The sequence below is a fragment of the Paracoccus halophilus genome (assembly GCF_000763905.1).
GTDB lineage: Bacteria > Pseudomonadota > Alphaproteobacteria > Rhodobacterales > Rhodobacteraceae > Paracoccus > Paracoccus halophilus.
Genome location: NZ_JRKN01000023.1, coordinates 1 through 52,113, shown reverse-complemented (window position 1 = coordinate 52,113; position 52,113 = coordinate 1). Strand labels below are relative to the sequence as shown.

General features: G+C 60.7%; 43 protein-coding genes and 2 pseudogenes. 26 read left to right on the top strand and 19 right to left on the bottom strand.

Annotated elements, in window-relative coordinates:
- The first annotated feature begins 287 nt into the window (after window positions 1-287).
- Both IT41_RS14330 and IT41_RS14325 read left to right on the top strand, forming a co-directional pair.
- The gene (locus IT41_RS14330) at window positions 288-929 is read left to right on the top strand and encodes a thermonuclease family protein (RefSeq protein WP_036742634.1); all 642 of its coding nucleotides are present in this window, start codon (window positions 288-290) and stop codon (window positions 927-929) included.
- Between the two features lie 52 nt (window positions 930-981).
- Complete coding sequence (locus tag IT41_RS14325) at window positions 982-1,173, top strand: hypothetical protein (RefSeq protein ID WP_036742633.1); 192 nt, start codon at window positions 982-984, stop codon at window positions 1,171-1,173.
- Between the two features lie 9 nt (window positions 1,174-1,182).
- On the opposite strand, the gene IT41_RS14320 is transcribed toward IT41_RS14325, so the two are convergent.
- Window positions 1,183-2,385 (bottom strand): DNA polymerase Y family protein, encoded by a 1,203-nt coding sequence (locus IT41_RS14320; protein WP_036742632.1) that lies wholly within the window; start codon window positions 2,383-2,385, stop codon window positions 1,183-1,185.
- Between the two features lie 52 nt (window positions 2,386-2,437).
- On the opposite strand from IT41_RS14320, the gene IT41_RS14315 reads away from it, so the two are divergent.
- Window positions 2,438-2,767 carry a hypothetical protein gene (locus tag IT41_RS14315; protein ID WP_036742631.1) on the top strand — a complete coding sequence of 110 codons (330 nt, stop codon included), beginning with the start codon at window positions 2,438-2,440 and terminating at the stop codon, window positions 2,765-2,767.
- Window positions 2,757-3,404 (top strand): SOS response-associated peptidase, encoded by a 648-nt coding sequence (locus IT41_RS14310; protein WP_036742629.1) that lies wholly within the window; start codon window positions 2,757-2,759, stop codon window positions 3,402-3,404. Before IT41_RS14315 ends, IT41_RS14310 begins: the two co-directional genes overlap by 11 nt.
- Before the next feature lie 248 nt (window positions 3,405-3,652).
- Here the strand turns inward: IT41_RS14310 and IT41_RS14305 are convergent, their stop codons facing one another.
- The 4 genes from IT41_RS14305 to IT41_RS19525 form a co-directional block, all read right to left on the bottom strand.
- Window positions 3,653-3,964 (bottom strand): hypothetical protein, encoded by a 312-nt coding sequence (locus tag IT41_RS14305; RefSeq protein ID WP_052081591.1) that lies wholly within the window; start codon window positions 3,962-3,964, stop codon window positions 3,653-3,655.
- Complete coding sequence (repC, locus tag IT41_RS14300) at window positions 3,961-5,217, bottom strand: replication initiation protein RepC (protein WP_331435334.1); 1,257 nt, start codon at window positions 5,215-5,217, stop codon at window positions 3,961-3,963. Before repC ends, IT41_RS14305 begins: the two co-directional genes overlap by 4 nt.
- Before the next feature lie 305 nt (window positions 5,218-5,522).
- Window positions 5,523-6,161 carry a hypothetical protein gene (locus tag IT41_RS20105; protein ID WP_231564754.1) on the bottom strand — a complete coding sequence of 213 codons (639 nt, stop codon included), beginning with the start codon at window positions 6,159-6,161 and terminating at the stop codon, window positions 5,523-5,525.
- A gap of 371 nt (window positions 6,162-6,532) precedes the next feature.
- Window positions 6,533-7,162 (bottom strand): acyl-homoserine-lactone synthase, encoded by a 630-nt coding sequence (locus IT41_RS19525; RefSeq protein ID WP_139221709.1) that lies wholly within the window; start codon window positions 7,160-7,162, stop codon window positions 6,533-6,535.
- Between the two features lie 339 nt (window positions 7,163-7,501).
- Here IT41_RS19525 and IT41_RS14280 point away from each other — a divergent pair, with 339 nt between their 5' ends.
- The 18 genes from IT41_RS14280 (at window position 7,502) to IT41_RS14205 (ending at window position 23,437) form a co-directional block, all read left to right on the top strand.
- Complete coding sequence (locus tag IT41_RS14280; RefSeq protein WP_036742621.1) at window positions 7,502-8,125, top strand: helix-turn-helix transcriptional regulator; 624 nt, start codon at window positions 7,502-7,504, stop codon at window positions 8,123-8,125.
- A gap of 243 nt (window positions 8,126-8,368) precedes the next feature.
- Window positions 8,369-8,740: a hypothetical protein gene (locus IT41_RS21650; RefSeq protein ID WP_231564753.1), complete on the top strand. Its 372-nt coding sequence runs from the start codon at window positions 8,369-8,371 to the stop codon at window positions 8,738-8,740.
- Window positions 8,741-8,870: 130 nt separating this feature from the next.
- Entirely contained in the window at window positions 8,871-9,497 is a 627-nt protein-coding gene (locus IT41_RS21645) for a lytic transglycosylase domain-containing protein (protein ID WP_331435333.1), read from the top strand.
- Window positions 9,498-9,508: 11 nt separating this feature from the next.
- Window positions 9,509-9,817 (top strand): TrbC/VirB2 family protein, encoded by a 309-nt coding sequence (locus IT41_RS14270; protein ID WP_175496428.1) that lies wholly within the window; start codon window positions 9,509-9,511, stop codon window positions 9,815-9,817.
- On the top strand, window positions 9,817-10,095 hold the full coding sequence (locus tag IT41_RS14265) for a VirB3 family type IV secretion system protein (RefSeq protein WP_074948140.1): 279 nt from the start codon (window positions 9,817-9,819) through the stop codon (window positions 10,093-10,095). The genes IT41_RS14270 and IT41_RS14265 overlap by 1 nt, the downstream gene beginning before the upstream one ends.
- On the top strand, window positions 10,088-12,451 hold the full coding sequence (locus tag IT41_RS14260; protein ID WP_081967570.1) for a VirB4 family type IV secretion/conjugal transfer ATPase: 2,364 nt from the start codon (window positions 10,088-10,090) through the stop codon (window positions 12,449-12,451). Before IT41_RS14265 ends, IT41_RS14260 begins: the two co-directional genes overlap by 8 nt.
- Window position 12,452: 1 nt before the next feature.
- Window positions 12,453-12,602, top strand: coding sequence for a hypothetical protein (locus IT41_RS20820; RefSeq protein ID WP_156116963.1), 150 nt, complete (start codon window positions 12,453-12,455; stop codon window positions 12,600-12,602).
- A 43-nt stretch (window positions 12,603-12,645) separates the two neighbouring features.
- Window positions 12,646-13,746 (top strand): lytic transglycosylase domain-containing protein, encoded by a 1,101-nt coding sequence (locus tag IT41_RS14255; RefSeq protein ID WP_175496427.1) that lies wholly within the window; start codon window positions 12,646-12,648, stop codon window positions 13,744-13,746.
- Window positions 13,743-14,534, top strand: a complete 792-nt coding sequence (locus tag IT41_RS14250; protein WP_036742614.1) for a type IV secretion system protein — start codon at window positions 13,743-13,745, stop codon at window positions 14,532-14,534. Before IT41_RS14255 ends, IT41_RS14250 begins: the two co-directional genes overlap by 4 nt.
- Before the next feature lies 1 nt (window position 14,535).
- On the top strand, window positions 14,536-15,111 hold the full coding sequence (locus IT41_RS14245) for a hypothetical protein (RefSeq protein WP_036742612.1): 576 nt from the start codon (window positions 14,536-14,538) through the stop codon (window positions 15,109-15,111).
- Window positions 15,111-16,142, top strand: a complete 1,032-nt coding sequence (locus IT41_RS14240; RefSeq protein WP_036742610.1) for a TrbL/VirB6 family protein — start codon at window positions 15,111-15,113, stop codon at window positions 16,140-16,142. Before IT41_RS14245 ends, IT41_RS14240 begins: the two co-directional genes overlap by 1 nt.
- 49 nt (window positions 16,143-16,191) lie before the next feature.
- The gene (locus IT41_RS14235) at window positions 16,192-16,863 is read left to right on the top strand and encodes a VirB8 family type IV secretion system protein (protein ID WP_036742642.1); all 672 of its coding nucleotides are present in this window, start codon (window positions 16,192-16,194) and stop codon (window positions 16,861-16,863) included.
- Window positions 16,863-17,594 (top strand): TrbG/VirB9 family P-type conjugative transfer protein, encoded by a 732-nt coding sequence (locus tag IT41_RS14230; protein ID WP_052081585.1) that lies wholly within the window; start codon window positions 16,863-16,865, stop codon window positions 17,592-17,594. The genes IT41_RS14235 and IT41_RS14230 overlap by 1 nt, the downstream gene beginning before the upstream one ends.
- A 10-nt stretch (window positions 17,595-17,604) precedes the next feature.
- Complete coding sequence (locus IT41_RS14225; protein ID WP_052081584.1) at window positions 17,605-18,927, top strand: TraB/TrbI/VirB10 family type IV secretion system protein; 1,323 nt, start codon at window positions 17,605-17,607, stop codon at window positions 18,925-18,927.
- A 161-nt stretch (window positions 18,928-19,088) separates the two neighbouring features.
- Window positions 19,089-19,931, top strand: a complete 843-nt coding sequence (locus IT41_RS14220; protein WP_462498365.1) for an ATPase, T2SS/T4P/T4SS family — start codon at window positions 19,089-19,091, stop codon at window positions 19,929-19,931.
- A gap of 67 nt (window positions 19,932-19,998) precedes the next feature.
- Entirely contained in the window at window positions 19,999-20,412 is a 414-nt protein-coding gene (locus tag IT41_RS14215) for a hypothetical protein (RefSeq protein ID WP_139221708.1), read from the top strand.
- Window positions 20,413-20,423: 11 nt separating this feature from the next.
- Window positions 20,424-22,349: a type IV secretory system conjugative DNA transfer family protein gene (locus IT41_RS14210; protein WP_052081580.1), complete on the top strand. Its 1,926-nt coding sequence runs from the start codon at window positions 20,424-20,426 to the stop codon at window positions 22,347-22,349.
- A gap of 467 nt (window positions 22,350-22,816) precedes the next feature.
- Window positions 22,817-23,437: a hypothetical protein gene (locus tag IT41_RS14205; RefSeq protein ID WP_197056003.1), complete on the top strand. Its 621-nt coding sequence runs from the start codon at window positions 22,817-22,819 to the stop codon at window positions 23,435-23,437.
- A gap of 15 nt (window positions 23,438-23,452) precedes the next feature.
- On the opposite strand, the gene IT41_RS14200 is transcribed toward IT41_RS14205, so the two are convergent.
- A complete protein-coding gene (locus IT41_RS14200; RefSeq protein ID WP_036742606.1) occupies window positions 23,453-24,898 on the bottom strand; it encodes a hypothetical protein in 1,446 nt (481 codons plus the stop codon).
- Window positions 24,899-24,915: 17 nt separating this feature from the next.
- A complete protein-coding gene (locus IT41_RS20815) occupies window positions 24,916-25,266 on the bottom strand; it encodes a hypothetical protein (RefSeq protein ID WP_139221707.1) in 351 nt (116 codons plus the stop codon).
- Window positions 25,267-25,902: 636 nt separating this feature from the next.
- Between IT41_RS20815 and IT41_RS14195 the strand changes: the two genes are divergently transcribed.
- Window positions 25,903-26,586 carry a UPF0149 family protein gene (locus tag IT41_RS14195; protein WP_036742604.1) on the top strand — a complete coding sequence of 228 codons (684 nt, stop codon included), beginning with the start codon at window positions 25,903-25,905 and terminating at the stop codon, window positions 26,584-26,586.
- A gap of 168 nt (window positions 26,587-26,754) precedes the next feature.
- Window positions 26,755-27,975, top strand: a complete 1,221-nt coding sequence (locus IT41_RS14190; RefSeq protein ID WP_036742602.1) for a phospholipase D family protein — start codon at window positions 26,755-26,757, stop codon at window positions 27,973-27,975.
- Between the two features lie 181 nt (window positions 27,976-28,156).
- Here IT41_RS14190 and IT41_RS20810 read toward each other — a convergent pair.
- The 3 genes and pseudogenes from IT41_RS20810 to IT41_RS14175 all read right to left on the bottom strand — a co-directional run.
- A pseudogene (locus IT41_RS20810) lies at window positions 28,157-28,324 on the bottom strand (IS110 family transposase); the annotation flags it as partial.
- 118 nt (window positions 28,325-28,442) lie between these two features.
- Entirely contained in the window at window positions 28,443-28,757 is a 315-nt protein-coding gene (locus tag IT41_RS14180; RefSeq protein WP_036742600.1) for a hypothetical protein, read from the bottom strand.
- An 89-nt stretch (window positions 28,758-28,846) separates the two neighbouring features.
- Window positions 28,847-31,750: a Tn3 family transposase gene (locus tag IT41_RS14175; RefSeq protein WP_027238574.1), complete on the bottom strand. Its 2,904-nt coding sequence runs from the start codon at window positions 31,748-31,750 to the stop codon at window positions 28,847-28,849.
- A gap of 94 nt (window positions 31,751-31,844) precedes the next feature.
- Between IT41_RS14175 and IT41_RS14170 the strand changes: the two genes are divergently transcribed.
- Window positions 31,845-32,453, top strand: coding sequence for a recombinase family protein (locus tag IT41_RS14170; protein ID WP_036742596.1), 609 nt, complete (start codon window positions 31,845-31,847; stop codon window positions 32,451-32,453).
- 14 nt (window positions 32,454-32,467) lie between these two features.
- Here IT41_RS14170 and IT41_RS14165 read toward each other — a convergent pair whose 3' ends face one another.
- From IT41_RS14165 to IT41_RS14125, 9 genes and pseudogenes are all read right to left on the bottom strand, one after another.
- Window positions 32,468-38,305 (bottom strand): hypothetical protein, encoded by a 5,838-nt coding sequence (locus IT41_RS14165; RefSeq protein ID WP_036742594.1) that lies wholly within the window; start codon window positions 38,303-38,305, stop codon window positions 32,468-32,470.
- Between the two features lie 20 nt (window positions 38,306-38,325).
- The gene (locus tag IT41_RS14160; RefSeq protein WP_036742592.1) at window positions 38,326-43,269 is read right to left on the bottom strand and encodes a DEAD/DEAH box helicase; all 4,944 of its coding nucleotides are present in this window, start codon (window positions 43,267-43,269) and stop codon (window positions 38,326-38,328) included.
- Window positions 43,266-46,355 carry a hypothetical protein gene (locus IT41_RS14155; RefSeq protein ID WP_139221706.1) on the bottom strand — a complete coding sequence of 1,030 codons (3,090 nt, stop codon included), beginning with the start codon at window positions 46,353-46,355 and terminating at the stop codon, window positions 43,266-43,268. Before IT41_RS14155 ends, IT41_RS14160 begins: the two co-directional genes overlap by 4 nt.
- A 42-nt stretch (window positions 46,356-46,397) precedes the next feature.
- A pseudogene (locus IT41_RS14150) lies at window positions 46,398-46,829 on the bottom strand (integrase core domain-containing protein); the annotation flags it as partial.
- Entirely contained in the window at window positions 46,793-47,254 is a 462-nt protein-coding gene (locus IT41_RS21640) for a DUF4365 domain-containing protein (protein WP_414811555.1), read from the bottom strand. The pseudogene IT41_RS14150 and the gene IT41_RS21640, both read right to left, overlap by 37 nt.
- Before the next feature lie 583 nt (window positions 47,255-47,837).
- Window positions 47,838-48,245 (bottom strand): PIN domain-containing protein, encoded by a 408-nt coding sequence (locus IT41_RS14140; RefSeq protein WP_036742585.1) that lies wholly within the window; start codon window positions 48,243-48,245, stop codon window positions 47,838-47,840.
- Window positions 48,235-48,465: an AbrB/MazE/SpoVT family DNA-binding domain-containing protein gene (locus IT41_RS14135; protein ID WP_036742583.1), complete on the bottom strand. Its 231-nt coding sequence runs from the start codon at window positions 48,463-48,465 to the stop codon at window positions 48,235-48,237. Before IT41_RS14135 ends, IT41_RS14140 begins: the two co-directional genes overlap by 11 nt.
- A 79-nt stretch (window positions 48,466-48,544) precedes the next feature.
- Window positions 48,545-50,419, bottom strand: coding sequence for a relaxase/mobilization nuclease domain-containing protein (locus IT41_RS14130; RefSeq protein WP_036742581.1), 1,875 nt, complete (start codon window positions 50,417-50,419; stop codon window positions 48,545-48,547).
- The gene (locus IT41_RS14125) at window positions 50,416-50,961 is read right to left on the bottom strand and encodes a ribbon-helix-helix protein, CopG family (protein ID WP_175496426.1); all 546 of its coding nucleotides are present in this window, start codon (window positions 50,959-50,961) and stop codon (window positions 50,416-50,418) included. The genes IT41_RS14130 and IT41_RS14125 overlap by 4 nt, the downstream gene beginning before the upstream one ends.
- Window positions 50,962-51,665: 704 nt before the next feature.
- On the opposite strand from IT41_RS14125, the gene IT41_RS19520 reads away from it, so the two are divergent.
- Complete coding sequence (locus IT41_RS19520) at window positions 51,666-51,995, top strand: hypothetical protein (protein ID WP_139221705.1); 330 nt, start codon at window positions 51,666-51,668, stop codon at window positions 51,993-51,995.
- Window positions 51,996-52,113: the final 118 nt, after the last annotated feature.

Sequence of the window (52,113 nt, the reverse complement as noted above, 5' to 3'; positions counted from 1 at the left end):
GGTCGGCGGTAGGGGCGAGGGGAGGGGGATCACCTGGCCTGCACGGAGCCGTCTGGCGAACGAAGGCCGGGGACACCCCTCGCCCCGTCAAGCCGACGCGCCCTTGAACCGGGGAACCGGCGGTTCCCGACACGGGCCGCGGCAACGCGGCCCCGGAAAAAAAGCCGGGGCGTTCGGCATCGCCCGAATCCCCCGGCTGGCGTGGCCCGTGGCAGACGGCCTCCGCTGATCTTTCTGGACGGACAGAAAAGCTTGTTCTGCGATCACAACTTGCCGATGATGGCCTCATGACACTGAGCCGCCATCTCGTCCTTGCCGTACTCTTCATTGCCACAGCTTCGACAGCCGCCCTCGCGCAGACGCGCGTGGTGGATGGCGATACCTTTGACCTCGAAGGGCTTCGCATCAGAATCAATGGGATCGATGCCCCAGAATTCGGGCAGCGCTGTGGCGATTGGGATTGTGGCCAAGCGGCACTGGAACAGCTCGACGCGCTGATTTCAGCAGGCACGGTCAGTTGCGAGGCGCTGGACCAGGACAAATATGGGCGCACGATTGCCCGCTGTGACGTCGACGGTCAGGATCTCGGTGACGCGATGATTGTGGCGGGCTTGGCGCGTGCCTTCACCCGCTATTCAGATGATTATGTCGGCGCGGAGGAAACTGCCAGAACGGCGGCAGTCGGGATCTGGCAGGGCGATTACGAGACACCCTGGGATTTCCGGGACCGGAAATGGGCCGAGGCCGCGCAGAACGCGCCAGAGGGATGCCCGATCAAGGGCAATATTTCGGACGGCGGCAAGATTTACCACGCGCCTTGGTCGCCGTGGTATGGAAAGACCCGGATCAGCGCGTCAAAGGGCGAACGCTGGTTCTGTTCCGAAGATGAAGCCATCGCGGCGGGCTGGCGGGCACCGCTCTGGCGCTGAGAATTATTCTCTGACATGGGTTTTCGAAACACAGCATTTGACGAGAGGTAAGATGACTGCACGGGCGATAGGGACGATTTGCGGCGCGGCGCTTGGTTTCCTGATTGGTGCCGGCACCGGCATTGTCGGTGGACCGTTCGGTGCGATGGCTGGGGTGCTGGTGTTCACCACGGGCGGAGCTATCTGGGGCTTCAGCGCCGGTCCCGACCTAGCCCGTCAAATCAATCGCTGGCGCTCCAAGTAAGGACCAGTCCTACCCACGCTCGAAAAACCCCGGATGCGGTGCATTGAGACCAAACCGGATGGCACCATCGCCGAACCGTGCATTGATTTGATCGAGCGCCTTTGAGACCTGTTCGCCCCGCGTCAGTTCGGTCGGGGCGAGGGGAAGAAGCAAATCCCCCTGCCGCGCGGTCAGAAGGTCAACATCGCCCAGATGGACCCCAAGACTGATGACGGCGCCAGGCCGGACGCTGCGCCAGAGGCGCACCCAAAGCGCACGATGCAACCGGAGAAAGATTGCCGTGTCCTGTGTTGGAAAGCAGCTGACATTCCGCGCCCAGGTGCCGCCGGAGAGAAAACTGACCTGCAAGCTGAAGCGCGCTGCTACGCGACCATCGCGGCGCAAGCGCGCACTGGCCTTTTCGACCAGCCAGCGACCGACATGATAGGCGCGCACGGGATCACGATATTCCGGAGCCAGCACCTTGCTGTTGCCAAACCCGCCGCGCTCGGTGGCGATCAGCGGGATCTCCATTCCTTGCAGCATCCGCACGAACCGCTCGCCCTCGACAGATCGCCAGATCAGCCTGGCGTGGCGCGGATCGAGCGCATGGAGGCTCGGAATGTCGAAGATGCGTGCGCGGTAAAGCCGGGCCTTCATCGCCTCTGAAATCCCCGGCAGATCGTCCAGCGACAGATGGGCGATGGCCTCTGGCATATTTTCCGGCCCTAGCCAGCGGCAGCCATCGGGTTTTTCCAGCTTGCCCGCGATCTTGGCCAGGAGATGATTTGGCCCGATCCCTGCGGAAAACCGCAGGCAGATGCCGACCTCGGCCGCGACTGCCGCTTTCAGCCCGGCGACGAGACCCGTCGCACCGGCAAGGCTGCGTGCCTCGCCGGACAGGGCCAACTGGAACTCATCGACGCTGCGGATATGGGTCAGTTCGGCATGGCGATCGAGCACATCGGCGACGGCCAGGTTGAAGCGGACATAGAGGCGATGGCGGGAGGGCAGGAAGGTGATGCCGGGGCAGAGCCGCCGGGCATCGCGCACGCTGGTGCCGGTTTTCACGCCGAAGGCCTTGGCCTCATAGGAGGCGGCGACGCAGGCGCCCGATTCCGAATCGACGGCGGTGATCGCCACCGGGCGGCCGCGGAGGCCTGGGTTGAGTTGCTGTTCGACGCTCGCGAAAAAGCTGTTCATGTCGAGATATAGAATGCGGAAGGGACCCATGCGCTAAACCTGCCGGATGGTGTTTTCGGCTTCATGTTCTATTTTTGTTCTCATGGATCGCAAGCAGCAATTGAGAAACGTCGCGTTCGGCGGCGCCTGGTCGGAACAGATCGCGGGCCGCGAGGCCATCGCGGCCGCGATCGAGACCTTGAAGCTGGCCGCCGCCGGCGCTGCGCGCCGCGACCCGCGGTCGCCAGAGACCAGCGCGGCACTTGATTTGCTTTGCAAAAATCACCCGAAAGGCGACATATTGCAGGACGCATGGAGGCGCGGCGCGACCTGGGAACCGGCGCCAAGGCGCATCCGCGAGTTGGCACGGATTGCCGGGCTTTTGGCGGCAGGGCAGGGAGACGGCGGGACGAGATCGGGCAATGTGCAATAAATACGCCAATTCGCTGAACCAAAACCTGATGCGGGAGTATTTCCGGGTGATGCGTGAGCATGATCGCTTGGGTAATGCCGAGCCTTTGCCCGCGATCTGGCCTAAATATGAGGCGCCGGTCGTGCGGCTGACCCCGGAAGGGGACCGCGAGCTGGTGCGGATGCATTGGGGCTTCCTGACACCGCAGGTCTCGAAAAAGACCGGCAAGCCGATCAAACCGGCGGCCTGGAACAATGCGCGCGATGACAAGCTGCGGTCGGCACCGCTCTGGAAGGACAGTTTTCGCCAACGCCGCTGCCTGATCCCTGCCAGTGCCTTTTGCGAAACGAAAGGCCGCAATCCGGCCGTGGATGTCTGGTTCGGCGTTGTTCAGGAACGCAATCCGTCGCCCTTTGCCTTTGCGGGCATCTGGCGCCAGGGCCAACCCGGCATCAACGGCGAAGACGGCGACTGGCTCACGCATACGATGGTGACGACCGTCGCGAACGATCTGGTGAAACCCGTCCATCCGCTGCGCATGCCCGTGATTCTCGACCCCGAGGACTACGAGACATGGCTCGCGGGCGGTGATGACGCAGCCTTCGCGCTTCTGAAACCCTATCCGCCCGACCGGATGTTCGTGCTCAAGGGCGACTGATCGACCGAGCCGGTTGTCCAGATCACAAGGCCTTGCCCAAAGGCAGGGCGCAGCGGTCCTTGCAGGCTGACAGCGAGACATCACGGATCGAGCGTCAGCCTGGGGTCAACCGGCAGTGCCCAAGAGGCGTGACCACGAGGATGCCCTGCGTGGATCGCGGATAGTCCCAATGCGAAAGCGGTTAGCGGATATCGTATAGTGGATAGTGGTTGTTGCATCGTGCATCGGTCAGTTGCCTCCACTCGCGATCATTCGGCATAGGGTGCGGCCTCTTCCGTCAGGCCCATGCGGTCGGCCCGGTCCCAGAAGGCCTGGTGCCGGGTGGAGATCTCTCGGGCGCGGGTGAAAGCCTCCAGGCGGGCGGCATCGAGACAGGCGATATAGGGCGAAAATTCCGAGAAATACCGCTCGAAATCCTCGGCGACGATATCGGCATATTCGCTGAAGGTGGCGTCGTCGTCTGGCATGAACGGCTCTTCGGGCGGAACACAGATTCTGTCCTGCCCGAGCGCGGGTCCGCTGAACGCCAGCAGCCCGATCAGCCAGATTCCGGGCCTCATGTCGGGTCCTCCGCTCGTTTCCGTTCGCTGAGGCCGATGAGGCTGCGGATCAGGTGCAGATCGCCCTCGTGATATTTCTTGATCATGCCGCGGAGATAGCCGCCGGGCTTGAAGATCGTGGTGCCAGGCTCGGCCTTTCGGGCATCGAGGATGAAGACCGAGAGCATGGCGCTGTCCTCGCCCATGACCTCTTTTGCGGCCGCCCAGGCATCCGGGCTGATGCCGAGTTCCGGCACGCGCCGTTCTGCTGCCCATACGAAATCATGGAACCGAAGTGAGCGAGGTTCAGCCCTGCCACTCAGGTAAAACTGCATTTCCGGCGATGCGAGCCTGAACAGCCGCTCCGGTCCAAGCTTGGCGATAAATTCGCTCTTGAACGCGCCGCTGGCCGCCCCATCATTTTTTTCACTGCAATTCGGGCCGCCGTCAGGCGGCGCGACAGAAGAATTGTCGTGCGCGGGCTTGCCCGCGCGCTGATGATTGACGTGGTCGTTACAGATACGAGAAGATTCTTGGGTTGTATTTTGTATATAGGGGCGCTCGTTTTCGAGCGGTCCACCGATTGATTCTTCTACTTTTTCGAGAAGATCGAGGGTGGTTCTGCACAGGTTATCCGCATCCTCGACATGGGCGGTGAGCGTCGCGAGATCCATGATGTGGAGCTGATCGGCCGAGGGCCATTCCTCCAGGCATGCCCGGATCTCGCTGATCAGGGGATGATCGGGGGCGATCTCGCAGAGATGATCAAGTGCCTGGACCAGGTGCCGGCGATGGGTGCTGCGTTGCCCGCGCAGATATTTCGCCTGCTGTCGCTCGACCGTCAGCCTCTCATCGATGGCCATCAGCTCGTCCGCTCGGGCGATGGCAGCACTGAGATAGAGCCCGGTCCCGGCGGCACGTGAGCGGCTGCCATTGGCGCCCGTGCGTCTCTCGATCAACCCTGCCACTTCCAGCTCGACGGTGATCGCGCGCAAGCGTGGCTGCGACAGGCCGAGCATTTTGGCGACCTCCCCAGCTTCTGCATAGATGACGGGGGACCGATCATCTGCGATCCAATCAAGAGGCCGTGTCAACGCGGCCAGGCGCACAAAGGCATGGGCTGCGGCACGGCCGACACCGAGTGACGGCGCCACACGTTCGACCAGCACGGCGAAACTGTCGCGCTGCATCCGCTCCGGAAGGACGGGGTGTAGATCTGATGGATCGCGGTAGGACCGCGTAGCGGCGGGATGAACCGCCCGTGGATAAGTCATTCTTCTGCTCCTCATTTCCGTTGAGGCGCAAGGAATCCGGACAAGATTTCTCTGTTCGCGCAGGCGCGTTTTTTGCTTGATCTGCTTTTCGGGAGGACGTACAAATGAGCCTGTGTTTAGGGCTATTCAGGTTTGGCGACCTGTTTGCACGATCCCCCCCGCCGGGTTCCCCGCGCGGGGGTTCGCTTTTTCTGGGTCTGGTTGATCCTCGCTCGATGATTCTTGATTAGTTCTTAACGCGACAGGCTACAGCTTCTGGTAGCGACCAGCAAATCTTGACTACGATGCACTAAGAGCAACCATATCTAGTAGCGAACCAGTTCGAACCCGTGTTCGCCGAAATAGTCGTTCCACTCGATGCCTACGCCGCGAAACCGCCCTTCTGCCTCGCAATCACCACGAGGCTGGACGCTGACCTCCATCCATGTCGGAGCGTCGTAGATATCGAGACTGTGCCAGTTGAAGGCGCCTTGTTGATCGTAGGTCCCGATATTTGCCCGCCGTCGTGCGCGCCAACAGATATCGTCGCCTTCCGAATTGCGGTGGTTCCACTGCCACCAATCGACGTCATAGACCTTGATCGATCTGATGAATTCGAAATCTGAAGCTGACAGATCGACCCTGCGGGGACGCACTGCCTGCGCTTCGATGAGCTGCGAGAAAGCGCTATCGGGCGACAGGCTTTGCTCGGGAAGCGCAGTTGTACTGATCGACCAGAGGCGTTCCATTGGACTCTGGCTGTTCAGGGAAGCACCCATCGGACAGCGCCAGATCTGCAGGGGCGGTTCGATCGGCCAAGGCGTGATCCTGCGAATGAACTCGGTCCTTGCGGCGGCACATTCAGTTGATGAAGGCCATCCGCCAGCAAGACATAGCAGGATGGCACAATCAATTTGGTAGGCTTGTGAGGGATTTGACGACAAGATTGGGGCGGCGATGAACAAGGCGCCCACGAGGCTCCTACAGCCTTTTATCTGGAATCGCATATCATTTCACCTATCTGCATTGCTGATAGTGAAATTGTTAGTCTTTCGAGTCGATGGTGGCAACCGATGATTGTGCGTAACTTGAGGGTCGAATAGCGTTCGAGGGGTCAAAGAAGAAGTTCGGGGGAACAGATATCTGGGATATCTCGCCCGTGTTCCAACGGTAGTGGCCTCGGACAGTGTCCCCATCTTGGGTAGTCTGGGTCAGAATCGCCTCACGTCTTGTCGTAAAATCGCTTGCATCCATCGATTCGCCCCAACCGTACATTGAAGTAGCCCTATAGGTTCAGCTAAGTATCTTGGCTCTCGCCCAACTTCTTCTATTCATTTCAGCGTGTAATATTACAAGTCGTGTGCCCAGGGATAACGGCACAGTCAAAGGCTACGAACCTGCCGTCGTCGTTGCCAACAACGTCTCCCAATGCCTTAGGGGACCAGCCGAGGCGGGATGCCATACGCAAGAAGGCGGGTGAGCCGAGGAATAGGCAACGCTCTGCACCGACCGTATAAAGATAGGTATTAGCCGCCTCAAGGATTCGCTCGACAACCCCAGACCCTGGCAGCGCCACTAGGCGGGTAAGTTCCCAGGTGGTTTCCTCCATTGGTGGCAAATCGTGACAGAGATTCATCGGCATACCTGGCAAAAGCCCAAGGTAGGCATCACGGATCATGTAAGAATAGCAGATCGAACCGGCGCCGGCGCGGCGATCAGTCCGCCGCAGTCGCGCGCCACCCAGTACTTTCCCGCTGTCGTGGGCGATAATATAGGTGGTGTCGAAGGTGTCGTATTGCTCGAACTCGATGCCGTCGGCGTGAAAAAGTGGCCATGCCTTCTGTTCGACGAAAACTTCCTTCCGCATCTTCAGAAAGCTTGCGACCAGATCATAGCGCCGAATGTCTCCGGGCATGGTCACCGCCTCAACCGCAACGGCAGGACTGCTCATCGGACCAATGATCACGATCAGTTCCTCATCCAGATTGGCAGACGTGCCAAACCAAGGAACTGACGTGACCTAACATGAGGATGTGGTAGCCAGAGCCCGCCTTCCGTGATCTCAATCCGCAGCACACCGTCTTTCGCGTAGAAGTCGAAATGCTCCAGCATGGTCTCCACCATATCCCGGCTGAACTCAGCTTCGCCCAACTTCTGATCTGGAAATACGCTAACCAACCCAAGAACTCCTCTGTCCCTGCGGTCAGTAAACCCGCGGTTGCATTGCTGTCGCGCGCAAAACGAGCAAAATAGGCTATACGGAGTATCCCTAGGGATATAAAATTAACATTATTCAGGTGCCGTCGTGTTCAAAGATCTTATCCCCAACTTCGATGAAGAGATGCAGCGCCTAGACAGCCTGGCGCCGACAGGCTGGATCATTGGGTTCAATCTTACCCTCTACAAGGGAGCAGAACACATACACACGACCTATCCTGACGCGTGGCGGGAAATCTATGAGGACAAAAACTACTTCTTCGGCGATCCAATCGCCCTCTGGTCGATGACACGAACCGGGTTTGTGCGATGGTCAGAGGTAGGTTTCCCTGATCTTCTCGGCGTCATGAAGCAGGCTCGCCAGTTCGGCCTTTATTACGGTATTGCTCTGGCACGTAAGGTGAACAAAAAGCGGTCTTTTTTGACCTTATCCAGAGCCGACCGAGAGTTTACCGACGAAGAGATTGCGGCTGTTGATGCCAAATTCAAGGTATGGAGCGATCTCGTTCTGGATCGCGCATCACTTACCAGCAAGGATATCGCCGTGTTGCGGTGCTTGAGAGACGGGCTTGAATACACAGAAATCGCAGCAAAGCTCGATATCTCTGAAGCGACAGTCAAACAACGTGTGGCGAAAGCCAGTCTCAAGCTTGGCGCAAAGAACAGGGTTCAGGCGGTCGCGATTGCCGTAACGAGGAAGTACCTCGACTGAGATATCTGCGAATTCTCCGTTGTTTCAGCTGTTTGCTGAAGACGCTTGAGCTCTTTGGTGTGTCACAATGCTCCGAAGAGACCACATGGCGTGCGCCTTGGGATGACTTGAAAAATCCCGGCATGACACCGTAAGAATGAGTCGACAGTGAGTGTGAAATATTCATTTCACCTACTTGCATTGTCGATACGTAATTTGATAGTCTGGCGCTGACGCGTCAGGCAACGTTGTGGAGCGCGTCGTATGACCAACCAAGTGCAGGTTAGCAACGAGGTGCTCACCCTTGACATGTGCAGAGAAAAACTGCGTGACGGTTGGGAACTTCACGTCGTCTGCGCGGAAGACCCTGTCCCCGCACAGAATACAGTACGAGGTTCCTGGTACTTGGTTGCATATGAGCCGGATTCTGGCCGGTGGGGTGTGGTCGTTACCCAGAGAGATCTGTACCGCGAACGACGCCGTGCCCAGGAATCTGGCGAAAAGCTGGACCCTTCAGATTACGCCTACCGGGAAATCAAAACGACAACCGGCTTATTCAACGCTCAGACCGAACTGGGTATTACAGCGACTGTCTCGCCCGGCGCTAAAGGTGTCGTCATGGTGGCCCGCCTCTAACGTATTAATTTTCAATAAGTTAACAGGCCCAGAGCAGCGAATATCTGCTCGCCGCCCGCAGCAAATTGCCAACCTCCTGCTTGCGGCCTTCTTCGCTTCGCAACCACTCCCGTCAGCAGTCCAAGCGGATGTGATCCGTTTCGGGGCATCGACCAATGCAACGCAGTCTGCAGCGGATGCGCGGCCCCGTGCCGTCTATCGATACGATCAGTCCGGAAAACTGATCGTGCCGTCAAAACCTGCGGAACTTGATGCAGACGCGCTTGCACCAGCCGGCACCTCGACTGCTGGGCAGATTAACCTCGTGCAGCCAGGTGGTGCGCTCGGCAGTTATTCAACACCGCTGGAAGGGGTGCGTGCGACCGCGGCGAGATATCAGAACCACCCGGCGATTTCCGCTGCCGGTCTGACCCGCGCGGAATGGATGGCGCTGTTTCAGGCGATGATCTGGCAGGAATCGCGATTCAACCCGAGGGCAGTCAGTCCGAAGGGCGCGCGTGGTCTGGCGCAGCTGATGCCGGGAACGGCAGCAACACTCGGCGTCGATCCGGGCGATCCGATGCAGAACCTGGACGGCGGCGCCCGTTATCTGCTGATGCAGCTTGGCACCTTCAAATCTCCGACGCTGGCGCTTGCCGCCTATAACGCCGGTCCCGGCGCCGTCCAGAAATACGGCGGCGTCCCACCTTATCGCGAAACAAGGAATTACGTGGTGACGATCCTGTCGCACCATGAACGACTGATGGCAGCACAATGAAAGGATTTGCCATGACGAAAGTGAATTACTCGCAAATGACGCTGTGCCTGCTGATGGTGGCGCTCCTCGGGCTGGCAGCGACGGATGCCATGGCCCAGCAGGTCCAGTTCAGCAAGATCGACACGCTCGGCAATAGCTTTGTAACCTGGCTGCGAGGAAACCCGATCACGATCTTCTTCACGGTGGCCCTGATTGTGACCGGGCTCCTGGCAGCCTTTAACCGCATCAGCTGGATGTGGGTGCTGATGATCTGCGTCGGCGCATTCTTTGCTTTCGGCGCGACCAATATCGTCACGCAGCTGAAGGCGGTATTCACCTGATGACCGAGAGAACCCCCGTCATTCTCGGGCTTTCGAGGCAGGCCAATCTTGCTGGTCTGCCCATGCCCTATACGCTGGCGGTCGGGGCGCTGATCATGTTGCCCTTCATCTGGTTCAAGTGGATGCCATGGCTGCTGACCGGCTTGTTCTGGTATCCGGCAGCCCGTGTCGCCGCGATCATCAACCCACACGGCCATCGTGTGCTGGCCGTCATTTTTCAGCGGACGCCGCCGAAATTGGCGGCAACCAGGGAAAAGAGGGTGCGTCGCTATGTTTAACGCCCGTGACATGAACGAATTGAGCGAACGTGCGCGGGCGGTCATGCCGGCCGACATGAAGCTCTACCGGCACATGCCCTATGTGCTGGAAGTCGATGACGAAACGATCCGCACCCGCGAGAACGGCCTGATGATGGCCATGGAAGTGACCGGCATCGACGGCACGACCAGTTCGGACGGTGATATCCGCGAATTGCGACGAGCGTTTGCACATGTCCTCGACGGGCTTGATGAACGCTTCACGATCTATATCCACCGGATGATGCGCCCTGCCGTGTTCGGATTGAAGCCGATCCGTGGTGACGGATTTGCGGCGGATGTGGATCGTACCTGGCAGGCGCATCTGGCCAGCAGGAACCTGCATGATTTCGTGCTGGTGCTGACGGTCGTTCGCAACCAGGTGCAGCCCTTGCGGGTGCCGCTCTTCGGGAAGGCGGCAAACCGCCTTCTCGACAACAATACGGCCAAGCGGCTGCACGAATTGCGTGAGGTTGTGTCGATCATCGAGACAAGCTTTGCGGTTCGCACGCGCCGGTTGAAGATCGGTGACGGAAGCCTTCTTGGCTTCCTGTCGGCCATCAACACGGCGGTTCTGCGCAAGGAATATCGTGGATCGCGGACCATGATCGCCGAGGATGTGTCGAATATCGCCTTGGCCTTCGATCCGAACAGGGGGTCGATGAAGGTCGAGGAAGGTTTCGACCGGCCGCGTTATGCGGCGACGCTGGCGATCTGGAAATACAGCGAGACGACCTGGCCGGGGATGCTCGATGCGCTCGACACCTCGATTGACACGGTGATCTGCCATTCGTTCACACCAGTCGCCAATCACAAGATTTCGGGGCGGGTGAAGCGCCGCGTCAACCAGATCCGTGCCGCTGGCGATCTGGTGCCGACGATCGAGGCGCAACTGCTCCAAGCTGCCGATGACGTGGAGACCGGAAAACTCGGGATCGGTGCGCATCAGCTGTCAATCACAATCTTCGCAGACAGTGAAGCGGAACTGGACGCTCGTGTTTCTCATATCCGCGGCATTGCCGAGCGGATGAAGGTGACGCTGACGCGCACGATGCGCGCCCAGGAGGCGACCTTCTTCGCGCAGCACCCCGGCAACCAGGATTATCAGTGCTTCGAGATGGCCGTCAGCACGGTCACATTCGCTGACATGGCCTCGCTGCACATGGAAGATGCCGGCACACCGGCGGAGGGTTTGCCCTGGCAGACGCCGATCACGGTGATGGAGACGGCGGGTGGCTGCGCGCATCGCTTCAGTTGGCACAAGCCCGGCAAGCCTGCGCCTGCCGACCCGACGCTCGGACACACGCTGGTTCTCGGCCCGTCCGATGCGGGCAAATCGACGACGATGGCGTTTCTGGCGACGCAGGCGATGCGGGCCGGTATCCGTCTCATCCTCTTCGACAAGGACAAGGCGTTGCGGCCGGTGGTGACGGCACTTGGGGGCCGCTATGCGGAGATCCTTGCCGGTCAGCCGACCGGGCTGAACCCGCTCCTGACGGAAAGCGGCCCACGCGGCGAGGCTTGGCAAATGGACTGGCTGTCAACGCTGGTTGAACGCGGCGGTCAGAAGCTGACGCCGCAGCAGTCCGAGGCGCTGAAATCGGCGATCCGGCAGAACGGGCAGGCCCCGGCCGAGCTTCGGGATTTCCGGCATTTTCAGGACCTGATCGGCGATGTGAACGATGGCCGCAACCTGGCCATGAGGATCGGCGAATGGGGACCCTCGGGCCGCTATGGCTGGGTGTTCGGCGAAGCGGAACGGCCGATTGTCGATTTCGAGGGCGCGGGCAACGTGCTCGGGATTGATCTGACGGAGATCCTAGACCTGCCGATCGAGCGCACGGCGGTGCTGAGCTATATTTTCCGGCGTCTTGAACTGATGTTCGAGGATCATATTCCGACTGCCCTGCTGATCGACGAGGCCAGCCGGGTGATGGATGACGATTATTTCTCGCTGCGGGTTCCGAAATGGCTGCCGACCGTGCGGAAACAGAACGTCCTGATGTTCCTGATGACGCAGTTCCCGAGCCAGATCCGGGACAGCAAGGCAAAGTCGATCCTCGAAGGTCTGCCGAACCGGATGCTGTTTCCGAACAGCCGCGCGACCGAACGGGACTATGACGGCTATGGCCTGACCGAGAACCAGATCGGCTTTCTGCTGAATGGATCGCGCGGACAGCGCGAAGTGCTGTTCAATGGTCATACCGGCTCGACAGTGCTGAATGCCGATCTGTCCGCATTGGGACCGCTTCTGGCCGCGCTTGGCAGCGACACCGCCGCGAAACAGGCTTTTGGCGACGATTATGCAACGCGACCGAATTTCTGGAGGACCGAATAAGATGACGAAGGCAATTATCCTGCTTCTGACCGCCCTGCCGCTGCTGGCGGCCTGTGGCGAGACGCCGATCAAGAAATCGAACTGCTGGTCCAGCATGGCCCTGCTTCCGTCCGACGATTGCGATTTCCGCTATGTTCCTGCGGCGAAGTGATCAGACCGGCAGGCGGGCAACCTGTCTGCTGATGGCGGCCAGCGTGGCTGCGGCACCGCTTGCGGTGCTGGCCCAGGGTGTGCCCGATATCGACGCCAAGGGCATTCTCGCCATCATCCTGCAACTCGACACCGGCCATGAGACCAGGACTGCGGAGATCGAGGAAACTGCGCGGCAGACGGAGCTTCTGGCGCGGGAAGAGGAACAGCTGGCGGCACTCGATGGCACGCTGGAACTGCTGACCGGCACCAGTGCCTTCATTCCGGGTCTGGAAGAGGGCGGCGGCGCTGGCGGCGCCTATGCGGCCTCGACGGTCTATGCGATCGACGACAATAACCCCTATGTTGATCGGATCATGGGCGATGCGCCCGTGACGATCGAGCAGATGATCGCGGAGACGGCCATCAAGTTCGGCGGCCATCCTGCCCTTGGCCGGGCAGGCATCAACGCGGTCGAGTTCCGTTGCTGGTTCCAGGCATTGGTGAAGCAGGAATCGAATTTCTCCATCGGCGCGAAAAGCCCGAAGGCAGCTTTCGGTCTCACGCAGATCATCCCCGGCACGGCGCAATATCTCGGCATCTATCCGGCCTATTACGACGATCCGCGCCTGCAACTGGACGGCGGGGCGCGATACCTGCTGGAACAGCTGGGCAAGTTCGGCTCGATGGAAGTGGCACTTGCCGCCTATAATGCCGGTCCCGGCGCGGTCCAAAAATACAATGGCATCCCGCCCTATAGGGAAACGCAGGACTATGTGCGCAAGATCAGCGGTTATTACAGCCGATATGCCGCGCGCATGGGCGGCGCGGCCGATGCGATCGGCACGCTCGACCCCAAGGATCTGGCGATTGCCGAAGCCTCGAACCTGTCGGATGCCGGGACGCATTACGCCGCATGGAGCATGGACACGATGACTGCTTCCGCCACGCGGCTGCGGTCGATCCTCAGCCAGATCGAGGGCACGGGGTCGGTCAAGGAAGCGATGGATCTGAACACCTATGCGCGGGGCGAGGTCGCGCGGATGGGCAATATCCTGATCCGGCTGATGGCGACGCGCCAGAAGATCGAGGCGGCGCGGAATGCGCTGCTGATCCAGGCCTATATCGAAGATGAAAAATATTTGCAGGTGAGGTTGGAACCATGATTTTTACGAAGATGAAACTCGGCCTGACCGTGCTGGTGATCATGGCCGCGCCGACTGCCTTCGGCCAGGGCGTGCCGACGATCGACGTGACCAGTATCGCCAAGCTTCAGGAAATGATCGCCGAACAGAAGCTTCAGCTGCGCGAGCAGATCGCGCAGAATGTGAAGCTGGACGAACAGACGCTGAAACTGGTCGAGCAGATCAGGACGCTGGAAGCGCAGCTCGACGCGCTGCGCAACGGATTGAGCCTGGCCGATCTCGGCCTCGATCCGGCCAGTTTCCTGCGCGATATCCTGCCCGATTTCTCGGACCTGTCGAAATCGCTCGACGCGGCCAAGGCGGGCAACTGGTCCGGCGTGCTGGCCAACGCCACCCAGATCGGGGGCACCAGCGTCAGCGGCTATGTGGACAAGACCTTCGAGCAATCCGGCATCGAGCGCAGCGATGTGGATGCGCTGGCGAGCAGCGACGATCCGTCGGCGGCGCGGATTGGCAATCAGGCCAATGTCGGCGCCTTCATGTCGGTCGCGGCGGAAAGCTCGTCGCAGGCGGCACGCGAAAGCCTGACCCGGATGGACGGCTTCATGCAGCAGATCGGCGACACGACCAACCTGAAAGAAGCCATCGATCTCAACACGCGCGTTACCGGTGAACTCGGGATCGCGCTGGCGAATATCTGGGCGATGGAGGCGGTGCAGACCGTGAGCCTGGGCGAAGCCGGGATCATGGATGCCGCGACCGCTGCCGATGAAGAGAAATACCTGACCATCAAGCTGCCGGAGGATTGAGATGAAGAAGCGCATGATCCTGGGCGGAACTGCCGTCCTTGCCGTTTTGGCCGCCGTGGCGGTGGCACAGATGCGTCCGGGCGAGGAACCCACGCCCGAGGGCCTGGTGACTGAGGCCGACGACAATCCCTTTGCCGGGCTGGACGAGATTTTCAACGAACCCGGCCCAGATCTCGGCATGACGGAAGAGGAAGTGCAGGCCGAGGACGATTACCTGCGCATGTCGCCGCCGGCGGGCGAGACCGGCGACGTGCCCGAGGCGCTGACCGAGAACGTGCTGTATGAGACCTGCGAGAAGGTGCCGGAGGTCAAATCGGCTGAGTATCAAGCGAAAAGTGAGGATGGTTACGCTTCGCGAATGATCTATAGCTATGTTCTGATGCGGCACGCCCTGGACAGCCGGGACTGTACCTGCGCGGGCAAGGTCGCGCCTTTCGCCGAGGTCCAGAAGATCAAGGATCAGATCGCCGCCGAGCATGGCGACGACTGGAACCGATATCAATTTGGAGATGATTACTTTGAACAGTCGCGCAAGCTGCGCGATCAGGTGGAAGCGATGTGTGGGGGCAAGTTCTGATGGGCATTGTCACCGATATTCTGACCACCATCGATACCAGCGTCATGACCGCCGGAGAACGCTTCTTCGAGGCCACGGCCTCGGGAATGCTGCCGGTGATGACCATCGTCTGCACGATCCTGCTGATCCTCGTCGGCATGAACATGGCCATCGGCTATTATCAGATGAATGCGCGGGATTCGATCCAGCTCGCGGTGCGGATCATCCTTGTCTATTTCTTCGCCTTCTCCTGGTCGAATTTCGGGCCGATCTATGACGCTTTCGCCACGGCCAGCGGCGATATGGCGATGCGCTTCTTCGACGTCGCCGCGACCACCGGCGACAGCAGCACATATGCGGCGATGGATAAGTTTGCCTCGCAAATGGCAGATACCGCCGATGGTGTAGCCAAGGCGCAGGGCTCGATTGTTCGCGGTGTGCTCGGCGCCTTCTTCTTCGCGCTGCTGGCGCTGCTGATGGGCATTTATGTCCTCATCGTCGGCTTTGCAAAGATCATGCTGGCCTTCCTGATCGGCATCGCGCCAATAGCCATGGTGGCGACGATCTTCGAGCGGACGAAGAACATGTTCGAGGCCTGGCTCAGCAGTTTCGTCGGCTATCTGATGTATCCGATTGCGGCATCATCCGTGATCGCCACCATCGTGGCGGTGGCTCGGCAACAATTTGAGCCGCAGGATAACGTGGACACGATCAGCCAGATCATCGGCTTCCTGGTCGTGGTTTTCGTCGGCATCTTCGCGTTGAAGGCGATTCCCTCGGCGGCGTCGAATATCACCGGCCATTTCCACCTGGCCAATATCACGCCGCAGGCGCTGCGCCTCGGACAGGGCGGGCTCGGCGTGGCGGCGCAGAACGTGCCCGGCACCTCGACGATGCGCGACGCGGCGACCATCGCCAGCGCCGCCCGCGCCGGCACATCGGACGATCCGCGAAAACGGGCGCAGGACCGGGACCGCGAATTGCGTGAACGTGGCGCAGCGATCGGTCAGAAATTCCGCGACATGCGGTTGCTGCGCGGCGGCAAGGACTGAGCAGACAAGGCCAAGAGCCAAATTCATGAGGTGAATTATGACAGACCGCGTGTCTGAACAGAGGACGATTCTCGAAAGCGAATTGATTTTCGGGGCAAGACGCAGCCTGCGGACGGCCTGGGGTGTGGCGATTTTCAGCAGCCTGATCGCGGTGGGCGAGCTGACCGCCCTGGTCATGCTGCTGCCGCTGAAGGAGACGCAGGCTTACCTGACCATCGTGGACCGCGACACCGGCATCGCCGAACGCGCGGTCGAGATCGAGAACGCGAGTATCGAACATGCGGATGCGGTCAAGCAGAGCCTCGTCTTCAATTACGTCATGGATCGCGAGACCTATGATGCGAATGACAACGAGCGCCGCATCCTGGCTGTCTATCGCAAGTCGGCCGGCATCGCGCAGCAAAGCGTGCGAGCGCTCTGGACCGAGGGCAATGCGGATTATCCGCCCGATCTCTATGGGGCGACGGGCAAGATCTCGATCGAGGTGTTGAGCGTCAACCCGATTGATGAGGACACGACGCAGGTGCGGTTCACCAAGACGCTGAGCCGTCCCGGCGAAGATGATCGGATCGGCAATTTCTATGCGACCGTCACCTGGCAGTTCGTGCCGACGCAGCAATCGGCGGTCGAGCTGGTCTGGGAAAACCCCTTCGGCTTCACGGTGACGGATTATCGCGTGACGGCCGAATCTCTCGAAGCCCAGCAGGAAGGAGGCAACTGATGCTGAAATCGACCTATGGCGCGGCCGCTCTGGCTGCATATCTCGCCCTGCCGGGCCTTGTTCATGCCGAGGCGCGGCCCCAATCGGGCTCGCGCGATCATCGCGTGACCTATGCGACCTATCAGGAGGGCCAAGTCTATACGGTGCAGACGCGGGTGCGGAACGTGACGCTGATCGAGCTTGGCAATGGCGAACGCATCCAGTCGATCGCCATCGGCGACAGCGAAAGCTTCCAGATCGACAAGTTGGAAGGCGCGAACGTCTTCACGGTGAAGCCGGTCATCCAGGGCGCTGCAACCAATATGACCGTCGAGACGAACCGGCGGTTCTATTTCATCAATCTCGTGGAAACCAGCCGCGGCACGCCCAGCTGGTCGGTGAAATTCACGGTGCCCGGCGAAGGCAGGTCGACCCGCTCGGCGGGCGCTGCCGCCGCAACGGCCGCCGCGACCCTGCCGCCGATGCGCTATGCGGTCTCACGCAAGGTCAATGGCGCGACCTTCGCGCCGACCGGCGTTTCCGACGATGGCAACCGGACCTATTTCCAGATCCCGCCTGGTGCGCCGATGCCAAGCGTTTTCCGGGCCGATGGCAAGGGGCTCGAATATGCGGTCAACAGCACCACGAAAGGCACCGTCATCACGGTTGCGGGCCGCTCGGAACGGTGGGTGCTGCGCTATGGCGATCAATATGTCTGCGTGACCGGCTCGGCCGCACAGGCCGGGCTGTAAGGAGGTATCGATGGCGAATGAGAACGAGCAGAGCGGCATCGAGGAACGGTTGCAGCGCCTTCAGCGCAAGCCCGGACGGATGAACCGCTGGAAGCCCTGGGCAATCGGTGCCGGAACCTTCACCGCCGGCGCAGCACTGGCCAGCTATGCTTTCCTGACTGCGACAGATGCGCCGCCGCAAGGCACATCGCTGAACCTGCCCACGTCGCAGGTAACGGATTTTCAGGACGGCAGCGGCCTCGATGGCTTTACCATCACCCGGCCGCGTCCGGAACCGCAGGTGCCGCAAGCCCCGGCCACACGCACGGAAACGGTGGAAGTGGTCGATCAGACGCGGATCGACGAGTTGGCGGCCGAGCTTGATGGATTGCAGCTGAAGCTGACGGAGGGCGATACGGCCCGCGACGCGCTTCTGGCGGAAATGGAGCAGATGAAGGGCGATGCGGCGCTGAAGGACGAGGCCCTTGCCGAGGCCGAGCGGGAAATGCTGCGGCTGCAATCGCAACTGGAAACCCAGGATCAGCTTTTTGGCGAACAGGATGCCGCCGCCGCACTTGAGGCGCAGCGCCGGGCCGAATACGAGGCTCGCCGGGCCGAAGAGGAAGCACGCCGGCAGGCGCAGATCGCCTCGCCCATGGTGGCCTTCCGGGCCAGCGGCGGTTCTAGGGCGGCGTCGGGCGAAGGCGGCGAGACACGAGATTATGCGGCCGGAGACGATTTCCTGCGGGCAGGGGCGAACAAGGCACGGGTGACGCAGAGCGAAGTCATCGGCAGCCCGTCAAACACCATTATCCAGGGCACGCTGATCGAAGCGACGCTGGAAACAGCAATCAGCAGCCAGTTGCCCGGCAATGTCGCGGCCAATGTCAGCTATGATGTCTGGTCGATGGACATGAGCCAGGTGCTGATTCCGCGCGGCTCCAAACTCTATGGCCGCTATAATTCGCAGATCGAGCGCGGACAGCGGCGGGTGATGATTGCCTGGGACCGGCTGGTCACGTCCGATGGGCAATCCGTGCAGCTCGAAGGCTATGGCACAGACCGCATCGGCCGGGCGGGTATGACCGGCAAGGTCAACAATCACACGCTGGCTCGCTTCGGATCGGCCGCGGCCGTGTCGATCATCGGTGCGCTGCCTGACATTGCCGTCGCCAGCATCGAGGAAAATGGCGGCAGCGAGACCACGCGCGATACGGTGGAGAGTATCGGCCAGGATGCGTCCGACGCCCTCGATAACGTCTTGGCTGAATATCTCGACATTCCGGCAACGATTTCGGTCGACCAGGGCGCGGTGGTCATGGTTCGGGTCAATACCGATCTTGAGATGTTCTGATGGCTGGCTATCTCGATCATTACCTGAAGCGCCTCGATATGATCCTGGGCGACCCTCTGACGATCGAACTGGCGATCAATGGCGATGCCGGTCTCTGGGTTGAAAAGGCCGGATCGGCTCATATGAGCCGCTTCGACGGGATCAGCCTGAACCCATCGGAAGTGACCGATCTGGCCGGGCAGATAGCACGATCTGCCGAGCAGCCGCTGACGGCTTTGTCGCCGATGATTTCCACCACGGTGCCCTATGGCGGTGCGACGCTGCGGGTGCAGGCGATCATTGCGCCGGCGGCATTCGGCGGAACGATCCTGTCGTTCAGGGTTTTCCGGCAACGGTTGGCATCGGAGGAACCGAAGAAATTCGGTTTCCTCAGGCAGCAGGGCATTTCGCTGGAAACCGACAGGCTGGCAAAGATCGAGAAGATTCACAGCCTCGCGGCCGATCTGGGCGTTGGGGGTGATGCCGATGCAGTTCTGAAGGCTTGCGTCGCTATGAAGCTGAACATGATCGTGTCCGGACCGACCTCGGCCGGCAAGACCGAATTGGCCCGCCGGTTGATGTGGATGATCTCTGATGAGGAACGGTTGGTGCTGATCGAGGATTCGGCTGAGGCGCTGCCACATCAGCCAAACCATGTCAGCCTGATCGCATCGCGTGACGACACCTCGCCGCGCTCGGCCGACAAGCTTCTTCAGGCCACGCTTCGTCTGCGACCTGACAGGATCATCCTGGGCGAAGTGCGCGGCGGGGAAGCCGCAACCTTCCTCGGCGCGATCAATACCGGCCATGAGGGCAGTTTCACGACGCTGCACGCGGCCAGCGGCCGCAAGGCCATGGACAAAATGGCGCTCTTGGTGATGAACACCGGCACCCAACTGAACTATGGCGAGATCCTGCGCTATCTGCGTGGATCGATCGATGCTGTCATCCAGACAGGCCGTGAGGGCGAGGCGCGCGGCATCATGGAAGTCTATTTCCCTGCACTGGATGACGACCTGCTCTGAGCTGTTCCCGTTCGGCCACGTGCAGATTTCGCCATGTGTGCCGCAACCAGATTTGAAGGAGTTAGAGATGGACAAGGATATTGAAGACTTGGCTGAGCGGCAGCGGGAGGCATTGGCCGAGGGGCGCGCGGCAGAAAAGGCGGGGCAACCCGTCATTTACATTCATGGACGCCCTTACGCGGACCCTGCCGGCGAATCTTTTGCACCCGGCGAAGGCGCTCTTCGACCGGCAAAACTCGCGACACGGGATGATGGCGATGAGCGCCTGAGGGACATCGAGTCTGGCAATGCGTCGATGATGATGAAGCTGGTTGAGAGCACCGCTGAGAATATGGCCTTCATCCGCGAGAACCTTTCACAACTGGCGGCACGGGATCGCGGGGCCGTCGAGGCCGCCTATGGTCGGATTCTTGCCGAGGCTGCCGCGGACCATCAGCACAGCGCAGCTTCGAGGAAGCGCGAACTGGACATGGATCTATAGGAGGCAGGTCTATGAACCGGACATTGATCGCCCTGCCGCTCAGTATCATCAGCGGTGTTATCATCGGCCTGATGCTTGGGGGCATGTGGGTCCAGCATCAACTCGGCGCCAATGCCGCCTCTGCCGACATGTTTATTCTGGTGAAGCAGTTTCCGGGCTTGTCACGCAGCATGACGCAGCCTTGGTTGGCTGGTTATCAGATCGCCGGTGCGGCGCTGGTTGCGACCGTGCTCTTCACGCTGGCGCTGTCCTTCACCCAGAAACTGACCCAATACGGCAAGGCGCATTTCCAGTCTTCGGCCGAGATCAGGAAGAACGGTCTCCTGCAAAAGATCGGCGGCGGTTTGGTTTTTGCGCGCCTCGGCAGGCATGGTCTTCTTGGCCGCTTCCCGGGCCGGTTCCGGTTCATCGCCTCGAACTGGGACACGTTCCCACATTGCCTGGTCGTGGCGCCGACGCGGGCTGGCAAGGGTGTCGGCTATGTCATTCCGAACACGCTGCTGTTCCCTGGCAGCTGCGTCATCCTCGATGTGAAGGGTGAAATTTTTGAGGCCACATCCCGGCGCCGCCAACGCCAAGGTGACGAAATCTTCTATTTCGCGCCTTTCGACTTCGAGCACCCCTCGCATCGCTACAACCCGCTGGAACGTATCGCCGCCCTGAAGAACACCGATCAGCAGTTCACCGAGCTGAGCAAGCTGTCGACCTATTTCCTGACCACCAGCGAGAAGGGTGGTGCCGCGGATTTCATCGTGGGCGCAAGGGAGCTGTTCGTCGCCGGCGGCATGCTCGCCATCGAACGCGGCAAGCCGACCATTGGGGAAATCACCCGCGTCCTCTTCGGAGGCGCCGACAAGTCCGAGGAATACAAGCTGCGCGCGGCCGAGACCCGTCACCAGCAGACCAAGGATATCTTCACGGATTTCAGCGGCTATGCCGACCGCACGCTGTCCTCCTATGTCTCTGTCCTGAAGGGAGCGGGCCTCGGTCTCTGGGTGAACCCGAAGGTGGATCGCGTCACAAGCGGCAATGACTTCAGCTGGTCGACGCTGCGAATGAAGCCGCAATCCGTCTATATCGTCGTCAACAGTGACGATATCATCACCCTTGCGCCGCTGATGCGCCTTCTGTTCGGTGAATTGATCGCCACCTTGCGGTCATCCCTGCCGAACCCCAAGACCGAGCCATGGCCCGTGCTGATCATCCTCGACGAGTTCGACCAGCTGGGCAAGATGCCCATCGTCGTGCAGTCGCTGAAGCAGCTGGCGGGGCACGGCGGGCGCGTGTCGATCATCACCCAATCCATCCCCGGCCTCGACAATATTTATGGCGAGAATGATCGGCTGTCGGTCGAATCCGGCGCTGGCATGAAGTTCTTCATCAGCCCGAACGAGAAAAAGACCGCTGCCGAGGTTTCCGAGGCCCTGGGCAAGACGACCCGGCTTTCCGTGAGTGACAGCCTGTCCTCTGACAGCCGCGGCTTCCGGCGGCGGTCTGTGTCGCGTCGGAACGAAGAACGACCGCTGATGAGCCCGGATGAGGTCAGGAAACTCCACGCCTCGAAGGTGATCCTGATCCCCGAACGACAGAACCCGATTCTCGCGGATCGCATCGTCTATTACGAGGACCCCTATTTCTCGAAGATCATGGCAGCGCAGACCGGACCGCTGCCCTATCCCGACGAGCGGCATCAGATCAGATCGATGCGTGACGAGATCGACAAGCTGCAAAGCCAGGTGGCGCAGTTCCGGCCCCTGACTTATGCGCCGCCGCCGCCGGGTAACACCGCCAAGGCGCTCATCGCCGAGGTGGAGGCAGCGCAACCCGCCATGACAGATGACGAGGCGCGGGAGGCCCTGCGTCCCTCGGACATGGAAGTTATCAAGAAGGCGTCGGATTTCCGAAAGAAAATGAAGGCGAAGGTTCCTGGCGGGTGACGTTCGGCTCAAAACTGCCAGTCGGTCTTTGATTGGCGCTGCGGTGCAGCTTCCCTAGACCGGACGTTCGTGCCTAGCGCAGCGAGATCGCGCAGGCGAAGTCTGCTTTGCGGACAGTCCAGTCGTTCGGCCTTGCGCTGCCAACTGGCGCTACCCGCGCTCAGCCGACATTGGCCGAAACCAGATGATGCTCAGCGAGCGACGGTTCCTGCCAATGGTTGAACGGCGGCTTCTGGTGCGGTGCCAAAAACGGTCGTTTTTGTCATCGAGGGGCTCTGTTGGGCTCTGATGCTGTATCCGCCCTCCCGGCGGCATCGACATGCCAAGGTGGGCGATCAAGATACACCTCAATACACTACCCAAAATCCGAGATTCAAGCTATAGTTACTTAGATAGGTGCTTTGGCATCTGAAAATTTTGGAAAAACAATTTACTGCAGACTGTAGAAAGTTCTCTGGGAGGGTGCCTTGAGTAAGATAAACAGAAAGTTCTTTTTCGATACAGTGCGTCTGACACTCTTTGATGGGTCACTTCGGAAGGCTCAAGTGCAGGGGCTTACTGGCCTACTCGACTATTGGGAACAGCATCACGCTGCAAAGGACGACAGATGGCTAGCGTATGTCCTAGCCACTGCGCACCACGAAGTTGACCGGAAGATGCAGCCAATTAAAGAGTACGGTAGCGACAGCTACTTTTTCAGAATGTACGACATCGACGGTGATCGGCCCAAAGTAGCAAAACGCCTAGGCAACTTGGCTAAGGGAGATGGAGTGAAGTTTCACGGACGAGGGTTTGTGCAGATCACCGGACGCTACAACTATGCGGATTGGGAAAACCGGCTAGGAACTGACCTTACAAGTAGCCGCGCCAAGGCTGATAAGGTGATGAATCACAGCAGAGCGACAGAAATTATCTTTGAGGGTATGATCTTAGGGACTTTCACAGGAAAGAAACTTTCCGACTATTTTGTTAATGTGAAACAAGACTGGGAGGGTGCCAGGAAGGTTGTTAACGGGACCGATAAGCAGGCTCTAATCGCATCATATGCGAAACGCTATTATGCAGCGATCTCTTACACTACTGCTTAACGACAACAGGGGCTCTTAGTCGGCCTTGAGTTCTTGCAGCCTTTGTTCCAATGCCGCCAGTTCAGAGTCAAGATCACGGTTGGCGAGCCTTCTTATGAAAGAGATTCGATCCACAATATCGTTCATGCCAGGGATTTCATAATGGTATCCGCCGCCGTCGAGTACCTCCTGAAGAGCGACACGTGCTTCTGCTCTTGCATCGGGACCGTACATCCCGCGATTGATCAGGAAGCCAGCGTATGTGCCAATGAATTGATCAATTGTCCTTGACGCTTCAGCCTCTAAATCCAGCGCTTTCAGCGCGCTAGTTTCCTCAATAAATGCCTCAAGAGTGGCTATCTCGTCCGCTTTCTTTTCCTCTTCGGTGCGAGTGTCAGGAGGGTTCTTGAGTGTCGAAAGAATTCCGTCGCATCCCTTCGCATAGACATTTTCTAGATTGGATGTGTCTGGTACGTTAATCACTGGGCCCAAGGCGTGAAGAACCCCTCCATCCGCGCCGCCCTCTGTGATCCCAATCCCTACAACTGTTTCGATGCGACGGCGAATGTCATAGTGGGAACCGAGAATATTGGTGACTTGATTGCAAACACTTTCTTTCTCATCCCCTGGCAACATGCTGCCATTTGCAAGACCACTAGAAATCTCAGAATAGAACCGCTCTATCCGGTCGATGTGTTTGTTCCAGCTGTAGTTAAATCGGTTCCAATGGTCACTATCGCGCGTCCTGCGAATGGCGTTTGGAATGGTGTTCAAAGCATAGTTGACAGACGAGCTATACTCACTTCCTTCGTTGGAGCTTAAGGCCGTTCTGAATGCATTGTCAAAACTCTCCCGGCGGTTCCTGTCATCGATGGTCTTCATGATGATTTGAAAGGAAAAAATCAGAACAACAACGGCCAAAATCGATAGGATCACCAGTCTTATCTTTTTGGGGATAGAATAAAAAATGCTCGTGATGATGTTTGACTCTTTTGCTGTGATAGAGCCTACGCTAACGGTTGGAGATTGACCCTTCTCCGCAGGGGTTTCATCCCTTCTGTCAGTCGAGCCTTCGAACCGGAATCCACCTTCTCTTGACTCCCATTTCTCACCGCGAATGACAGGGCCGTCGAGATTCATATTCTCAAAAACGATGTCGTCTCTTACAGCCAGTTCCCTGATGTCAACTAGGGCTGCTCTACTGAGACCGGAGTTTTCGGCCAGAGCCTCCCGAACCAGTTCTTCAGCCAGAGATTTGATCTCTTCAGAGTTGTCGATGCCGCTTTGAGACACGTGCTCCTCGACCGCCTCCCGTGCGGATGCATCGTTAGGCGAGTTTTCGATCTCCTCGAAGCGAAAGTCGTCAGCTACATCTTTGATCAATGACTTCAGTTTAGCATATAGAACGCTGATCGCATCATTTGCTACGTCCGTGAGCGCGGCAGTGGCACCCGCAATTATGGCCGTTGTTACAACTGACATTTGTTCCCCCAACAGCTTTACTGATTAGAAAAATCAATTTCGGCTATGCAATCGTCATCTCTGGCTGCGATGTACGTTTGAAGAAGAATATCTAGGTATGCAGAGTAGGAGAATACCCTAGCAGCACCATCATCAATTTTCCCATCGAAACGGGATTTTGCGACTTCAAATAAGAGATCAAAGTCTGCTGATCGAACCGTTTGAAGAGCAACAAAGTGGTCATCACAACGTCGGCTGACGTCAGTTGTCACGAACGCACCTTTGAAGTTCGTCAGGAAATTTTCAATACCTGTCGTGTCCACGGTTTCGGCGTTTGCCACGCTTGAAGTAATTTCTGCCATTGTAGCTGCACTAAGAAACCGAACCATCACAATCCTCCAAAAACTACTTCTACAAGCTTTTTGACGTTCATATCGCTCAAAAGATGTATAGCACGAGAAGGGCGTGAAATCATCGTAAACCGGTGTAGTAGAGAGGTGGCTCGGTTTGCTTTATCTGGGCAAGTGGTCAAAAGGTGAACAAAAAAAGGTCGTTTCCGGCGCGTCACGACGGGTTCAAGTGATTTCATAGGCCTGGATCGGACAGAAACCTCAGCCAAAACCACGGAGGTTCTGGCGCGGTTTTGTCCGTCATAAGAGCGATGGCGGCCATTCGTCGAACAGGGCGTTCGGGCGGCTCGAGGCAACCTGACAGAATCGGTCGGATGACCGCAAGGTCGGCATTCCCGCCGCTGGTGCAGCCCGCAGCAGTAGGCAAAAACGGGCTCTGAGCCGACACGCGGCGCTGCGGCGACGCCCAGGATACCCGTCGCAGGCTTGCCATCAGCAAGGGCGGCCCTTTGCAGACGTTGGCGCGACGATCTGATGCTACGTCGCGGCTTCACCACTTCGGACATTCGGCGTGCCTGCAGCAATCTTCCTGTCCGAGCTTGAAGCAGGCTTCGCGCGGATTGCGGGTTGGCGTCGCGCAGAGTAAAAAATTCCGAGCAACACCGGAAGGTATTTATGGACCAGTCCGATCAGGAACTCGAGCGTCTCAGCGCGCTGTTGCATGGGCTGCCCATCGAGAACATGCCCATGACGCTCAGTGAACTTGATGGCTACGTAGTCGGTGTTCTTGCCTGCCCGGATATGATCCCGCCCTCGGAATGGATGTCCCATGTCTGGGGAGAGACAGGTGAGGCAAATTTTCCCGATCAGAAAACCGCCGAAGCCACGGTCGGTGCCGTCATGGCTCACTACAACTCGGTTGCGGAGGCGATGACCCGCTCACCTTCGATCGAACCCATCTACGAGGTTGACCCCAACAGTGATGAGGTGATGTGGGAGCCTTGGATCGATGGCTTCACTCGCGCTATGGGGCTAAGACCGGATGCTTGGGATCGACTGCTCGCTCAGGCCGACGAAGAGACGCGGACGACGATGATCTTCTTGATGGCGCTTCAGGAAATATACACTGGCCACAGCAAGTTCACGGATGAGGAGATCGACGAAATCGACCTTGAAGCACCCAATCTGATCCCGAACTGCGTTGCGACGATACTCTATCAGTCTCGTCCCGAGCTTTCCCGCATGGAGCCCGCAAATCGTTCCGAGATGCCGTTCAACGCCGGTCCCCGGCCCGGGCGGAACGACCCATGCTCCTGTGGGGCGGGCCGCAAATACAAGCAATGTTGCGGTCGGAACTGACCGATCGCCCAAGTCTCTCACGGCCCTTACCGGACGGTCGAGTCTCGACAGTGCTGCGTGGCGGCATTCCCCGAACCGGCCATTGGACATGGCGCGCAGCAATTCGAGTTGCGGAGCGCTGGCAGACTGTGAAAAATCCGGTGAAATATTAAAGGCCTAGGTTTGGAAATGATGAATATAGCGCTGCTCGATGCGAAAAGAACGCGATCTGTACTGAAGCGTCTGATCAAAGACTATGACGATATTCAGATCGCGGTAGCGTGGGGCTATAATGGGAAGCTCGCCGATCTCCTGATGGAGAACAGCGGAAAATTCCGTTCGGTCACGTTTGGCCTCAACGGTTTCGCGACCTCACCCGATCTGGTGGAGCGCTTGATCGGCACCAAGAATGCCTTCATTGCCAAGGCGGACAACGGCATCTTCCATCCCAAGCTCTATCTGTTTCAGGCCGGCGGCAAGGCGGAGGCAATTGTCGGAAGCGCCAATTTCACGCAAGGTGGTCTTGATCGCAACCATGAGGCTTGCGTCCACATTGAGGGGCCGGCCGACGGCGACATGTTCAAGCAGATCCAACGCGAGCTGTCAGGTTATGACGTGCTCAAGCAGCGCGTCACTCAGACGTTGGCGGACAGTTACCGTCGGCAATACGACGCGGTGCGAAGGCAGCGTGGCCAGCGCGACCCTATCCTCCCTAACGAGAAGAGTGGGGGGAAGGGCCTGACCTCGCCGCTGGCGATGATGAGCTGGAAAGATTTCGCAGCCATGGCGAAGATCGACCCGCATCATAACTTCAAGCGTCGGATGAAATTGCTTCGAGAAATTCAGCGCCTTTTTGCGAGCGTTGAGCGGTTCTCTGATCTCACGGCGACGGAGAGAAAGGGGATCGCGGGCACCCTCGGTAAGTCCGAGAGGATCGCCGCAGGTCTCGACATCCATGACTGGGGGTGGTTCGGATCGATGGGCGGCAATGGCGATTTTGCGGGCCTTATCTCAAGGCAGGACCGCCAGCTCAGCGACGCGGTAGACTGCATCCCCCGCAAGGACCCGGTCACTCGCGAAAATTTCGAGGAATATTGTCGGCGTTTCCGCAAGGCATTTATGGATGCCGACGCCCATCATGTTGGAGAGTTTCCGACGGCGACGAGGCTTCTTGCCATGAAGCGCCCCGACACATTTGTCTGCGCGAACGGGAAGAATAAGGGCAACTTGGCCAAGGCACTGAACTTTGCCCCTACGACGCTTTCGCTGGCGAATTATTGGGATCGGATCATCGTGCCGATCCAGTCGTCGCCTTGGTACAACGTGCCTCATCCCAGCGGCGGCGATGGCGAGTTGTGGGACTATCGCGTAGCCATGCTCGACACCCTCTACTATGATGAGGCCGCCTGACTTGGTCTTCGATGAGATGGACCGGCATCGCGCCGCGCCCTTATCTAAGCAACCCTCCAGCCGCCGCGATGCCGGCACGTCGCTGTACCGGCCCAGTGCGGACCTCGGTACTTTACGCAGTCACTGCAGCGGAGCTTCCCCAGACCGGTCCTTCGAGGTAGCGTGGGCTCTGATGTTATGATCGCCCCCAGCCGACGGCAAAAATGCAGGGCGGCAGGTCGCCGAAGAAGGTCAGCATCTGGTTCCGCCTCAGCTTCTTGCGCAACAGCGCTCGACCCGATCCGTCATCCCGATGATCTCGAAACACATTCTTCACCAGGTCGAGCCCAACCGTGGTAATCTCAAACATGACCGTCCTCCTTTGTGGATCATCGCAGACCAAGCTTGGCACATCGATGCCGTGGGGGGGGCGATCACATCAGCAGAGCCGTGCAGCGACACCATCGGCGGCGCCGCTGCGCGGGCTTTCAAGTGCCTGTGCCCTCCACGAGAAGGCCGAGCGCCGACTTCCGTATGATGCGTTGCTCGGGTGACCAGAGAGACAGAAGCGCGGTTGCGACAAGGTCCGGTGCCAGTGTGACGAGATCTTTTCCGAACTCCCCTTGCAGGATCTCGTCGAGTGCCTCGTAGTCCTCCTCCTGCGCGTCTTCGATCGCGGCAATGACATCTGCCAGGTCGTCCGACGAAATGTCGCTCCGCGGGTCGATAGAGCTTTCCGGGGTGGATTCCGGTAGGGGGCAGGATCGTATCACAAGGCCCTGACACCCCCTTCTTTCCTCCATTTTGAACTCTGTGCCGCCTTTGTGGTGGCGATGATCGCGGTGCGTCCGTTTGGGAGCCGTGACGGTGGCAAGAAATAGGGCTGATTACTTCACAAGCTGGCCCCGGTTTGCCGCCGCCACCGGTATTCGCCAGTGAGCAGGATGTGTGCCCAGCCGAGCGGCGAGATATGCGCCAGTAAATTGGGCGCACAATTCAACCCGGCCCGCTGACGCGCGGCGACGGCCTGACCGAGATGCTTGGTGTTCCAGTAGATGATGATGGCAGCGAGCAGGTTGAGGCCGGCCATGCGGTAGTGCTGCCCCTCGGCGGTGCGATCACGGATTTCGCCCTGTCGCCCGATGCGCAGGGCGTTTTTCAGGGCGTGATGGGCCTCGCCCTTGTTCAAGCCGATCTGGGCCCGGCGCTGCATGTCGGCGTCGAGTAGCCACTCGATGATGAAGAGGGTGCGTTCGATGCGGCCGATTTCGCGGAGCGCCACGGCCAGCTCGTGCTGGCGCGGATAGGCGGCGAACTTTTTGAGCAACTGACTGGGCGGCAGGACGCCCGTCGCCATGGTGGCCACGGCACGCAGGACGCCAGGCCAGTTCTGGACGATGACGCCTTCGCGGATCTTGCTGCCGATCAAGCCGCGCAACTCGTTCGGCGCGGTGGCGGGATCGAAGAGATAGAGCCGCGTTGACGGCAGATCCCGGATGCGCGGAATGAACCGGTAGGACAGCAGCGCGGTCACGGCAAAGACCTGGTCTGTAAAGCCACCGGTGTCGGCATACTGCTCCGAGATCTTTTGTCCGGCCTCGTTCATCAGCAGCCCGTCCAGAATGTAGGGCGCCTCGCTCACGGTGGCCGGAATGTTCTGGGTGGCAAAGGGGCCGAACTGGTCGGAGACATGGGTATAGGCCTTGAGGCCTGGCTCGGAGCCGTATTTCGCGTTGATGAGGTTCATGGCTTCGCCCTGCCGGGCGGCGGGGAAGAATTGCCCGTCACTGGACGCGGTGACGCCCCCGCCCCAGAATTGGGCCATGGGCAGCCGGGCCTGTGCCTCAATTACCAAGGCGAGGGCCTGGTTGATGGCATCGCTCTCCATATGCCATCGCGACAAGCGGGAGAGTTGGAAGTAGTCATGTGTGCTGGTCGCTTCGGCCATCTTGCTGAGCCCAAGATTCAAACCTTCAGCCAACAGCACGGTCAGCATCCCGATCTGGTCTTTGCAGGGCGCGCCGGTCTGCAGATGTGTGAAGGCTTCCGTGAAGCCAATATCTGCATCGACCTCCTGCAGCAGTTCGGTGATCCGTATGGTCGGCAACCGGTCGTAGAGATCGAGCACCAGCTCGTCCGCCTCTTGCGGCACCGCCGCACTCAGGCGGTCAGTTTTCAAGACGCCATTCTCGATCGACCCGCCCGGGATCGCCCCTGCGCGAGCCGCCTTGGCCAGTCGCGCCAGCCCGTCGGTCATGCGCGCCTTGCGATCGGCAAGCCAGGTTTCCGGGTCGAGCGGCACCGTCAGCCTTGGCGCGCCCTCTACCGCCTCCGCAGGAACCAGGGCCTGCTTCAGATCAGCGTAGCGCCGGGAATGGAGGAGCCAGATGTCACCCGACCGGAACGCCTCCCGCAAATGAAACAGCACCGCAACCTCCCAGAGCCGATGGCCGTCACCGGCGGCAGCGTTCAGATGGCGGTGCCATTTCGAGCCGCGCCGCAGAAAGCCAACTGGGCGGGTTTCGGGCTTTTCATCGTCTGCGATCAGCGCGGTCGCCTGCAGCAAGGGAGCTGCGATACCCGCCGCCTCGATATCGAGAACGCGCAGCATGCGCGGGGCATAGCGCCGGAACCGAAGATAACCTTGGCCAACATGGGTCAATGGGTCTGCGGCCATCGTGTGCGTCAACTCGGCGGCGGTGGCGACCAGCCCTTCGAGCCGACCCCACCCGCAAGCCAGCTCTGTCGCCTGATCCAAGGAAGACCCATCGCTTCTGGCGTCCAGCAGGGCCGACCCGAGAGATTTGAAGGCGCGCAGGGTGTCCTGCACCGCCGCCTTTGCGTCGGCGATTTTGGCGTCGCACAGCCTCTTCGCGCCCTGCCAGGTCTTGCCGACGATCCGGTCATGGGTCTCGACCACCGCGTCGGAAATCGCGGCACACCACTCGACGGCGCAAACCGCGAGAATGGCCAGGCGGCGGTCGCTGCTGATGTCACGCAGACCATCGGCAAAGTAGCGTTCGCCCTGACGCCGCAGGCCGGTCACCCGATGGGGTGGAATGCCCGCGAGGATATCTAGCGAGATGTTCAGATCCCGCAGAACCTCCAGCCGATCGAGGAGGCGGCCAACATCGGCCGAGTTCTGACCAACCTCGAATTGGCGCAGCCAGACGAACCGGCTGACCGTGCCATCGACCATCTCCGTGAGCAGGGTGTCCAGGCGGGCCTTTCTATCCTCATCCAGCCGGTTCACGATGGCGCTTTCGATCCGGCGTTCCGCCGCCACGAGTGCATCCGCGCAGAGGCGCTCGATCACGGACACACCCGGCAAGATCGTCTGGGTCCGGCGACACTCTTCGACAAACCGGCGGGCCAGATCATGGTTGGAGGTTGCCACCTCCGCCTCGCCTGCCAGCCAGGCCTTCAGTTCCCGCGCGCGATGCCCGGAGAACATCTTGAAGCCATAGAGCTGGCGCAAGTCGACCAAATGCCTGCGCCGCGTTACGTCGGTCTCGGCGTATCGGCAAAGCTCATCCATCTCTTCGCCAAGCTGTGCTGCGATGAAGCTGCTGATGGCCTCTGGAATGACCTCACCCGACGCCAACAGTCGGCCAGGATATCGGAAAGCACAAAGCTGAAGGGCGAAGCCGAGGCGATTGCGTGCATGGCGACGGGTTCGAATGAATTCGAGGTCATCGTCCGCCAGTGTGTAGTGGTAGAGGATGGTGGCTTCGTCTGTCGGCAGATCGAACAGCGCCGCGCGCTGGCGCGCGGTCAGGATAGAGCGTCTTGGCATACGAGTTTGTCCTTGTTAGTCATTAGTCTGTTCAGGACAATTCCCGCACCAGCAAAACCAACGACTTGCAAGGCCCGATTCAAAGGGGGTTCAAATGGGACAGCGCGCCGCTATCTATGCCCGGGTTTCCACGTCCGACCAGTCCTGCGAGCGGCAGGTCACGGAGCTCACCGCGTTCGCCGAGCGCGGCGGGTATGACGTGGTGGGAGTGTTCAAGGAAAAAGCCTCTGGCGCGTCCGACAATCGCGTTGCGCGCAACCGGGTACTCGACCTGGCGCAGGCACGACAAATCGACGCCATCCTGGTCAGCGAACTTTCTCGGTGGGGGCGGTCCACTCAGGACCTGCTGGATACCCTGAACAGGCTCGCCGGCTGGAAAGTCTCCGTTGTAGCCATGAGCGGCATGACCTTCGAAGTAGAGACGCCACATGGTCGAATGATGGCCACCATGCTGGCCGGGATTGCTCAGTTTGAACGCGATCTGCTCAGCGAAAGGGTGAAATCCGGGCTCGCCGCCGCAAGGGCGCGAGGAAAGAAGCTCGGTCGCCAGCCAGGACAACGCCCAAAATCCGACAAGCTCGCGCCAAAGGTCATTCAAGCCGTGGAAGACGGTCGATCATACCGATGGATCGCCCGCGACCTTGGGATCAGCAAAAATACTGTGCTCGATATTATGAAGCGGCAGCGACAGAGTTCCTTGTGATACGATCCTGCCCCCTACCGGAATCCACCCCTTTCCCAGCGCGCGAATAAGCCATCGCGGTCGTCGGATTGCCGAATTGCATCGATCAACTCCACAGTCCGCGAGGGGATGCCGCCCGTCGCGGCGAGAATGCGCCGTCGGTCTTCAGGTGTGTCGAGCGGGGTCTCCTCAATGGCATGAAGATGCACCCGGACCATCTCGGACGCCCAGGGGCGCAGGAAAACGGCCTGATCGCGGCGTCGCCAGGCAAGTCCTCTCATTTCCGGGTCGCGGGCGTCGAGTAAGATCACCGGCCGCAAGTGGCCGTCGAGAACCGGGCTCTGTCCCTTCTCGAGCCAGGAAAGGACGCTCCGAGCCTCTTCAGCGGAGGCGGGCGTATGGAAAACCACGCGCAGGCCGTTTGCAGGCTTCGACTTCGAGATGGCCGCTGTGAAAGCCTTGGTATCGTCGGTCGCGACGAACTCGATCCGGCGGTCCTTACGGTCGATGGGGAGCTGACCTTCCTCGTGGATCCGCTTCAGCGCCGGCGCGATCCTGTCCAGGCCCAAGATGGGAAGACCGCAGACGATACGCGAGCTTGTATCCGCATCGTCGAAGAGGGTCCCGATCTGCAGATCGGTCAATGGCGAGTAAGCCGGTGTCTTGCTCTTCGGGCCTTGGCCAGGAGCCTGGCAGGGGCGGCGATAGGTGCTTCGGTCATAGGAGACGGCTGGGTCCTTCTTGCTCAGGTCCTCGAGGGCGCGCACGATGTCATCGTAGGAGCCGAGCATGGCTGCGACCTGCCGCGAGCGCAGGCAGTAGCGCGCCCGCTCCGAGCCCGGCGCCGGGATCTTGCCGATCACGCCCAGTTCGAAGAGCTCGTCCAGCAGGACATCGAATGCGGCCTGTGTCGGCTGCTCGGCGCTCTTCGGCCAGAATGGACTGGCGTGATCGAGGAGTTCCTCCGGCGTGAAGCCGATCATGCGTGCCTTGAGCTCGTTGCCTTCCAGGTTCAAAAGCGCGAGCGTGTAGGCCACCAGGGCGTAGCGCGGATCGAGGTCCAGGGTGAGGTGGAACTTCTCCCGGACGCGCGCTTCGATCTGCTGGAAGTTGCGATGGCTGAACAGATCGTCGGTCGGGATAGCCCAGAGAGGCCCGTCCTCCGCAAGGCGGTATCCCTTCCCGCTGCCGGCACCATGCAGCGTGGACAGCAGGCCCTTGGCATATTCCTGGACGAGGGAGGGGAAGTAGTTCGCCCAAGCGAGGATATCCTCGACGGCCTGCAGGCTTTCGAAGCGGAACCCGGCCGACCGCATCGGCTCCACCACGAGGTCATAGGCGGCGCGCTTGTCGTCCTGGGTCCGGTTCAGCGGACCGATGCAGATGGGCTGCCCGAGATGCGCAAGTGGCGAGTTGGGCTGACGGTGCATCCGCTTGACGTTATGGAGGCCGGCGAAGACGACCTTGAAGCGGCGCCCGGTGTCTTCCATGAGTTCCTTCAATCGGCCGAGCTCGGGGTAATCGGCTTTCGTTTCCGAGGCCATGAAGTAATCCGTCTCGTCGAAAAGGCAGATGATACGCCCTTCGGGATTCTTGACGAGCCAGCCGCGGATATCCCTGCAGATATCATCCGCCGTCCTGCTCTCCTTCCGGACGACGCCGTAATCGGACAACATGCCGTTGAGATGGCTCCAGATGGCGGAGGTCTTCTCGGAGTTGCCCAATGATTTGACGTCCCGGCGGACGATGATGCGGTTGTCTTCCAGGGAGTGATGGGTCCTGGCAATGTGGCTGAGCAGGGCGGACTTGCCCAGCTGGCGGCCGCCGTAGACAAGGCAGCCGTCGGCCGTCCTCGACAGGATGTCACGCATCTCCGTTTCACGCCCGAAGAACATCTCCGGGGGGATCTGGCCGGGATCGGTCGTGTAGGGCTCGACCCGGCCATAGGGCAGGCCGCATTCGAAGATAGTGCGGGCCCTGGTCTCGCGCCGCGTGGCGGCGAAAGCGATGAGCGCCTCGTCGATGAGAAGGGCCGGGATGGCCTGTCCGCGCAGGCGCTCAGCGAACTCGTGGCGCCGCGCCATGTCAATGATGCCAGCCACGAGGATGATGGTCGGGGCCTCGGGATCGAGGGCCTTCTGAATGGCCTCGGGAAGCGTGTCCGGGCTGATCAGCAGCAGCCGGTAGGATGTGGCATTCGATCCGAAACTGGGCGGCAGGAACCAGCCGTCGGAAACGACCTTGCCGTTGAGGCGCATGGTCCAGGCCTTGGGGCGCCCGAGCGAGGTGACGTTCGAAACGCGTGCGTCCTCGAAGCCGAGGTCCTCGAAGAGGGCCTTGAGTTTGGTAGAGGGTGCATTGCTGCTCTTGGCGGATTTGCAGACCTCGTGGAAGAGCTCCAGCAATGCGGCGGCCGGTGCACGGCGGTCTTCTTCGGTCTTGAGTGGGCCTTCGCGGGTGAAAGCAAACTTGTAGCCTTCGGTCGTTCGCGGCCAATCCGGGCCGGAGGCTGCCGTCACAAAATCCGGGGTGAACGCCGCGACGAGACCGTCGATTTCGGCTTCCATGGTGGCCGCCGACCGGCCGTCGCGAAGCTGGGCAATACGATCCTCGGCGGCCTCGAGCGGGATATCATCGATTTCATCGAGGAGATTGTCGGCATCATCGGCGTTGGCCTCGGTGCGATACTCCTGGATGCGTTCAACCTGGTCGTCCCGGATAGCCTGTTCGATCTTCTCGGAAATCCTGTCGATTTCCTCCACGCCTTCGGGAATCTCGGGGAGGTCGGCGATTTTGTCGCCACTTTCGAGGCCCAGAAGATCGTCACGCGCGGTTTCACACCAGTCGAGGCGGCGCGCCAGTTCCTGTTGATGCGCGTAGTCGACCTTTGCGAGCGTCTTGAGGCGCCGGTCGCGCGTTTCGATCTGCGCCAGCCAATGATGTGCAAACTCCCTGGCCCTGGACTTCAATTCCGTCGTGTCGCCGATGTCGTAGCGTGAGTTGAGCCGCTGTGCGGTCTCGAACGCACCGGAGGCGAGCGCCGCGGCGAAGGCGGCCTCGGGCTCCTGGACCTGGCTGTCCTCGAGGATATGGCGCCAAGTGTCGAGGCGCGTCTTGGGATCCTCGAGCCTGCTGTGCAGCTGCGCGGGCAGGAGGTCGTGTTCAGCTCCGAGGGCGTCCTGCAGCGTCGTGAATTTTCCCGTGTCGCGGCCGGACAGGGCCTCGAGGGCCAGGTCGACCTGGTCCCGGAGCCAACCGGCAGCAGCGGCATCGAGATCGTCCGCACCTGAAATCCCGTCGAGCATGTCGCGGGCGCTGCCGAGGCGTGTCCTCAGGTTGCCGATGGTCTTGCGCAGTTTCTCGTTGTTGCGCTGATCGTTGCTGCCTTCCTGTTCATCGGCACTGATCCAGGCGCCGAGAAGGGCGCGTGCCTCGTCGAACTGCTTGTCGAGGTATTCGAGACCTTTCGGGTGGATGCCGGCGGTCGGCTTTCCGACATCCGCGGCGTATTCGATCGACCGGTCCTGGATCATGCTCGTGTCGCCGAGTTCATCGATGGCGCGCTGCGCCCGGCTTGCAGCATGCTTGCTGCCCGCCTGGATATCGCGGATCGCATGCCCGATCAGCCCGGCGTCGGAGACGACATGATGCATGAACTGGTTGGCAAAGGGCCAACGCGATTTCTTTCCGGCTGTGATGTCCCGCCAGGCAAGGAGCCTTTCAAGGATCCGTTTCTTCTGCGGAACGAGGCGGGTGCCGGAAATCTCCGCCAGCTTGTCCGGGCTTGGCGGGAAATCGTAGTCGAGTTGGGAGACGGCTTCTGCCACGCGCATGAGGTGGGCGCCGAGCGGCCCCCGGGCCAGATCGACGAGAGAGGCTCTGAGCGTCTGGTTGCTCACGACGATGGCGGGCCTGAGCAGCGCGCCGAGGGTCAGGACAGCCGAGATGTCGTTGTGTGGCTGCAGCGCGCGGGTGGCCATGTTGAGGAAGCTGTGCGCTTCCTGTCCATAGTTCCGGTGCGGAAAGCGCGACGCGGCGGCAACCTTCAGGGCGGTATGGCTGATGAGCCAGCGGCTGCCGTTCGTCTCGAGTGCTGCGGCGGCATTGGCGGCGATCCCGAGAAGGTCCTTCGCAATCAGATCCTTTAGGCAGGCGGGATCGATCGCAGGCGCCGTGGGTTCGCGGTCTGCATCCGCCGCATCCGGTGTGCTGGCACTCTTTGGCTCGACCTCGGCCGCGTCGGTTTGCGTCTCCTCGGTGGCGGGCTTTGCGTCGGCCATGGGCTCAGGATCGTCTTCGGCCAGCGTGTCATCACCGGGCTCGGCGATTTCGCGATCCTCGACATCCTCGCTCGGGCTTTCCGCTTCCAACGAAGCGAGGTCCGCAGGGAGTGTCTCTGCCTTCGTGTCCATGTCAGGCTTTGGCTCGCCCGCGAGATTGTCGCTTTCCGCGGGCTCTTCGGCGGGAGAGGTTGCGATCTCCTCGTCGGCGCCAGGCAACGGCGACGTCTCGTCAACGGATGCCGTGGCTGCATCGGCCGCGGTCTCCTCGGCTTCCCTGACCGGGCCTTCTGGCGTTTCGGCGGAAGGCCGGGAGGCCTTGCGCACGCCACCCTGGACGATTGCCAATTCCTCGTCTTTGCTCTCAGGGTAGGGGAAAGAGGCGATTTCCGTCTCGAAGCTCTCGATCTCTCCAAGCAGGGCAAGCTCCATCAGGGCCTGCATCTGCTTTTTCAGCTGCTCACCGGCCTCGAGGCCTTCGGATATGATTTCTGCCTCTTCGGCCAGGGCGCGCAAGGCGCCGTAATGCTTGTTCGCCGTCGCTTCTGCGATCTGCGCTTCAACGAGGCCCTGCCTTTCACGCATCTCCAGAGCTTCCTCCTGGTAATGCCTGAGCTTGAAGGCGAGGCCGCGCAGCCTGGGGTCGTCCAAGCAGGCGAAGGCCGCGTCATCGATCGTCTCGGAAGATACTTCCAGGCCGAGCGTGTCCAGTGCTTCGGTGAAGCAACGAGGATCGGCAGCGGGGGGAATATCCATGAGGTCCGCGGTCTTTTGCGTGATGCGACCGATCATGCGGAGAAAGCCGGCGGACGGTGCCACCTCGTAAGCCGCCAGGATTGTTTTCAGCAGTATGGAAAGCCGAGATGGGTCAAGTTGGTTGGAGGCCCCCTTTTCGAGGAGGTAATCCAGCGACTTCATAATGACGATCTCGACGTTTGCCCAGTCGGCCCGATCACGGATGGCGAAAAGTTCATCCGCAAGATCCTTTTCGGACCCCTTGCCGAAGAACAAAATCTCGACAAAGTTGATGTATTCCTCGTGGGGTGGATTACTAAGGCAGTGGACGGAGTATTCGAAGAAGGCTCCAACCCATAGATCAGTTGCAACGGGCCCCGGTTCGACGAACTCTCCGAGGCGATCCATGAGGCTCTGGTTGGTTCTCAGTCTCAACTTGTCGGTCGGAAACTTGGCGACGAAACGCGAGAGCTTTTCCGCATCCAATTTCAGTTGGGCGTGCCCAGGTTTCGATTGAAGCCTGTTCTTGGCGACGCTCATCTCCAAGGCAGGAAAGGTCGCTGGGTCTTTCTCGGCGCGCTGCATGAGTTCGGTGTAGACTGCGAGAGGGTTCTTCGGGTCCGCATCGAGATTGGCATGGGAGACGATGAACTTCATGTCCCGTGCAGAGAAATGCCCTGCCTTGGCGAGGAAGGATGGGGCATCCGGTACCAGTTCGAGAATAGGAAAGCTTGGCATATCATTCGGGAGCCCCTCCTCGGGGTCGTATGAGGCAAAGATCGCGCGGAGGCGATCCTCGGCAAAGCAACTCGTGCCCAAGGTGAGAAGAGACGGATCAGAGGGCATTTCCTTGGGCATGTGTCTAATTTTCCTCCTCGTTAAAGCGGGCTTGCGGGCGTGATCTTGAGCCCGGCGTCGATCAGGATGGTCTCGATCCAGGCCAGGGCTGGATGGCGCTCGAAGTCCAGCCAATAAGCCTGGTTGGAATAATCGTTCAGGCAGCGCGTGCAACTCTTGCGGCAGTCCGGGTTGGCACAATCGAGGATCTTGCGCGCGGCGAAGAGCAGGTCCCGGACCATGAAGCCGTCTTCCCGGGTCAGCCGCGTGGCATAGCCCGCACCTCCAGAGACCGCATCGTAGAGCACGATGACGAGACGGCCGTCGAGGCGTTGAATCAGAGCCTTTATGTCCCTCGGGTCTGTCTCGAGCAGGTCGGCGGCACCGAGGCGCAAGGCTTCCTGAAGGGTTCGCCCGAGGGAGCGGTGACTGGAGAGATCCATGCCCTGTGGGCTGCGTGGCGTGCTGTCAAACATGAGTGAACGGACATCCGTCTCGAATATATGCGCAAGATCTACAGGATAGATCTTCGCATCGGGATTGGCTCGGCAGACTTGTCCGGTGCGCGGGTTGGTGTGCTCGCCGAGCTTCTGCACTGTCTGCCACATGCGATCGGGCGGACCGCCGCCCCGCACTGGCACTGCGTGTTCGCAGGATCCGCACCAGGCAAAGCCGCCCTTGTGGCGCCCGCGGTTGACCGTGAAGATGCGGCCGAGTTCGTGTTCGGGACGGTTGGATCCCGGCGCGTGGAAGGTCAGCAGGCCGGGGATATCCGTTGCGGCGTAGGCCGCGCGCGGGGCCTCAGTCAATAGCAGAGCTTCGTCGGAGACTACGGGCCGAATACGGCTGGCGCCCGGGTCGCGCCCGTCGCTGTCTGTAATCGAGGTCAGGAACCCGTTCGGGCGGATGAAGTTGCGCGTTCCGGCGTGTTCGGCGAAGCGCGTGCCGCATTGTTGACACTCAGGTGCGGGATCGACGCCGAAATTGGTAATCTGGGGTGACTTGCAGGCCTCGCAGATTCGGTAGCGGGCGCGTTCCACGAAGGCGTCGTCTCCAGTGAACCGGGAGCGTTTCGAGATGCCGACACTGGTCCAGACGCGGCCGCCGGCGACGACTTCGGAGCCAGGCGCGTATTCGGCGATGCCGATCTGTCCGTCGCGGTCAAGCTCGAGAAGAGCGCTGTCCGCGGTCTGGCCAGCGGCGTTGAGCACTTCGAGGCTCACCGAATGCACCGGGAAGCTGTAAGTCGGGATGACCGCGCGGCGCGAGAGCTGGTCGACCAGGAACTGGTTCATGTAGAGTTCCTGCTGCGTCCTGAGGGCGCGCGTCGCGCGGTCGATCTTCAGGATGGCCTTGCTGTCGGTCTTGTCGGTCTCGAGCCGCTTCTCCTCGAGGTCGTCGATGGCCGATTGCATCACGCCCCAGCGGCCCCAGGCGGCATCTGCGAACCCCATCACGCGGTCGCGTATCGTGCGGCGCAGCCCGTCGGCATCGAGGGCAATCCCCGACAGGGCATCGGGGAGGCGTTTGCCGAGATCTGCGGCCGCCTGGGTGTCCAAAGTGGCTTCCGTGAGCCATCCGTCGAAATCGGCATCGAAGTCCGCCCGGGCCGGTGCATCGAGTACCTGTCCGAGGACATCCCTGAGCCTCGGGGCCCCTGATCGCGCGTAGCCGGAGAGCCGGTGCTCGAGGAAACGCGCGAGCAGCATGGCCACCTGGTGTCTCTGGAAGAACCCAGCATTGTCGAGCGAGAGGTAGGGAATGATGGGTTTCGCGGCGAGATAGCGGCCGAACTCCTCGTAGGCCGCCCGGTCGAAGCGCCCGGAGCGCGCGGTGGTCATCACGATGGGGGCGACCTGCGCGCGGCGTCCCGCCCGTCCGGCACGCTGCTGGTAGTTCGCGATGGAGGGCGGGACGTTCTTGCAATGCACGGCTTCCAGGTCGCCGAGATCGACGCCCATCTCCATCGTCGTCGTGCAGGAGAGAAGGTTGACCTCGCCGGCCTTGAACTGTTCCTCGATCACCGATCGCACTGCGCCCGCGATGGCCGCCGTGTGCTCACGGGCAATGCCGAGCCGCGGATGCTCACGGTAGCGGGCGACGTAGTGGTTGCGCTCGCCCAATGTGTGCCGGTCTTCCATGGACACCTCCTGGAGCGCCCCGTCGCATTTCATCGACTGGCAGACCCCGGCGGTGTCGGCTTGCGTGCGGGCCCCGCACTTGGTGCATTGGTAGAGCCTGACCGCGCTGGAGGGCAGGAGGAGAAGATCCTTGTCGAACTTGAGGCCAAGCCCGGTGCCGTGCTTTTCGGCGAGCGAGCGTGGCCCTTCGATGGCCTTCCAGAAGGCGACGAGGACATCGTGGATCTCGAGCGGGGAGATCGATGTCCAGCAGGCCGTGGCCATCTTCTCGAGCAGACGTGTAAAGCGGTTCCTGAAGCCGCTCGCCGGGATCAACGCGAGGGGAAGATCCGTGCGCGGGTTCCGCTCGCGTGCGATGCATCGGCCGCGTTGGGAGGCGATGCGGGTCCAAATCGATTCATCCTCAAGATCGATCATCCCCGAGGCTTTCTCTGCGACGGCCCGGTGTTCGCGCGCCATCTTGAGCAGGTATCGTACGAAGGCTTCGGCGTGCGGTTTCATGGGCCCGGGCATGGCCTTCTCAACCGCCCGGACCGGTCGCGCGATCTGCCGGAAATCGACACCGATGAGACCAAATCCCTCGAGGCTGAGGCGCCCCTTTCCGAAAACGGTCAGCTCGGCGACAATCAAGGCCTTAAGGCGCTGATACTGGTTGGTTCCGGTTTCCAGTATCGGGACGACACCGGGCCGGTAAAGCCGCAGCCCGTCTTCGCGCAGCAGCCGCTCGACCGCGCCCACGAGGTTGTCGAGATCGATCGGACCATCGCGCTCCACGGCACGGAGCATGGCCGCACGGATGGCCTGTTCGCGCGAGGTGCGTTCGAAAAAGGGAGCGAAGAAGGCCGCGTCCTGGCGGTTGTCCGAGAAGACCAGCAGGTTGCGCCCACCCATCGGCGGGCTCTCTCCGCTGGGCTTCTCCGGCATGGCCTCGAGCAGGGTCTGCGCGGCCACGGCCGCGATGGCCTCGTCGCCGGGCCGTAGCCGCGTGATGGGCTCCAGGTGGCGGCTCGGGAAGTGATTGCAGCTCACGCATCGCTTCAGGTAGCGCGTGCCGTCATCGGGATCCTCGGAAAGCTCGACGGACTCGAGGACAACGGCGCCGGGCGTGTCCTCGTCGAGTGGCTCGCCGGTTGCCGGGTCGATGTGCAACAGGAGCGGCTCGTCGGCGCCCTCTTCTTCGCCTTCCTCCTCGGCGTCGGCGACCCCCTTAACAAGGCGAAGCAGCTGCCTTGGACCCGAACCTGGCTGCGGTGACAGGTAAGCTCCGCCCATGAAGGCCTCCAGGTAAGGCTCTCCGCAGTTGCGGCAGGTGAAGAGCTCGAAGGCCGGACGCTCCTGCTCGTCGCGGTCCGCACCGATGACGATCTCGGAGACCTGGTCATCCCTGTCGGCAGCCAGAACGACGCCGACCCGGTCGGGCGCCCGGGAAATCAGGTGGTAACGGGCGGGAAGCAGGGGAAAGACCGCCTGGTCTTCGCTGATGGCAAGCACCCCGATCGCGATCAGTCCGGTCAGAGCCGGGATCGCGTCCGACCCGGCATCCGGAAAGACCTCCTCGGCCAAGACATGGAGCGGCACGGCGCCGTCTTCGAGTTTTCCGGCGATCCTGCTGATCTCCTCGAAGCCGCCAAGCCTGGCGATCAGGGCGTCCCCGAGCGGCAGGGTCTCGTCCAGGCAGAGCTCGGGGAGGTCGAGAAGATCCGCCTCGGAATTCCAGGCCTCGGTGTCGAGGGGTGTTTCGTTGCGCTTCGCTTCGCGCGCGATGGTGGCAAGCTCCGCGGCCTCGGCCCAGCGTTTCGGGGAGAGGCCGCTCGGCGCCGGCGTGGCGGAGAGGGCAGGATGCATCTTGCGCTGGGAGGTGATCACCGAGGCTTCCCCGCCGAAGGGTTCTCCGAAGAGGTTGCTGGCGAAATTCGCAAGTTCACCCTTGCGCCCCGGGTCCAGGGAGGCCGATGTCCCGATGCAGCGTATGGTCCCGTCCGGGACACCCAGGTGCGCCTTGAGGCGCCGAAGCAGGAAGGCTACTTCGATCGCCTGCGCCCCGGCATAGGTGTGGATCTCGTCGAGCACGATCGTGTTGAGGCGCGCGTCGGCCAGAAGCGGGCGATTGGTCGGCAGGAGCAGGATATGCTCGAGCATGGCGTAGTTGGTGATCAGGATATGGGGCGGCGCCGCGCGCATTTCCTTGCGGGAGAGCTTCCAGTTCAACGGCACATCGGCCTCCTCGCCGAAGATCTCCTGGAAGGTGGGCGTTTCCCGAAGTCGTGTGATCTCCTCGTCCCGCGTGGCATTGGCCTTCACCTGGCCGGTGTAGCGGCCGAGCGTGATGCCGGGATCCCCGAGGTCGCGGAAAAGCAGGGAGGCGATCCGGTTGAGCTGGTCGTTGGCCAGTGCATTGAGGGGGTAGACAAGGATGGCCCGGACCCCGGGGCGCGACAGGTCGCCCTGCTTGAGGATCTGGTCGATCATTGGGTAGAGGAAGGCCTCGGTCTTGCCGGAGCCCGTCCCGGTCGCAACGAGGTAGTTCTCGTCGCGCAGCAGGGCGCTTTCCTGGTGGGCATGCAAGGGTCGTGACCAGACCGAGCGGGCATTGGTCGCAAAGGCGGACCATTGCGGCGCAAGGAAACCATCGCCGGCAAGCGCCTGGAGGCTGCGACCCTTTTCGAAGTCGGGCAGCATCTCGACATGGGGACCCTTGACGAATTGCATGCGCGCGACGGCGTCCCGGACCTGGCGGGCGAGCTCAGGCGCGCGGATGTCATTGATCGGCGAACTGGTCGACACGAAGCGCGCCATGGTCGCGTTGAGGTGATCTCGAAAGGCATTCGGGTCGAGGTCTGTCATGTCTGTCTTTCGTGCTGTTGTGCGGCCTGGGACCAGAGCCCGCGGAAGTAGACGAAGAATTCGATGCCCGCACGCAGCATCAGTGTCAGGGCCTGGCCGATCTCGGCCCGAGGCAAGCCGGTGCGTGTGCAAAGCGCATCGACATGGGCGTCAGTCTCTCGGAGCGCCGCTGCGCGGGCAAACCGCTCGATCGCAGCTGCGATGCGGGCCGGCAGCGGATCACCACCGCCGCCGTTGTCAAAGGATCTCAGGCGATCGAGGTCGGCGACATGGGCGGCAGCGATGAGACGCACGGTCCCCGTCAGTAGATCGTCGGTGACGATATCTCGCAGGTCCGTATCTCCCAGGCGATATCGAAGTGCCTGGAACGCCGCTTCGAGCCTGTCGGGAGCAAATGGGAGAGGCATGTCGCTCGTGGCCGCGACCTGTTCCAACCATGACTGCATTGGCTCGTCGCCTCGGGGGTCGGGAAGTCCCGTTACCTGGGGTTGGCTCGCGAGTTGAGCGAGCGGGGCGAGGCCGGAGCCCGCGTTCAAGCCCGAGAACGCAGTGCCTGAGGCCTCGAAAATCCATGGAGCCGCTCCGGCAAGATCGTGCCGCGGCGCACACTCCTTGATGTCGGGCATGTCGAGGAGTGCGGCCTTGATCGGGCCGATCATCCGCGAAGGCGAAATCTCCCGGATTGCCTGCTCGTAGGCGGGTTGGAGGGCCGACCGGACCTGGTCCCCGAGAGCGAAGGGACTCTTGTGGGCGAGAAAGCCGGCAAGGTTTTTCAGGCAGGCGATATCGGCCTGGTCGGTATCGCCTGGCAGGCCAAGGGCGATATCCGCTCCGTCGCTGTCCTTGAAAGGATGAAATGTGTCTTCGCCGGTGGCGCGGTAGAGCAGCCGCATCCGTCCGGGGGCCGCCGCGGGATCCAGGGGCAGGGAGATTGCGAGGCGCTTTTTCGTGGGGTCGTGGCGCACCGAGAGGCCGTGGAAGGTGGGCAGGGGAACGGGCCTGCGTCCGAGGGAATGGTCGGCGACCACGGATGCACCATCCGCCCTGCGAACATCGATCCGAATGGCATCGATCTCACCGCGATAATCGAGCGACAGGTCGAGCCGGTCGTCTTCCATGGTGAGGTCGATATTCCGGGGGTCATCGACATGGCGGATCCTGGCGAGAAGATCGATCCGCCCGTCCTTCCTGCGCAGGGCGATCCTGTCGTCGCCCGTCGCCTCCTCCAGGAGGCCGGCGCCGATTTCCCAAGACGTCCGGCCGATGAAAGGTCCTCGGATTTCGGTCCCGAGCGCAAGGATGTCGGCATGTTGGTCCGTCGAGCGGACCGTCAGCGTGTCGTGGGTGGACGCGTGGCCGAACACGAGGACCTTGCCCCTTGGAACCCGCGAGCGGGTTTGGGCGGGGACGTGATAGTGCCAAAGGTCTTCGCGATCGAGGCGAAGGCTGAATTCCCGGATTTCACCCTCTGCGGAGACACCGATAACAGGGGTCTCGACATCGGCCCGATCGTCGACGACGAGACCTTCCGGGGCTTCTCGAAGCCCGACGCTATGGGCAGGGAGGTAGTTGGCCGGGCAGGGCAGAACCGCGGGATCTCCATCGATCCGCGCCACGCCGGGCCATATCCAAGCGGTGGCCGAGAGTTCTGCCCGCGCGGCCGCATCCCCGGCAGCGCCCGGGGCGAGGACATCGAAGCGGATCTTTTGAGGAGCGTCGGTGATCGAGAGGCCCAGGTCTGCGAAGGGAACCCGCGCGATACCATCGCTGTTGACCGTGATTTCGCGGAACCGGCGCACCTCGCCGAGGGTTGCTCGAAGAATGCGGCTGCGTCCACCGATCTCGGCATCGAGCTTGACGACGACAGCGCCCTCGCAGGAGAGCAATCGGCGAGATCCATCCGAGGCGAGGCTGCGCGCGTCGAGCCAGATCGATGCTTCATCGGGCGCCGATATCTCGAGGTTTTGCCCATCTTCGAATTCCAGGGTCTCTCCGTTCACGGTCCAGGCGACCCGGAAGTCGGGATCTTCCGCCGGAATGGCAGGCCCAAACGAGGGCGATGAGAAGGCGTGCCGGGACAGGATGACAAGTCGTTCGGCAGAAACGGTTGTTATCCTTGCGTCCTGTCGCTCGCGAGACAGCAGTGCCCCTGAATCTGCGTCGAACAGGAGAATTTCTCCGGGTTGAGGTGCGAGATGAATGTCCTGTGAGTGGTTCCTGCAACGCCACGAGAGCTTTTCCGGCCACGGCGCCGGGATGCGCGTGATGCTGCCGGCTGCGACGGGCATCGGGAAAGCTCCCAGGGTGATCGATTGCCTATGCCGGGAGGGTTCCGGCTCCACGGCCAGTTCCGCTCCTGACCAGAGAACCTTCGGCGGTGCGACGATATCCGATCGCTTGCGGAGGAAGGAGGCGATGGCGCAGTCGTAGGCATCGAAGAGCAAGCCCTCGCGCTCGCCGTTGGCCGCCTCGCCCCGACGCCAATGGTCGAAGCGTTGCGCGATGTGGGCGGATTGGTCGAACCGGACAGTTGCCTGGATGCGGGTGTGGTTCGGACAGCGGACGGTCACGGCTCGTCGTTGCCAGGCGCGCGCTGAGGCGGTGTCTTCTGTCGCCGGAGGTCCATGATGCAGGGCCATCCAGACCAGCGCGTTTGCAAGTATCCCTAACTGCGCCTGGGCGGGGCCCATCGCTGCGAAAAAGAGGCCGGTGGGCTGGTTCGACGTTGGTATGGGTAGGCCGATCCGCCGGGCGGCTTGGCGATACCGGCTCTTCAACCTCTCAATATCATTTTGATCGCCGCCCACTTGTCCGAGGAAGGAAGTGATATGACGGTAGACGCCCTTTCCGTCCTCCGCGTAGTTCCGCGAGAGGGGCAGCAGGACGCCCCAAACACCAAGTGTCGGAAACTTGTCCAGGATCATGAAGATCGAGTAGGATTTTAGTGCCTTTTCGGCGGCATGTTGAAGACCGGGCGGTATAGGCATGTCGAGTATAAAAGGTGTCGAGCCGGCGCCTGTACGAAGCGTGACCATGGCGGCTTCGATTTCGGGTAGCGAATTCTGATTGGATGGAGCCGTCGTCACTTGGCCTTACTTCCTCTGACCTGCCCCCTGCTGGTCCCTCGTTCATAACGAGAACCTGCAGGTTGTATCGGGATATTCGGCTTGCTCGTCTGACGCAAGCGCGCCGGGCGCGGAGCCCTCAAATTGCTCAAGCGTCCGGCGCGCTTACTGCAGTGTCTGGTTGGCCAGGGACGAGTGTGGCCGGACCGTATTGTAGTCGTATCGCCAGAGCGCCAGATTGCGCCGCGCATCATCCAGGCTGCCGAATATCTCCTCGTTCAGTAGCTCGTCCCGCAGGCTGCCGTTGAAGCTTTCGATAAAGGCGTTTTGCTGGGTCTGGCCCGGATCGATGTAGTGCCACGGCACGGTGTTCTCGTCGGCCCATTTCAGGATGGCCCGACTGGTGAACTCCGTCCCATTGTCACTGACAATGCAGCCGGGCTGGCAGTAGATCCGGATCAGTGCGGTGAGCTCGCGCGCGACCCGAGCGGTGGAACGTAATATCCGTGTCCTTGCTTGGCGACCGTAAGGGCCGCGAGGCGATCCTTCGCGCCCGCGTCCAAGACGTCTCGCGGCTTGTTGAACTGCAATGTGCGTTCGGCTTCGCCAACGAGGTTTTCGAGCGACTTCCAGAAGAACGTGTCATCCGAAAGCCTGTAGAGCACAAGAATCACAGGAAGGTTGGAGCCACGCCAGTAGTCGAAGTCCGAAGCGCGAACACGATAGGTGAATCCGGCCTCCGTCTCACCGGCATAGGCACTACTCTCAGAAGCCTTGACCTGAACAGCGATCATCTTGACCGTCGGCTGATCACCGTCCATCACCTCAGCGATGCCGTCGATCCCGGCCTCCAGCCGCGACCGCCCATCAAACTGAAACCCAATTCGCACGAATTGAAGTTTGGCTGCCTGCTCTCCGATTTCTCTGGTTGGTTGTGATCCTCTTGTTCAAACCTGGATACCCGAAAAAGTAATTCTCGAGATGTATCACATTACTTGTGGCAGCATAAGGTGTGGGCTACAAGATGTGCCGGATATCGTCAGAATGCGTCAAGTTGCACAAATCGCCTTTAGAGAGATCCGCTGCCATACTGCACGACGCCAACTTTCGCGTCCACCGATCGGCGGCATTCATCATCCCGTTTCGAGCTTTGTAGCTCCAACGCGGCTTGCAGCAATTTGCTGCCTACCGCCTTGACAGTCGATCATGCCAGCACAGAGCGGAAAAGCACTCGCTGAGTGTCTGCTTCTACAGTGAGTCTGGGGGCGCATTCGCACACACAACGAACTTCCGGTTTCCGTCTCCGCGTAGGTCGCGCCAAGCGTTGCCGCCTTATCTTGGCGGAACGTCCGTTTCTAAAGGTTGGCGAGGTTGGGTTCGCACGTGCAGAGAAGGTCCGGAATCCGCCCAAACTTTCATAGTCCAGCGAGGGAAAACACGCCGACCCTGCTCCTAACCTGGACGGGTGATCACATGGCGATCCATCATAGATAGCTGCGCGGATCATATTTGCGCGGCGAATGGATTACGGATCGTGATCCTATCGGCCACCCTGAATCCATCCTGCATGTCCTCTGACAGCAGGATGTCACAGCCAGCCAGTAGCCCGGCTGCAACGATCATGGCGTCATAGACAGACAGCGCGTGTTTCCGCGCCAGGGCGATACCAAGGTCATGAGTCTCATAGGTCAGCGGCTCGACGGTCACAAATTCACGGATCATCAGCAGAAACTCATCCGTCTGCGCCCAACTCATCCTGAATTTTCGCTGCGTGACAGTCGCAATCTCGTTCAGCACCTGGACGCTGACGGTTCCGCCGCCGGGCAGCAGCCCTTCGGTAATGTCTGCCTTGGCACGGTCGTCGGAGAGGAGATAAAGCAGGACGTTCGTGTCGAAGAACCTACCTGGCATTCGCCTCGTTCCGGTCGAACCGATAGCCCTTGGGCATCAATCCACGAAACTCGCGCAGGCGAGCCAGGATTTCTTCGGGGTCACGGCGTCGATGAACCTCAAAATGCCCAGCACCGGCTGCGGTGATCTCGATCTCGTCACCCGCCTTCAGCCCGAGTTCCTGGACCATTCGCGCAGGCAGGCGGACGGCCAGAGAATTACCCCATTTTGCGATCTGCATGGTTTTCGGCCTCGCCCTGAATGATACACATCTTGGAAAATGTATATCCTGATGGTCGGCAGTGCAATCAGTTATGCGATCACAACTCGTGTCCGAGATCCTTGCGACGCGAAACGTGATGCTCGTCAGCCTCCTGCTCGGCCATTTTCTCTTTGACCTGCCGGGTCTGGGCGAGGGTCATGCCAACCGACTGATGGGCTTCGCCCGCCGCCGCGACCGCGCGCGCGATGGCCCGGCGCTGACCCGCATCAGGGAAATCGACGGCCAGGGCCTTGGTGTCACCCGCCGTCATCCGCGCCATGGCATTCTCGCCATAGCGTTCTCGGAAATCCGATCCGAAGCGCGCTGCATGCTCGTCGTTCTGGAACTCGACCTTGCCGTGTTGGGCATGGGCTTCGGCCATGGCGGACAGGGTGCGGGTCAGCTTGTCGCTCGTGCCCTCCTGCTCGATCGGCACCGCGCGAGAAATCGTGCGGGCAGCCGCCGCATAGAAGGTATCGACCAGCTCGGCCGCCCTGCCCCGCCCTTCCTCAGAAGACAGATCGATCTTCTTCGCGTCGGCCACGGCCAGAATATCGGCCTTGATCCATTCGCGCTCCTGCCAGGCATTCGCGGCGCCGGTCTCCATCCGGGACTGGATCACAGTCGGATCGAGACCTGCTTTCTCCGCGGCCGCCCCAATCTGCGTCGTCATTTCGCTCACACCATCCGGCCCGATGACCTTGTGCTTGTCCTGGACGGAAATCCGATCCTCGCCCATCTGGGCCTGATAGACCGGCGTGCGCGGGGCATGGCGCATCAGCTGCGCACCGCGATTATCGCCCAGATCGCGCACGATCTCCGAGGCAATGCCATACAATTCTTCACGCATTTCGCGCTGCTCCTGCACGGGCAGGCGCGAAATGTCCTTTTCGCTCTCGTCCAGCCAGTTTCCGAAGGCATTGGCCAGATCGCCGCGATTGCGGATGGTCTCGAGGTCCATGACGATCTCCTGATTGCGGTGATTGATGATGCCGCCCTGCTCAAGCAGGTCGGCCGCGGCTTCGATCTTCCGGGCCAGATCCTCGTCGCTGATGAGGGTGGCCACGACTGCGAGACTGCGCAGCGTGTCGATATTGCGCTGGATCTGGTCGAGCGCATCGCTGAGCGCCCTGCCCTGCCGGCGTGCCTCAATGGGCTCGCGCCCTTCGCGTGCGGCCCGCTCGATCTCGGCCCGCGACGGGCCATAGGTCAGAACGCCGCGATCCAGGCGGCTGCTCTTGTCAAGAAACATCCCGTGCCCGGCCGCGATCTCGACCAGCCGTTCCTTCATGAAATCCAGATTGAACGCATGGTCCTTCGCCATGAAAAACCAGTCGCCATTTTCCAGGCCCCGGTTGTTCACGACGACATGGACATGCCGATTGACGCGATCCGTATGCAGGGCTGCGACATAGGCCCATTCCTCGCCATCCGAATGCAGTCCCGACTGGAACATCTCCATGCACCATTCCTCGACCACCGGCCGGGCACGCTCGCCGCTCACATCGAAGGGGAAGGAAACCAGCAGATGCGTCGTATGGCCGTTCTTCGGGTCGCCGGTCCATTCATCCGACCACTGATCGACCACAGCCTTGCGCTGATCGCCGTCGAGTGTCCGGGCCCGCGGGTCCAGATCGGCCATATTGCCGAAGACCGCCGCCGCCTTGGAAAACAGGTAATCCAGCTGGTTGCCAAGCTGCTTTCCGGTGTGCGTGCCGCCATTGTGGATCTTCTTCAGCACCACCGCATTCGAGCCCTGGGCGACGCGCCACAGGCCCGCCGCCCGCCCGGAAAATTTCGGCTTCGGGGTCATGAACCTGTCGAACTCGCGCGCGACCTCGGCCTGTTGGAAGGCCAGCATACCCGCCCCGCCCTGCCAGATCGGAAACTCGATCTCGCCGATCAGCGCCTTTGCCAGCCCACCCCGGTTCATGCTTCACCCTCGATGAAGGCTTTGAACAGTCGCACTCCACGACGCCGTTGCTCGCTGACCACCGCCTGAAGGAAGGTGCGCACCTTCGGCATGGTGAGCCGCAAATCGTCCAGGGCGTGCATCTGACGCTTCGCCAGCTTGATCTTCCGAGTGTTGGCAGCAAAGGCGATCTGGTTGATGTTGACGCCAATCTTGTGAAGCTCGTGTTTGATTGCCTCAAGCTCCGTCGCCTGTTCAGGCGGAAATTCGAGCATCCCGACACTGGATCGCAGCAAGGTGCGCAGCACATCGGAACGACTTTCTGTGCCAAGAACCCCTTTCAGCCTGTCCAACTGGTGCACCTCCTCGGGGGATAGCCGCACGGTAACGACACTTCCATAGGTCGTGGTCGCCTCGGATTGACGCAGTTTCAGGGCCTTTTCCTTCTTGATCGCCTCAGGCGCGGCACCAACCGCGTCAGCAACCGTGGAAACAGCCCCGCCCGCCTTCAACTGGCGGATGGCCTCTGCCTTCTGGTCTTTCGTCAGCGATTTACGCGCCATCAATAGTCTCCTGACGATGGCGGTCAGACGGTTTGTATACATTCCGCATTTCCTGCCACTTCCCCATATGTGCCAGAGTAACCCAAGATCGCGGGCATAACAAACAAAATCGCAACCAAAGGTTGCGTCCGCTGTCGCGATCACAGGGATGCTCGGTGCGGCACATATGGTCCGTTTGCTTCAATGAAAAAACAGCGCCGGCACGCCGGCACCGCTGCAGGCGCCAAAATGGCGCTGCCACCTGTGTCCAGTGGAAACCTGGGGTGATCCGCAGCCCCGCTATGGGGATCCTCTCAATCGATAAGAAATCGCGTTGCCGCGACCTCGCTCCTCACGCAGGGCTTGTCGGAAGAGCCCCTGCAGGTCGGCGGTGCCGCGAGCCCCAAAAGGTAAAGAGGCCCCTGCCCTTTGGCCGGCACCGATGCGGTCGAAACCAAATCCGTGACAGATTGAGACCAGTACAGAAGATCGTGCGCCTACGGCGCAAGATATCTGGGCAGGCGAAGTTTAGGGGCGTTGCCCCTCGCTCTGGCAAGGGAAATCGACAGAACCGGGTCCTCGCCGCTGGCGCGGCTGCGGGCCGCACCACTTCCATCGATTCCCCTTGCCAGAGCTACCCCCAGTCTCGGCGACGGCCAGACCCCGAAAACGAATGTTTTCGGGGCTGTCCCAATTCAGGGTGCCCCATACCGTTGGAGGGGAAAATGGCCGATGCTGCTGGACGGGATTGCGGGGAGATGAGCCAAGGACTGCGCCTGTCGCGTGTTGCGGAACTGATCGATGCGATCCATGCATGCCATCCTGACGATGCCGAGCATGTGCTGTCGGTCGTCCTGGAGGATTGGCAGACCGGCACACCCATGCCACCCTTCCTTGACGCCATGAGCGATGCAGAGTTCTGGGCCAACGGCGCGACCTTCGAGAATCTGTGTGCGGTGTTCCTGGCAGCAGGACAAAAGCTGGCGCGGTATCCGCTCGGGCCGCGCGGCCGGATCCGCATGATCCGGAGATTGATGGCTGGTCTGAGAGCCTGATCGGAAATGAGTTGGGTGATTTCAGCGAGTTATGATTCTGTTTGTTTGTGAGAACGAACGGAGATCATGATGCCCTGGACCGAAATCACCCGGAAACGATACGAGCGCAAAGCGGCTC

Excerpts from the sequence above, each read along its gene's own strand:
- IT41_RS14330 (WP_036742634.1), top strand. The coding sequence starts at position 288 with ATGACACTGAGCCGCCATCTCGTCCTTGCCGTACTCTTCATTGCCACA.
- IT41_RS14325 (WP_036742633.1), top strand. The coding sequence starts at position 982 with ATGACTGCACGGGCGATAGGGACGATTTGCGGCGCGGCGCTTGGTTTC.
- IT41_RS14320 (WP_036742632.1), bottom strand. The coding sequence starts at position 2,385 with ATGGGTCCCTTCCGCATTCTATATCTCGACATGAACAGCTTTTTCGCG.
- IT41_RS14315 (WP_036742631.1), top strand. The coding sequence starts at position 2,438 with ATGGATCGCAAGCAGCAATTGAGAAACGTCGCGTTCGGCGGCGCCTGG.
- IT41_RS14310 (WP_036742629.1), top strand. The coding sequence starts at position 2,757 with ATGTGCAATAAATACGCCAATTCGCTGAACCAAAACCTGATGCGGGAG.
- IT41_RS14305 (WP_052081591.1), bottom strand. The coding sequence starts at position 3,964 with ATGAGGCCCGGAATCTGGCTGATCGGGCTGCTGGCGTTCAGCGGACCC.
- repC (WP_331435334.1), bottom strand. The coding sequence starts at position 5,217 with ATGACTTATCCACGGGCGGTTCATCCCGCCGCTACGCGGTCCTACCGC.
- IT41_RS21650 (WP_231564753.1), top strand. The coding sequence starts at position 8,369 with ATGACCAACCAAGTGCAGGTTAGCAACGAGGTGCTCACCCTTGACATG.
- IT41_RS14270 (WP_175496428.1), top strand. The coding sequence starts at position 9,509 with ATGACGAAAGTGAATTACTCGCAAATGACGCTGTGCCTGCTGATGGTG.
- IT41_RS14265 (WP_074948140.1), top strand. The coding sequence starts at position 9,817 with ATGACCGAGAGAACCCCCGTCATTCTCGGGCTTTCGAGGCAGGCCAAT.
- IT41_RS14260 (WP_081967570.1), top strand. The coding sequence starts at position 10,088 with ATGTTTAACGCCCGTGACATGAACGAATTGAGCGAACGTGCGCGGGCG.
- IT41_RS20820 (WP_156116963.1), top strand. The coding sequence starts at position 12,453 with ATGACGAAGGCAATTATCCTGCTTCTGACCGCCCTGCCGCTGCTGGCG.
- IT41_RS14250 (WP_036742614.1), top strand. The coding sequence starts at position 13,743 with ATGATTTTTACGAAGATGAAACTCGGCCTGACCGTGCTGGTGATCATG.
- IT41_RS14245 (WP_036742612.1), top strand. The coding sequence starts at position 14,536 with ATGAAGAAGCGCATGATCCTGGGCGGAACTGCCGTCCTTGCCGTTTTG.
- IT41_RS14240 (WP_036742610.1), top strand. The coding sequence starts at position 15,111 with ATGGGCATTGTCACCGATATTCTGACCACCATCGATACCAGCGTCATG.
- IT41_RS14230 (WP_052081585.1), top strand. The coding sequence starts at position 16,863 with ATGCTGAAATCGACCTATGGCGCGGCCGCTCTGGCTGCATATCTCGCC.
- IT41_RS14225 (WP_052081584.1), top strand. The coding sequence starts at position 17,605 with ATGGCGAATGAGAACGAGCAGAGCGGCATCGAGGAACGGTTGCAGCGC.
- IT41_RS14215 (WP_139221708.1), top strand. The coding sequence starts at position 19,999 with ATGGACAAGGATATTGAAGACTTGGCTGAGCGGCAGCGGGAGGCATTG.
- IT41_RS14210 (WP_052081580.1), top strand. The coding sequence starts at position 20,424 with ATGAACCGGACATTGATCGCCCTGCCGCTCAGTATCATCAGCGGTGTT.
- IT41_RS14200 (WP_036742606.1), bottom strand. The coding sequence starts at position 24,898 with ATGTCAGTTGTAACAACGGCCATAATTGCGGGTGCCACTGCCGCGCTC.
- IT41_RS20815 (WP_139221707.1), bottom strand. The coding sequence starts at position 25,266 with ATGGTTCGGTTTCTTAGTGCAGCTACAATGGCAGAAATTACTTCAAGC.
- IT41_RS14195 (WP_036742604.1), top strand. The coding sequence starts at position 25,903 with ATGGACCAGTCCGATCAGGAACTCGAGCGTCTCAGCGCGCTGTTGCAT.
- IT41_RS14190 (WP_036742602.1), top strand. The coding sequence starts at position 26,755 with ATGATGAATATAGCGCTGCTCGATGCGAAAAGAACGCGATCTGTACTG.
- IT41_RS14180 (WP_036742600.1), bottom strand. The coding sequence starts at position 28,757 with ATGGAGGAAAGAAGGGGGTGTCAGGGCCTTGTGATACGATCCTGCCCC.
- IT41_RS14175 (WP_027238574.1), bottom strand. The coding sequence starts at position 31,750 with ATGCCAAGACGCTCTATCCTGACCGCGCGCCAGCGCGCGGCGCTGTTC.
- IT41_RS14170 (WP_036742596.1), top strand. The coding sequence starts at position 31,845 with ATGGGACAGCGCGCCGCTATCTATGCCCGGGTTTCCACGTCCGACCAG.
- IT41_RS14165 (WP_036742594.1), bottom strand. The coding sequence starts at position 38,305 with ATGCCCAAGGAAATGCCCTCTGATCCGTCTCTTCTCACCTTGGGCACG.
- IT41_RS14160 (WP_036742592.1), bottom strand. The coding sequence starts at position 43,269 with ATGACAGACCTCGACCCGAATGCCTTTCGAGATCACCTCAACGCGACC.
- IT41_RS14140 (WP_036742585.1), bottom strand. The coding sequence starts at position 48,245 with ATGCCAGGTAGGTTCTTCGACACGAACGTCCTGCTTTATCTCCTCTCC.
- IT41_RS14135 (WP_036742583.1), bottom strand. The coding sequence starts at position 48,465 with ATGCAGATCGCAAAATGGGGTAATTCTCTGGCCGTCCGCCTGCCTGCG.
- IT41_RS14130 (WP_036742581.1), bottom strand. The coding sequence starts at position 50,419 with ATGAACCGGGGTGGGCTGGCAAAGGCGCTGATCGGCGAGATCGAGTTT.
- IT41_RS14125 (WP_175496426.1), bottom strand. The coding sequence starts at position 50,961 with ATGGCGCGTAAATCGCTGACGAAAGACCAGAAGGCAGAGGCCATCCGC.
- IT41_RS19520 (WP_139221705.1), top strand. The coding sequence starts at position 51,666 with ATGGCCGATGCTGCTGGACGGGATTGCGGGGAGATGAGCCAAGGACTG.